Genomic DNA, 56,432 nt, shown 5'->3' with positions numbered 1-56,432 from the left:
GCGGCGCAGTGCGGTGGTGCCCGGGGCTGTTGCCAGCGGGCGAAGGTCTCAATGATGATCATGTGCCCACCGCAGCAAGGACATGGCGGCCGTGCATCGGACACCTCTGGTTCGTCATCCTCGGGCTGTGGGACAACGCTCAGCAATTCTCGAGCGCGATCGAGGCTGGTCTTGCGAGAGCTGCCGGCAAGAAGGCCGTAGTGGCGAATACGGTGGAAGCCGCGCGGCAGGACATGGAGCAGGAAGCGGCGGATGAACTCGTCGGTGGAGAGGGTCATGACCTGCCGCTGGTCGGCACCAGTGCGGCGGTAGTCCTTGTAACGGAAGGTGACCTCGTTCTCGTCGAAGCCGATGAGACGGCGATTGGAGATGGCGACCCTGTGCGTGTAGCGAGCGAGATAGGCAAGAACCGCCTCCGGTCCGGCGAAGGGGGCCTTGGCATAGACGGCCCACCGCTTTTTGTGCACCGGTGATAGATGCTTCAGAAAGGCGCGCCGCTCGGCCAATGGGGCCATCGATCCGAAGAAGGCGAGCTGTCCTTTATCGTGAAGCGCGATCAGCCGGGTCAGAAACAGGCGGCGGAACAGTTTGCCCAGCACCCGCACTGGCAAGAGGAATGCGGGGCGCGACGATATCCAGCGCGTCCCATCGAGCGAGATGCCGCCGCCCGGCACGATCATGTGCACATGGGGGTGGTGGGTCATCGCCGATCCCCAAGTATGCAGCACGGCTGTGATGCCGATGCGGGCGCCAAGGTGCTTCGGGTCGGCAGCGATCATCAGCATCGTCTCCGACGCGGCGCGGAACAACAGATCGTAGACCAGAGCCTTGTTCTGGAAGGCGATGGCGGCGGCCTCGGCGGGCAGCGTGAAGACGACATGGAAGTAGCCGACCGGCAAGAGGTCAGCTTCCCGCTCGGCCAACCAGGCGCGCGCGGCAGCGCCCTGACACTTGGGGCAGTGTCGGTTGCGGCAGCTGTTATAGGCGATGCGCCAGTGGCCGCAGTCCTCGCAGGCTTCGACGTGGCCGCCCAATGCAGCTGTGCGGCAGTGTTCGACCGCCGACATCACCCTGAGCTGGGCGAGGCTCAGGTGTCCGGCATGAGAAGCCCGGTAGGCGGGCCCGGCAGCGCGGAAGATGTCGGCGACCTCAAGTGAGGCGGACACGCCTCAGCCATCGGGCGCGGTGTCTGCGACAGAGAAGATACCGAGCTTGTCGAGCGGACTGATGACAGTGCGCACCGTACGGGTCGCGACCTTGGTATAAAAGGCGGTGTTCTCCAGCTTGGCATGCCCGAGCAGGACCTGGATCACCCGGATATCGATGCCGTCCTCCAGCAGATGGGTGGCGAAGCTGTGGCGCAAAGTGTGCGGGCAGACCCGCTTGCCGATGTCGGCGGCCCGTGCCGCTTCGACGACGATGCGGTGGAGCTGACGCGTGCTGATCGGCTTAGAGTAATGCTGTCCCGGAAACAGCCAGCCGTCGCGATGCATCACGCCCTGCTGGTGGCCGACCTTCCACCAGTGCCGCAGCAGGGTGAGCAGGTCTTTGGACAGCATGGCATTGCGATATTGTCCGCCCTTGCCGCGCTCAACCCGGATCAGCATACGCTCGCTATCGATGTCGCGGACCTTGAGCATCGATATCTCCGCGACACGAAGGCCTGCGCCGTAGCCGACCGACAGGGCCGCCTGGTGCTTGAGGCAGGTGGTCGCGTTGAGCAGACGGGTCACTTCGTCCCGGCTCAGAACAACAGGGAGCTTGCGCATGCTCTTCACTCGAACCAGCTTGCGCGCTAGATCCGGCCGGTCGACCGTGTTGGTGAAGAAGAAGCGCAGCGCCGACACGATGCTGTTCATCGTCGGCACCGGGACACCGGCTTCGCGCTGCTCGATCTGGAATCGATGCAGGTCTTCGGCTGTAGCCGTATCGGGAGGTCGACCGAGATAAGTCGCGAAACGTCCGACATCGCGCGTGTAGTTGCGCTGCGTCTCCATGGAGAAGTGGCGCAGGTTCATATCTTCGATCAGTCGCTGCCGCAACCGACTGACGGGGGAAATGGATGTAACTTCGGTCATTGTTTGGTTCCTTCTGGTTGAAAGGAACCAAATGGTCCGCTCAGGACCGCCGACGCTCAATCAAAACACAGCCGTCAAGGATTTGCCGTGTCCTTGCCACGCGCGACCTCCCGCGCAGCGGGTTCGTTCCTCGGCCCGAAGCGGACCTTGGTGCCGCCTGCATCGAACGTCGGCTGCGAGCCCAAGCAAATCGTAAGGTTTTGCTTTCTGGCTAAGCATCGCTGACGTTCAAACTATTCCCAATGCAAGACAGCCGGATAGCAACAAGGAAGCATTCGCGACGAGGTTTCAGCAGAAATCCAATACTGTTTGCGCTTTCGGATGCGACCCGCGCGAGATTGTTCATGCAGTGCCATAGGCCGGATAAGTGAATTTGGTTCGAATGGATCAGGTTGCAGGCTGTTCCGCTTCCACGGCCCGCGATGCGGCTCCACCAATCGCCTCCATCTTTTCCTGTTTGGTCGATTCTTCACTCACGCGCACAGTCACCTCACGGCTGGCAAAGCGAATGCCTGCCTCCTCGAACGCAGCGCGGATCCGGTGCAGCAGTTCACGTCGGATCGCAAACTGCTTGCCGGGGATCGCCTTGAACTTGACCCGCAGAATCATTGCAGAATCTTCCATCTGAATGACACCTTGCGATTTCGGCGGGTCCAGCAGTCCGTCTCCCAGCAACTCGTCCTCCATAAGCTCGGCGCCGATACGCTTCACGATCTTCTTGACCATGTGAGGATCCGTGTCGAAGGTGAGGCGTAGCGGCAGCTTCATGATGACCCAGTCGCGGGAGTAGTTGGTCAATGCCGCGATTTCGCCAAAGGGGATCGTGTGGACAGCACCCAATTGGTGGCGCAGTTGCAGGCTCCTGACCGAAATGCGTTCGACGACACCCTTCACGGATCCGAGATCTATGTACTCGCCGCGCCGAAATGCGTCGTCGATCAAGAAGAAAACGCCGGAAACAATGTCCTTGACCAGCGTTTGCGCGCCGAAGCCAATCGCCAAACCGAGAACCCCGGCGCCCGCAATGAGCGGCGCAACGTTGATGCCCAGGCTGGAAAGTGCCGCGAACAGGCAGGTGAGGCCGATTGCCGCGAAGGCAAAGGACCGAAGCAAAGGGAGAAGCGTTGCAGTCCGGCTCGCACCGAGCCCGCCTTCACCGTCGGCAGCTTCCTCATCCTCGTCCGGCTGTTCCGCCGCGTTTCGAACATCGATTATGGTTCGGATGAAGTCCCAGATTGTCCATCCAACAAGCGCCGTCAATGCGACGTTGATCACTGCCTGGAGTGCGCGTCCGGTCGTGCCGCCTGCGGCGAGCGTCACCGGGTCCAAACCCCAAATGGCCAACACAATGAGCAGCCCGGCAACTGACAGAAAAATGCTGGCTGTCCGCGCGATGGCCGCGCGGATCGCCACATCGATATCCTGAGCGCGCAGGTAATGGATCAAGATCCGGTAGGCCATCCAAGACGCAATGAATACAATAAGCGTCTTGAACACGCCCGCGGCCACGACATCGACATCACCGGCGACCAGGGAACCCCCGGTAAACAGGACCCAGATAATCACTTGTGCGATCGCCATCAGCACTGCCCAATTTCTGGCGAGCATGTTGCCCAGTCCCGGCGCATCCCCGGGCGGGAGAAGCTCTGTAGTGGCGCGATTGATCAAGTACAGGCCCACCAGTGTGCCAGTGATCCAGACGACACCGAGCAACAAACTGAACAGGTCGGGCGTACCGGCCGGCGCTCCGAACCGGGCCATGAGGTCGGATGTGGTCGTTTCGAACATCCACAATGCCGCCAACCCAAGCACAACGCGGTGCACCAGACGCGTTGCGTCGTCGCTGATCGCGACGAGCCTGTAAATCGGCCAGTTCTGTGGAAAGATGAAGTCGATTACGGACCGGACGATGAGCACCACCGTAATCAGTGAGATGTAACCTGAAACGAAGATCCTGAGGTCTTCATTCGGGAAAAAGAGATACAGGGTCGCCAGCGCTGTTACTGCAAAAGCGAGTGAACTCGATAGTTCGATCACCACGAAAAGGCCAGCATCGGCAATCGTGCCGACCGAACCGTATGACCCTATTTCTACATTGCGTTCAGCAAGGGCGATCTGCCGCAGAGCTGCCCGGCGGCGCCAGAAATGCCGGACGACAAATCCCGCAGCGGCGCAGATCAGCAGTGCTATCAGCGCAAAGCTTAGGCCACCTGCCTCTGACATCCTCGATGCAATCGCTCTAAAGGCGTCACCGAATTCGGGCCACTTTGCCAGCAGGCCGCTGGCATTCGACGTCAGTGCATCGCCAATCTGCCTTGCATCTGCCAGCAGACCGTCACCCGGAGCAGTCTCTTCTGCTCGCCGGGCGGCAAATTCGGCAATCAGGATGTCCCGCACCTGTTCGTCACTCAACCGACCCAGAAGAGCCTGGAATTCGGTTTCAGTCAGTCCTGTGGGAATTGCAATCGGTTCGTCCTCGGCGCGGGCATTGCCGGCCAATGTCAGCCACAAGACCAACAGTCCGCTGACAAAAAGAAAAGCAAACGGTCGTCGCAATTGCATTCGTGTCATCTGGTTCTCGCTGCCATTTGTTGAGAGAATTTAGCTCATTGTTCGGGTCCGCGCCATGGAATCCAATATCGATTAGAACAGCAAAGTTTCCGGCAATATGCGACACGAGGCGAGACGCTTCAGAGGGTCGAAATTCATTGGCGATCCAGAATTGAGTCCGCGCCCGATCTCAAGCGCTGCCAAACCAATGTTACTATGGGTTTTTCCGTATTCATTGGGACTGGCGTGTCAGTTCCCGTGCCGTGATTTGGCTGATCACACTGGTCCAATCTTCGAGATGGTAGGTGTGCGTGATCAGTGCGTTTTCAACTATCGCGATCTCGATCGAAGTGGCCTCAATCTCCTTGCCTGTAACCGGGTCGACACCAAGGAACGATCCTATCGGCGCGCCTGTGAACGTTAAATGAGAACACGTTGTTCGTGGTGACTCTCAGCGTATGATCCGCCAAGATGCGAAGTTTGCACGGCCAGAAAGAGCCCGGCACTGTGTGCGGAGACCAGATCGGTTTACCACCCATTTTGCGCATAGTCGTTTCCGGCCCGGAGGGGAGATTGGCTTACGGCTTCATCGGTATCACAACAACAGGTGTCAGCGCCAAGGGTTCGGCTTTGAGGCCGAACCCGATTTCGTGAGCTTCGCCCTATGCGGTCAGTCCGCCATCGATAATGATTCGGCTGCCGGTGATGAATCCGGCCTCGGGGCCGACCAAAAATGCTGCCAGGGCCGCAATCTCCTCAGACCTGCCATAGCGACCCAGGGGCACCTGGCTTTTCAGAAAACCCGAGAGTTCTGTCCCGTCGGGGTTCATGTCGGTATCGATTGGACCGGGCACGATCGCGTTGATCGCAATTCCCTTTGGCCCCAGATCGCGAGACCAACCCTGCACCAATCCATTTACGGCTGCCTTGCTGGCCCCATAAAGCGCCAATCCGGGCGCAAAGTAGCTGTTCGCAATTGTTGCGGTGACGGCAACGATCCGGCCGCCAGGCCGCATTTGGGCGGATGCTGCACGTATGATCTCGAAGGAGGCACGGACATTGATGTCGAACACGGCCTCGTAGTCGTCATCGCTGAGATGCTCAATCGGCTTGCTGATGTTGATGCCTGCGTTGGACACCAGAATGTCCAGCCCGCCCTGATGCGCAACAGTGTCGGCAACCGCGTTCGCACTGGCGCCACTTTGTCGGGCATCTGCGGCAATCGCGCGTGCCTGCCCGCCCGAGTTTTTGATTTCGGTAACAACAGCATCAGCCGCGCCGCTCGAGGATGCGTAAGTCAACGTTACGTGTGCGCCGTCCGCTGCAAGTCGCCTTGCGATGACGGCACCAATACCGCGGCTGGCGCCCGTAACGAGCGCGCTTTTTCCGTCGAGTGTCCTGGTCATTGAAAACCTCTGCCTAGTTGGAGATAACGATTTTACCGAAGCCGGTTCCGGATGCAGCGGCATAAAAAGCTGCGTGGGCGTCGGCGAAGGGGAAGCTTTCCTCAACGGGAATATTGAGCGCGTTGACAGAAGCTGCCGCAACGACCCGTTCCAGCATGACGCGGGATCCGACCATGATCGGAACCACACGCACACCGGAGAGCATCAGATCGAGCATGCTGATCGCGGGTCCATCCATTGCTTTAAGGCCGATTTGCGCAACCCGTCCGTTTTGTGCTGCCGCCCGGACAGCGGTTGCCACGGACGGGGGGCCGGCTGTTTCAAGAACCACATCGGCGCCTTTGCCGTCTGTCGCCTCCTTGACGGCAACATCCCAATCCGGGCGCTTGCGGTAGTTCACCCCGAAGTCGGCGCCCAGTTGCATCGCCTTCTCCAATTTTGCAGGATCGGAGGAAGTGATGCCGAAGCGTGCACCCGCTGCCTTTGCCAGTTGCATGGCCGTAAGCGAAATCGTACCGGTTCCCGTTGCGAGAACTGTCTGGCCGGGGAAGAGCGGGCCCGCTTCAAACAGCGCGTTCCAGACGGTTACGGCGGCGCAAGGCAAACAGGCAGCTTGCTCCAGCGTTAGGTTGTCCGTCAGCTTTACCACCGCCATCTGGTCAACCACGCGTTCCCTCGCGAGCAGACCCTGGGCCATTTCTCCATGTGCATGGGCCGCCATATGGGGTTCAAACGAACCGCTCTGATGAGCGGGATTGAACGTCACGACAACGCGGTCGCCCACCCGCACACGGACCACGTCATTCGCGACCTCCTCAACGATCCCTGCTGCATCGGAAAGCGGAATGAGCTCCGGTGCAACCGGTACAGGTGACTGGCCGTGCGCGACCATGAAGTCGCGGGCATTCAGTGACCATGCTTTGAGGGCAACACGCACTGACCCGGAGGAGAGAGGTTCAGGTGGCAAATCAACCAGGCGCAGTGAATCTGGCCCTTCGCCCGGTTTCAACATCCATTTTTGTGACATAAAAGGTTCCTCGTTCAAAACGGAAGCACCAGCCCGAGAACGCTTCGAACGTCATCAGTTGATTAAATACTCGCTGGTACGTTATACATTAGCGCGCCGTCAGCGGCGGTCAATAAATAAAATACTTGAGAGTATAAAATGCCCGCAGGCAGACCGAAAACCTTTGACCCGGAACACAGCATGCCGACAATCGTGCGCCTTTTCTGGCGCGATGGTTTTGATCGTCTGACCCTGGATCAGGTCGCTTCAGAACTTGGTGTCACCAAGCCCACCGTCGTCCGCGCCCTTGGAGACAAGGAGGGCATTTTTGCAAAGGCCCTGGACGCCTACTATCAGACGCACATCCGCCCTGGAGAACGACTTTTGGAGACGGCGCCCGACTTCCGATCGGCAATTGCGGGGTGTTTTAGAACGTCAATCGACCGGATCCTCAACCCCGACAACCCGCAAGGGTGTTTCCTGACCGACGTGACGCTCACCGGGGCCTTCACCGAGGGACCGGTGGCCAGGACAATCGCCTCTATTCAAGACCGAACGCTGGAACTGCTGCAGGGCCGCATCCAAGAGGCCAAGGCATCCGGCGAACTCCGCGTCGACGCGGAACCGGCCGCGGTTCTGAATTATGTGCTCGCACAATTTGCAGCCTTGTCAGCCGTTTCGCGGTTTCCGCAGACCCGGAGCGCGCTTGAGGCCGTCGTGGATTACATGGTTGCCGGGTTGCCCTGGTCTCAGCCCTGAGTTTCTCGTCAGCCTTCGCAGCACCTTACCGCGCGCGCATGTCGAAATCGGACCGCGATTTCTTGATATCCTCCAACCGGTCCACAGCCCAATGGACCAGCGGCCGGATCAGTTCGACCAGTGACCGGCCGCGCTCTGTCAGTGAATATGACACCGCCAGGGGCGGGCCTTCGTGTACAGTTCGTGTCAGGTAACCGTCCCGTTCGAGGCTGCGCAGGTTTTCCGTAAGGACACGCTGGGTGACATCGCCGACAGTACGCTTTATTTCACCGAACCGGAGCGCGCCGTCTTCAAGACAAAGAAGGATCAGGATCTGCCATTTGCCGGTAACCCGGGACAAGATGTTTCGGATCGGACACACAGCCGCTTCCATTTTGTTCGTGACCGTAATTGGCAGCATTTCAATCCCTCCGACCGATGTCTCGGATGTTTACGTGCCTGACAGACAAACTGGATTTTCAGCACATTGGCTCTGCGGCCACGCAAGCGGCTCAAGCCTGTCGGCTGGCCGTTTTAGTTGCCGTTCACAGGCGGCAAACAGGGGACGGTCAAGGCCGCGCAGCAGAGCGCGACCCTAGTCTCCGTAAGTAACCGCACATTCGCGCGCAAACTGGATCTAGGAGGCCTTGTTGAAGCAATACCTTGAGATACCCCAGGTATCGGACGCCTTTTCGAAGACCCAGAGTTCCCGGTTGATTTCCGGCACCGTCCGCTCTTCCTGTTTGAGAAGCCGTGTTCCGGTGGAGTGCGTCGTCGCAAAGGCGAAGCCGCTGTCGACGACAATCTGCTCAGGATTGATCGTGAACTCGAGGTTCAGTTCAAGAACGCTGAAAGCATATTTGTAGAAGGTTCGAATGGCGTCGACACCCTCGCAGAGGCTCATCCTGTCCGGGATCAGGATAGCGTTTTCATGATACAAGGCTGCAAGACCTTCAGCGTCACTCGCATTCACAAAGTCCTGATAATCCCGCAGGACCCGAATGATGTCGTGCTTGTTTTGGTTCATGTCTTCCTGCACCTGCTTCTAGAACATGCCGTTCTGGTGAGCCATTTCTGTCGGGATTTCCTGCAGCACGTCCCAATGTTCAACGATGGCACCGTTTTCGACACGGAAAAGGTCATAGATCGCCATGGGAACTCCATTCCAGGATCCCTCGCTCTGCGTCAGCACAAAGTTTCCTTCGCCAACGATACGGTGGATCCGGGTGTTCGTGATCTCATCAAGAACTTCTGCGAGTGCATCCGGTCCGTCCTTCACAACCGGATTGTGCTGATCGTAGCGCCCGTCCTTGATGTAGTCGGACATCTTTCCGACATTCCCCCCGATCAGGACCTCCCGGACAAATGCTTCAACCAGTTTTTTGTTTTCCTCCGTTTTGTCTATGTCGACGATGTCTGTCATGCCATCGGTCTGGCTTCGACCACTGGCGGTTTCCTCATGGAGCGGGATGATCGCGTCCCAATGTTCTGCGATGCGGCCGTTCTCCACCCTCCACAGGTCGAATGCGACAACTGTTTCCGCACCAAAGGCAAAGGCGTTCGAGTAAGTGGTGTGGGTCAGCAGCAGATCGCCGTCTTCGATCATGCGATGGGTTTCATAGTCAAAACCGGCTCCTTTCAGGACTGGCAAGAGGCCGATCACCGCGTCCAGGCCTGTGGGCACACTCGGATTGTGCTGAATGTAGTCGGCGGTGTAGTAGCGCCGCATGTCTTCTTCGCTGAAATCGCGAAAAAGTGCGTCCATTGCTTTGGTGAGAAGTAGCTTGTTGGGGCTCATTTTTTCCTCTTTTCCCGCTGCTGATGATCCGGCAGACGTGAACGCGCCGGCGAATAGGCCGCCGATCAATGCAAGGACCAGTGCGTAGGGTCTTGATTTGGTGAAAAGAACCATCTCCAATTCCTCCGATATCGATCCGTTCCGACCACTGAAGCTCGCGATTGTGCAAGTGCCTTGCTCCGCGAAACATGACCTGGTGAATGCGGGACCGACCGTGTGCGGGCCAGGGGCTGGTTCGAACCAGACAGAAACTGGGCGAACCGGGATCAGCGGATCTTGTGTTTCGCTGAAAAAATCCTGCCGACATTCACGAGGATGCAAGGTATTGAAATAGAACGAAGTATCAATTACGCACTTTCAAGTAACAAGGTATGGTAAAGCATACCATATTCTTATAACTACATGTATTTTCAGGCAATAATTCCGCTCGAACTGATCGGTTCGCAGTGTAAATTTGATATTTTTTTTACCCGCACTAAATCGGAGTGCTGGCGCTGCGTTCAAACACATCGCGGATAATCTGGCACTGCGATGCTGGACGAACGCGCCATGTCCGTGGCAATGGAGCCTGCGGGGGAACGGTAAGGAGGATATCGGTGTTGTCTGAAGTACAAGAAATCACTGAATGGTTGTTGAAGGAAGGTCGTTTTCTGGCAGACGATTCTGCGATAGTTGCAGAATACGCCATTCGGATGCGCAAGGCAGGTGTTCCGATCGAACGCGTCAACATCGCTCAACGGTTTGCCAATCCATTGCTGGTTGCGCGCGGTGTCATTTGGACGGAGACAGAAACGCGCGCTTACAGCCAAACCCACTAGCTCCAAAGAACCACACTCGGGACCTTCAGCGACGAAATGGTCAGCGTGTAAGGCACTCCCAGTTTGGCAACGCAATGAACGTCCGCTTTCCGCCCTGGTGGGACATTCGTTGCGACGCGATATCAAAACCCACCGAAAGATAGCGTTGAGCCCCAGCTCTACTGCTCTCCCTTTTCGCCCAAACTCCGAATAATCTCACGTTGCCTTTCCAGCGTCACGGGCATGTATGCGGAGATCGTTGTTGCGAGGTGTTCATGACCCATGTTCTGAGAAAATGCCTTGCGATCCTCCATCGTGTTACAGATCTTGTCCATCAGCATAGCGTGGGTCTTGCGCAGGGTATGAGCGCTGAACGGCCGCATGCCCGCGCTGAGAAAAGCTGATTTGAATATCTGGTTTATTTTCTGCCCGTTCGCGTAAGGCTCGCGCGAAAGTCCGGCGACAGCGAACTTTCCCGTTGGCGTGCCCATTTCTGCCTTCGGAAACATTGCGTCTGCGGGTCCAAACATCAGCTCCTCGCGCAAATACGTGACCCAATTCTCCAGACAGTTTTGGTACATTGGATCCATCGGCAGGAAGTTTGATTCGATATACTTGCCATTCTTTGTCTTCACCTCCCTTCCATCCTGATAGAGAATGCGCTCAACGAGATCGATGTGACCGAGCCGCAGGGAGGCTACGGCGCCATCTCTTGCACTCGTCAACATCAGAAGCGCGAAGACAGCCTTATCACGCCGCGCGAATATGTCGTTTTCCGGCATCTGCCGAAAGGCGTGGTCGCATTGTTCGATTGAAGGATATGCAACCGGGCGCTGGGCATGGGCAGCACGCGCCTCGCGGGCGTTGTTGTTGAAGTATGCGGCGTCCGAATACGTGATCCGGGTCCGGTAGCCGGCTTGGGTGGAAAGCCATTCAACAAAGGCCTTGACCAATCGAAGGGAGGCATCGCGGGTGGTCACGCCAAGTTGCTTGCCGGTGCGTGCGTTCTTCCGCCGCTTCATGTGGGTTTTATATTTGGTCGCCCACTCACGCCGAAACGCCTTGAACGATTTGAATGCGATCGCTTCTTCAAAGCCCAAGAGCGCGGCTGCGACCTTGTCCAGTGAGCTCTCATCTTGGCCCTTTGCCTCGCGCAAATAGATCAGATACTCTCGTTTGATACGCTCATTTTCCGCGTTGAATTTCCGCATGATTTTGCCTCATGGCTGAAGTGATGATTTTACCTGTGCTTCAAGGGTTCCCTTAGGGATCTCGACTGTCGCTGCCATCAATCTCGTAAATTTCGTCCCAGGCTGGCAGATCGGCCTTTTTGACGTTGACGCGAACCGACCCCTCGCACTCCTCACAAAAGGCAATCATTACTCCGCCAGATGTATCTTTGCGGTGATAGGACGCCATTCCAAAGGCAGCGCCGCGGGGGTCCTTGCAGCGCATGCAGTAGAACTGTCCGATCTTCAACGGACGCTTCCTCTTTGCCTTCATGTCTTCAATGAAGGCTTTCAAAGCACATCCGAGGATCAGGAATGGACGGGTCTCATTCAGGACATGAAGACCGCGTTTGGTCCACGCGCGGATTGTCTGCGGTGTTGCATTGACGGCCTCGGCAGCTTCCTCGACCGTGTAAGTGTGGTGTGCCTTCACGCGGGCAGCGCTGATGCGCCCGCCCATCAGTCACGAACTCCGGTTGGCTCAACGCGGTTTGCCTCAGCCCAGGCATTCAGATCAGTACCCTGGTAAATAATCTTGCGTCCGAGCCGATAGAAAACTGGCCCGGTGCCGCGGTGACGCCATTGGGCAAGCTTCTCGCGGTTGCCAATGATGTCGAGTTCCGGATCGCCGAGCACGTATGCCCGGGTGTTGTCGAATAGTCTTGCCATGATCGTGGCCCTTGCTGGTTAACGCTGGCCACGTTTGATCATTCTCGATTACGTTTGAAAAAATGCCGATAGACGATCAAAAGAAGGTCTTAGTCTTTCGGGTCTTTTTTCGGTTTTGAAACGCGAGCGCTGGCTTTGAGGAGACTCCTCTCGTCCTGTTTCTTGGTTCCGACCTGGAACAAACCGCCCACGGTTGCGAGGCCCGGTGGACGAGCCGTTTTCAGATCATCGTCATTCAAATGTTTCACAGCCCAGGTCGCATAAATCTTTTCGCGTGCATCTATCTCCAGGATTTCGAAGACATCTCGCAATGCCCGGGTGTAGCCGGTAGAAGGTTCACCCGTTTCCCCGGATGTTCCATAAGTTGGACGCTCGCCAACCTCTCTTGCATAAAGCCTTGCCAACCTCAGGGCGATTGCCCGCGCATAGTAGTCAGGCGCACGATGAGGCAGGTTCCAAAACTGTTCCCGCTGATCCTCCAATTCCTGCAAACGCTCTTGAAATGCGTTGCGCAAGTCATTCATCACATGAAGACCTACATTAAAGCCCCCGATTTCGACAACGTTTCGACGGACAAGATCGGTGCAGGTGTCGGGAGACGCTCGCGGCAACGACTTTCTCATGATGACGTCAATTGCGATTGCCAGATCCAAATATTCTCGTTGTGTTTTGTCATTTTCTTCGTCGGGAAACACTGCCTGGAAAAAGGATTGCAGGTTTTCCAGGCCGGCTGTGACCGCATCATATTGCCTTTGAAATTCTTGTTTTGAGTCGAATTGCGTAGGCTTATTGACATCGAACGGTGGTTGTCTTTCCGAAAACACACCAACCATTGGCTCGACTGCTCTGCCGAATGGCGCAAGCATCACATTGACTATGCTATAGAGTTTCTGGACGTCTTCGGCCGGCAGGGTTCTGAAACCAAGGTGTTGCATAAAGGTAGGCTGACTCACCCCTTAGTGCATTACAATGGCGTTGATTGAATTATTTCGAATTTCACACTGAATACACTAAGTCCCCGAAACAGTTGCCTTTGTGCATTAAACTTTTGAGACTTTTGCTAGAAACGCTTCAACTGCCTTGGCTGCCAGACACAAATTCGGACCATTTTATCAACAGTTCCCGCCGCTTTTCGAGCAGATCAGAGCGCGCATAGGCCTGTTCGACGGCTGACCCGATTCGGTGAGCGAGACTCATTTCCGCAATTTCGCGGGGCGCATGGGCATATTCACTGGCCCAATCCCGAAACGTGGATCGGAAGCCGTGAACGGTGACGCCTTCTATCTTCATGCGGCGCAAGAGCATCAGCATCGCCATATTGGACAGCGGTCGGTTACGCTTCTGACCTTCGAAAACGAATTCAGAGTTCAGTGCCTTCAAAGGCTCGATGATGGAGAGCATTTCGTCCGTTAAAGGCACGCGATGTTCAAGATCGGTTTTCATCCGATTGGCTGGGCAGGTCCAGAGATTGTCGTCAAAATCGATCTCTTTCCAGCGCATGCCGAGCACTTCACCAGTTCGGGCCCCCGCCAGACACGTGAACATGAGTGCTTTGGCGGCCATTGCCGATCGTTTGCGAACGTCGGCATAAAATGCGGGTACTTCTTGCCAAGGCATTGCGCTGTGATGTCTGACCTTTGCCTTCACCTTGGGAAGCACATCGGCATTCTTGACTTCGTTGACAGGGTTCTCCCCTTGCCGGAAGCCTTTTGACTTAGCGACTTCCAACACGACCCGCATCCGTTGCATCAATCGGCGCGCAGTTTCAGGCTTTGCCGTCCAGATCGGCGACAGGCAGGCAAGCACTTCGGGCTGGCCAATGCCATCTACGGGAAGATGGCCTAATTTCGGAAAGGCATAATCCCTAAGGGTGTTGATCCATTGCTGGCCGTGCTTATCATTCTTCCAAGTCGGCAGCCGATCGATGTGAACCTGGCGCGCTATCTCTTCAAATGTGGGTATTTCCTTCTTGGCATTGTAGCGCGGGTTCAACCCCTGCTTGGCCAGGCGACGAAATTCCAGAGCACGGCTACGGGCTTCTTGAAGCGTCACTATATCGGCGCCACCAAGGCCGAAATCGGTGCGCAGCGGCTTGCCCTGCCTGTTCCGCTGTCCCTTGACTGTAACCCGCACAATCCACCGCCGAGCGCCCGACGGATCGACAACAAGATAAAGCCCGTTTCCGTCGCCGTGCCGGCCTGGACCAAGCTTCTCAACAGCACGTTTTGTGAGCTTCCCAGAAATCATGACAAAGGCAACTATACCACGCTTCATACCACACAGTGTACGAAATCGAGTATAATCGAATTAACGCGAACGGCATAGCGAGACGAGCAGTCCGTCCGCTTTTTGGCTTAATTAAGCCAATGTACAGGTCTGGAAGAAACTCAAGATGTGGGTAGAATGGCGGACAGAGAGGGATTCGAACCCTCGATACGGTTGCCCGTATACACGCGTTCCAGGCGTGCGCCTTCAGCCACTCGGCCACCTGTCCGTTCCAGGCTGAACCCGCCTGAGTGCCGCGCAATATACTCAGCCTGATCCCAAGTGCAAGCGCCCAAACACGTTTTTTTTGAACGCTTGACGGGCTGTGGAGCATGCTCCTCATTTCAGGGTGCGAGGTGCCGCTCGAGCGCAAATCCGGAGTGGCTTTTTCGATGGAACTCACAAGAATGTGTTGCATATCAATTATTGAACAAGAAAATTGAGATATTACTCTAAGGACGTTGAGGCGTGCTTTGTTTTTGAAGTGGCCGACGTGCTTGAAACCAAAGGGATATTAACGAAGGGCACCTTGAAAAAGGTCGGTACCGACATGATTAGTATTGTTAAATTTGTTTTTCGCCTGACGGGTCTGGCATTTCTCGCCATCGCCATAATTGCCGGCATTTCCGACGCCAGCACCTCCATTGCTCAGTCGCAGGTTCAGCTCCAGCCGCTCGGGCAGCTGTTGTTCAGCCTCTTCCCCGACACGTTTCCGATCCTCCAGCCCGCCATTGAACGTCATGTTCATCCGGCACTTTGGGATCCGGTTCTGCTGACGCTGATGACCTGGCCGGTCTGGGCCGTTGCCGCACCGCTTGGCCTCGGCTTTCTCTGGATGGGCGCCCGCCGCGGACGCATTCAGCCGCAATTCGCCTGAGGTTCGGCAAGACACGCATTCGTGAACTCACTTGGAAACGGCTCACAAGTACGCCACATTACGGGCAATGCTTGTGACGCCGTTCCGGCCGTTCCCGCGTGACGGGGAAGGGCCGGCCTTTCCAGGAGTTTGCCAATGTCCTTCATGACCATGCTCACCAAAAAATTCTCCCTGCCGGGCAAGGACGAAGCCCTGCCGGGGCGCGACGCGGCCATTGAACCCGGCGAAGCACACTTCGTGAACGGCAACCCGATGAAGGCTCCCTATCCGGAAGGCATGAAGACCGTGCTCCTCGGGATGGGCTGTTTCTGGGGCGCGGAGCGGTTGTTCTGGCAGTTGCCGGGCGTCCACGTCACCGCCGTCGGCTATGCGGGCGGTTACACGGCGAACCCGACCTATCACGAAACCTGCACCGGACGGACCGGTCATACGGAAGCGGTCCTTGTTGTGTATGACCCTGAAGTGATCAGCCTGGAAGACCTGTTGAAGGTATTCTGGGAAAACCACGATCCGACGCAGGGGATGCGGCAGGGCAACGACACCGGCACCCAGTACAGGTCTGCAGTCTATGTCAATGCTGCCGGCGATCTGGAGCTTGCACTGAAAACAAGGGATGCCTACCAGGCAGCCCTTTCCAAGGGTGGCGTGTCCGCGTCGATCACAACCGAAATCCGCGAACTGGATACGTTCTACTTTGCCGAAGACTATCACCAGCAGTATCTGGCAAAGAACCCGGCGGGGTATTGCGGCATTGGCGGAACCGGGGTTGCCTGCCCGGCCGGGATCGGTCAACCGGCCTGAATGTGGCGCAGATAGAAACGGCTTGCGGCGGTCTGGCCGCCGCGAGCATCCGTGCCTTGTCTGGCATCGGGAAATTTGACAGGGTTTCCTGCGCGGTGCACTCGTCCGGTTTCTTCAAACGCGCGAAAAAGTCGTATATCTCGTTCGTTTCTCAGCGATAATTCAGTTTTTATTAAAATAACAGCGAGATCTTCAACACCGGAGAAGGTGTACATGGGGGTCTCACGATGAGCCGCTTCGCAAAGCTTTTTGCGGCCGTCTATTTTCTGATCTGCAGCGCGGTCGTTCTGTCTGCGTCCCTGGTGCCAAGTGGTGCCGGTCCCGTTGCCGTTTTCGCCAAGCCGTGGGGCAAGTCCGCCGTTGAAGTCATTGCTGCAACCGAGGCACCGGTGATCTTCGTGCGGAACGGAACCTGGATCGCGTTGACGGAATCCACCGACACCGAGTTAGTTAGCCGGCTCTACGATGCAGGTGCCGGATTTGTTGCCTCAAGCGCTGTCGCAATGGCGTGCGCGCGCTTGTCGGGCCTTTCACTGGAGAAGAATTCATGAGCGAAATGGCGGCGGGGGTCTCGGGCCTGGATTGCTTTCGGGAGCGGTTTTCCAAGATCGTGATCTATTTCACGTGGTTCAATGTTGGCCTCGTTGCAGTCGCGGCCTGGCTGGTCGGCAATGTCTCGATCGGCCTTGTTGTCGGTGGCGCATTTCTGCTCGGTGCGGCCGCGACGGCCTGCTGGCTGAAATTCGGTGCAGGCGTCGAAACGCGCCTGGCGACCGCCATGTCCCTTGCCGGCCTCGTCGCGCTTTTCGTTGCTGCCCTGTCGACACCGGACGGACAGAACTCGTTCCAGCTCGACGGCCACATGTATTTCTTCGCGGTTCTCGCGATCCTGGCGAGCTGGGTCGATTGGCGTGCGCTTGTCGCCTATGCAGCGGTCGTTGCCGTGCATCACCTGGCACTGAACTTTCTCATGCCCTGGGCCGTGTTTCCGAACGGTGCGGATTTCGCGCGGGTTGTGTTTCACGCACTCATTGTGGTTGCTGAGGTCGGTGCGTTGTGGTGGATGACAAACTCGCTGGCAACCGCGTTCACAGCGTCTGACCAGGCGCGCGAAGAGGCGGAAAAAGCCCAGTCGGAAGCGCTCCTGCTTCAAGAGGAGAATTCCCGCCACACGGATGCGGAGTTGGAAAAGCAGCACACGGTCAGCGAACGGATTGCCGTGTTCCAGCAGGAAATTGCCTCCAAGCTTGATGGTGTCGGGGTCAAGGTTGCCGAGATGCGCGGCTCCGCTGAGGAGCTGGGTGCCGTTGCCCAGGACACCACCGGTCGTGCGACCTCGGTTTCCGACGCCTCAGAAACTGCATCGTCGAATGTGCAGATGGTGGCTTCGGCGGCAGAAGAGCTGTCCTCGTCGATTGCCGAAATCTCGCGTCAGGTCGAGCAGACAACCGAAATCGTGATGAAGGCGACGGAAAACGCGCAGACCAGCAACCGCAAGGTCGCGGGGCTGTCGGAAGCTGCCAACCGTATCGGCGAAGTCGTTACGCTGATCCAGGCGATCGCCGAACAGACCAACCTGCTTGCCCTGAACGCCACGATCGAGGCCGCACGGGCAGGTGAGGCCGGCAAGGGCTTTGCGGTTGTCGCCTCCGAGGTGAAGGAACTCGCGACACAGACATCCAAGGCGACCGAGGAAATCGGTGCTCAGATCTCGGCCATCCAGGCGGAAACCAAGGGTGCCGTTGAATCGATCGGCGCGATCGCGGAAACCATGGACGAGGTCAACAGCTACACGGCCGCCATTGCCGCTGCCGTTGACGAACAGGGAGCAGCGACCCAGGAGATTTCGCGCAATGTCGCCGAGGCAGCCGACGGCACCGGCCGGGTTGCGGAAAACATCGGCGGCGTCCGCGAATCGGTCGAGCGCACCAGCCGCTCCGCATCTTCCATGGCGGATGCAACGGAGGTCCTGGACGCGGAGACATCCGAGATGCGCAACGCCATCGATGCCTTCCTGCAGGATGTGGCTGCCGCTTAATCAACCAAAAATGACGCATCGGAAAAAAAGGCCGGCTACACTTGAGCCGGCCTTTTTTTTATCCTGAGTACAGAGTGTTTGACTTGTTGCCGCTCGGATGTCATGAGCCGCACTTCGAAAGACAACTGAGCGGTCTGGCACAGGGCAAAAAATGGTCGAGACGTCTGCCTGCATCGGAAATCGGCATGTGGCAACCGAAGGCAAGCTTCTGCCCGGATCGGTACTGTTGCTCGACCTGTTGAAACAGCGCTCCGCCAGACTGTTTGAAAACCCCGCCGAGATCGTCTCCTGCACCGCGCTGGAAAACGTGCCGGGTTGTCTTGCAAGGCTGGAAGCCGCGCAGGGCGAGGGCAGGTTCGCCGCTGGATTTCTCGCTTACGAACTGGGTTTCGCGTTCGAGGAAAAGCTCAAGCACCGCTTCGAACCAACGGATGAGCCCCTGCTGTGGTTCGGCATTTACGACAGTGTGCGCGAAATCCCTATCGATGTGGCCAAAGAGCTGTTGTCCCGGTCCGCCGTGTCGGAGGATGCTGCGCTCGGTGCGCCGGTCTTCGACATGGAGCGGGAGACCTATGCCACCGCGTTTGAGCGTGTCCGCGATCATCTGGCAAAAGGCGACATCTACCAGGTCAATCTGACCATGCGGGCTCAGCTGTCCCACGAGGGGGCTCCCGAAGCGCTCTTTCTGGATCTGATGCAGCGTCAGCCTGTCGAGTTCGCCGCGTTCATCCGCATGCCGGACAGGTCGGTTCTGTCGCTGTCGCCGGAGCTGTTCCTGGAACGGCAGCGGGACGTCTTGCGCACACGGCCGATGAAAGGCACCGCGCCCAGGGGCCGCTTCGCTTCGGAAGACAAAAGGATCGCGAGGGATCTGGCCAGCGATCCCAAGCAGCGGTCCGAAAACACGATGATCGTGGATCTGATGCGCAACGACCTGTCGCGTATTGCCGACACCGGTTCTGTCAGGGTGACGAAACTGTGCGAGGTGGAGCGCTACAAGAGCCTTCACCAGATGACCTCGACCATCGAGGCGAAGCTTCCCGGACACGCCGGGTTTTCGAGCATTATCCGGAACCTCTTTCCATGCGGGTCCATTACCGGTGCACCGAAGCTCAGCGCGATGCAGATTGCGCACGATCTGGAGAGCGGGCCGCGCGGCATCTATACCGGGTCCATCGGCTATCTCGCGCCTGGCGGGGACTTTCGCCTGAACGTCGCGATCCGGACGCTTGTGCTTCGCGACGATGGTACGGGCCAGGCCGGGACCGGGTCCGGGGTCGTGTTCGATTCCGGTGCTGCGCCTGAATATGACGAGTGCATTCTCAAGCTCAAGTTCATGACCGAGGATATTCCGGATTTCGATCTGATCGAGACAATGGCGTATGATCCTTCGGAGGGCTTTCTGCTATTTGAACGGCATTTGCAGCGGTTGCAGAAATCCGCGGACTATCTCGGCTTCCGGTCAGATCCGGACGCCGTTCGCGCCGAATTGCTCCAAAAAGCTTCACACTTCACCGGGCCCCGGCGGGTGCGCCTGCTCATGAATGCGGATGGTGAGATTTCCATCACCTCAACCGACCTGACGCCCGTGGATGCAAACACGGTTTTTAATCTCGTTCTGGCGACGGAAAGAACACGGTCATCCGACCGCTTCCTCTATCACAAGACGACGAACCGCGCTTTTTACGATGAAACCCGCGCGCGCTACCAGGCAGAAACCGGGTGTCAGGAAGTGTTGTTTGTGAACGAAGACGGCTTCCTGACCGAAGGAAGCTACATGACGTTGTTCCTCAAAAAGGACGGAATCTTGCTGACGCCGGCCCTTCACCACGGTCTGCTGCCTGGCACGTTCCGCGCAGGATTGCTGGAGCGCGGACTGGCGCGGGAAGCCGATCTGACAGAGGAAGATCTGGCAACCGCCGAAACGGTCTTTGTCGGCAATTCCGTCCGGGGACTGGTGCGTGGGCGTCTTCTGGCCACGGCACAAGCTGCAGGCAAAGACAACGCGCATGCCGCCGAGCCGATCGTTGCGCGCCAGGCAGGTTGAGACCGGTCGTGAAGCCTCTTTTGGATGACGTCTTCCCCAATGTTGTTCGCAGGCGCGCGCACGCTTAGGATCGCCTGATGGGCCGCATTCTGGAAACCGAACTCTATCAGCCTGTCAAAGCGTACCTCACCGAACAGGGATACGAGGTGAAAGCCGAAGTCGGGGCAGCGGATATCGTTGCGTGCCGGGGAGACGAGGATCCGGTAATCGTCGAGCTGAAGACAGGCTTCACGCTGAGTCTTTTCCACCAGGCCATTGCGCGCCAGTCGGTGACGGACGCGGTCTATGTTGCCGTTGCGCGTGGGTCCGGGCGGCGCTTCCAATCCGCCCTGAAGAATAATCTCAAGCTCGCGCGGCAGTTGGGTCTTGGCGTGATCACGGTCCGGCTGGCCGACGGACTGATTGAGGTTCACGCCGATCCGGCGCCTTACGTGCCCAGAAAATCAAAGCCGCGCAAGGACCGTTTGCTCAGGGAATTTGCCAGGCGCGTCGGCGATCCCAACACGGGCGGGTCGACACGCGTCACGCTGGTGACCGCTTACCGCCAGGATGCGCTGCGTTGCGCGGACCATCTGAGTACCAACGGCCCGAGCCGCGGCGCGGACGTGGCCAAAGCCACGGGTGTTGCCCGGGCAACCCGGATGATGGCGGATGATCACTATGGCTGGTTCGAGCGCGTTGAACGCGGCATCTACGGATTAACTCCGAGGGGCATGCAGTCGCTCGCAGAGCGGGAACAGGACGCCTGATATTGTGCCCCCGTCAGACGGCGCACGGACCTCAGCCCGGCTGGAACAGCTCCACGACATTGCCTGACGGGTCCTCGCACAGGACCTGCCGGCCGCCCGGGCCTTCGACGATATCGTTTTTGAAGCGCACGCCGGCGCCGCGAAGATCGCCGGCTTTCGCGGCGATATCCGGAACGACCACGACAATCCTGTTCCATCCGCCCGGGGCCGGCTTTGAGCCGTCCGGCATCGGCTTGGACGCCGAAGCCAGCGGACCTGCAAGCCAAAGCTGCAGATCATCGTTGCTCAGAATCGCCATGGCGGGTCCATACTGCTGATCGAGCACGAAACCGAGCTGATCCCTGTAGAAAGACACCGCTTGATCGACGTCGTCGACAATGTAGCGAAATGTAGCCATGCCAATCTCCTGCTCAGCGTTTTCAGGCGGTCACGCTAGCGAGTTTAACACACGCCTTGGGTGGTCTGCGAATGCTGCACACGCAGCGTGGAGAATCTTTTGGTTGGAACTCGCGTGGGTTTTCTGTTCCCTTGTAACGAGAAGCTCAGTTACAGGGAATGGCATCTTCCATCGCGCTCAGGAAAAGCCAGGACGCATCGAGGTGTCGTTGCGCCTTGTTGTTGCGAAGATACTCCACGAAAAGCTCGACATACTGCTTGTAAGAGTATTCGTTGCTTATGCATATGTCCCACGGATATTCGGTGCCGTCCCGTTTCGCCTTCTGGGTGCCCGCTGATATTTGCGCAAGAGAACCGACGACATAACCGTAGCAGACATCCTTGCTGACTGGCCGGCCATACTGACAGGCCGAAAACAAATCGTTGCCTGATATGGCATGCGCCGGTTTCGCATCCATGAGCGAGACTAGGGCAATGACTGCCAAAGCCAATCCGAATGTCCGCATTTGGTTCCTCCCCTCTTGTGTGCTTGTCACACCTCTCTACAGAGTTTTGGAGATGTCAATCGGTGATTACCTGGCAGGCTGCCACGCGACCACCTCCAACTCAGGCCAGAGATCCTTCATCCGCTTCGCCTTTTCGATGTAGGTCTCCTCGTTCGGCTGTACGTAATTCGGCACCAGACGCATGGCAAAGAGGTTCGCCAGCCCGAATGGCGCGTGAATGTCGAGCGTGCCGCTTGCTGTCAGGCGCGCTGCAACCGCATGCGTTCGGGCCGCATAGGTCGTCAGCGCGTCCATGGAGCAATCGAGCGGCCGGTAGGGGCGACCGAAGCGCTGTTCGTACCACAGGTGGACCCGAGCCTGGTTCCGGACTTCAAGCAGATCCGCGAATTCAGGCAGAGCTTCGTTGACGCGCCTGATGACCTGGTCTTCCGCCTCGTAGGAAAGGTCTTGCCCGTCAAAATAGATGACGTCGAAATCCTTGATGCCATGGAGCAGCGCCCGGTTGGTCAGGACATTCCAGACGGTCTGGTAAAGCCCTCCTGAAACCAGCCACGCATCGGGCAGATCGAGATCGCGGATGGCGGCAAGGATATCCATGATGTGCGGCACAGACGCGATCACGTCATGCAAATGGGCGATGCGGTCTTCCTCGCGCGCCTGATACGGATCGCCGAGCAGGTCCGTCTTGCTGATGCCAGATCGTTGCGTCATGGGCTGGTCCTCTTTCCGGGCCGCCGACGCTATCCGATTCTGACGCTCAAAGCATACGTAGCTTTTACGAGGCCGTCGGGCACAGTTGAAAATGAGTGACCAGATGTACATCCGCCTCTTGCTTGACACACCTGTTTCCGGTGCCATGTTGAAGACGGGGCAGCCAGATTTGGATGGTTCGAATGAAGATGTTTTCCGAAGACTTTTCGAAATCCCTGCGCAAATGCATGGTGTTGGCAGTCGGGGCAACGGCACTCACGGCAGTTTCGGTTCAGGTGTCGCAGGCGCAGTCCGGCAGGCCCGACACGCGCTCGCTCAGCTGTGGACAGGTGCAGTCGCTGATCAAGCAGAACGGGGCGGCGGTCCTTCGCACCGGGCAATACACGTTCGACCGATACGTCTACACGCGGAATTTCTGCCAGCACGGAGAGGTCACGAACAAGCAGTGGGTGCCCACCAAGGATGTCCGGCAGTGCCTGGTGCGCGTCTGTATTGATCCGAATATCCTGAGGTTCAACGACTTCTAAAATACAGATGCCTTGTATCGGCCAGGTAAACGGCCGCGATGCGGGATTGATGCGTTCGAATGAGACAGACAGTCGTCGGAACACGGCTTCCGGCGGCTCGCTCAGTGGGGAGTGTGCTCGATGACTTATGCCAGATCGTTCAGCTCCGGATGGGGGGCTGTTGCTGTTGCTGCGGCGACCCTGATGGCATCCGTGTCCGGTGCATATGCGCAGGCGCGGCCAGACACGCGTCAACTCACCTGCGCCCAGGCACAGGCGCTGGTCAAGCAAAGGGGCAGCGTCGTCATGACCACGGGTCCGACGACCTTCGACAAATTCGTCGCGACGTCAAATTACTGCTCGCCCGATGCAAAGATGCTGCGCCCGAAATTTGCGCCGACAAAAGACAACAACAAATGCGCAGTCGGCAACCAGTGCTTCCGGAGCCGGAACTTCCGCTGAGCCGGGCTGATCACATCGAAGCGGCATGGAATTGACTTCTGTTCCAGCGGCCGCCGCGCAGCACCCTGAACGGGTGCTGCGTGGTTTTGAACGATCGGTGACCGGGTCGTTCAGCCCCGAAGCGTGCCGCCGGTCGCTTTCTCGACATTGGCGATGATCTTTCTCGCCACCGCGTCGATTTCCTCGTCCGTCAGCGTCTTCTGGCGCGGCTGAAGGAGCACGTCGATCGCGACCGACTTCTGTCCTTCCGGAACGCCTTGGCCTGCATAGATGTCGAACAGGGTCACGTCTGCGATCAGGTTCTTTTCAGCACCGCGCGCTGCTTTCAGAACGGTCTCGGCAACCACGTCCTGACTGACCAGGAATGCGAAATCGCGTCTGACGGGCATCAGATGGCTGGCGTTAAGCGCGCCCTTGGACCCGCCGGCCTTTTTCTTCGGTTGCGGCAGAGCGTCCAGATCGATCTCGAACGCGACCAGCGGGCCTTCGATATCAAGCTCGGCCAGTGTCCGCGGATGAACTTCGCCGAAAACCGCGAGCGTGTTTTTCGGACCGAGTTTCAGGCAGCCGGAACGGCCGGGATGAAATGTGGAAGGCGCGTCCGTATAGACCTGCAGCCGGTCGACTGGAGCTCCGATCGCGGCCAGCGCGGCTTCCGCGTCGGCCTTCGCGTCGTAGACATCCACATCTGCGGAGTTTCCGGACCAGTGCCGGGACGGTCCCTGGAGCTTCGCGGTGCCCCGGCGCACACCCGCGGCAACCATTTTCTGGCCCTGGGGCGTATCGCCGTGAAAAACCTGGCCGATCTCGAACAGGGCAACGTCGCCGAAACCGCGGTCGGCGTTGCGCTGCGCCGCGGTCAAAAGGCCCGGCAGGAGGCTCGGGCGCATGTCCGACATCTCGTGGGAGATCGGATTGGCGAGGGCAAGCGCGGCGTTGCCGCCGCCGAAAAGCTCGGCCTGCGGCCTGGAGATGAACGACCAGGTAACGGCCTCGTTGAACCCGCGCGCGGCCAGCGCGCGCCTTGCCCGGTTTCGCCGGATCTGCCCGGTTGTCAGAACCTTCTGCCCGACCGTGCCGGTCCGCGGCAGCGGCGTCAGCGGCACCCGGTCAAGCCCGATGATGCGCACGATCTCCTCAACGAGATCGGCCTTGCCTTCGATGTCCGGACGCCAGCTAGGGGCCGCGACCTTGACGGTGTCGCCACCACCGGAAATCCAGAAGCCGAGCGATTTCAGCGTCAGGTTCGCCTCCGCAAGCGACACCTCGACACCGGACAGGCGCCGGATTTCCGAATAGGGAAACTCGATGATGTTGCTGCTGTCCGGAACGCGGCCGGCCTGGGTGGTCTCCGACGGCTCACCACCGCACAGGTCGAGCACCATCCGGGTGGCATATTCCAGGCCGGGCATCATGTAGTCGGGATCGACGCCGCGTTCGAACCGGTAGCGCGCGTCCGTGTTGACGCCGAGCTTGCGGCCGGTGGCTGCAATGTCGTCCTCGTCCCAAAGCGCGGATTCGATCAGGACATTGACCGTCTCGTCTGTACAGCCGGACGGCTCTCCGCCGAGGATGCCTCCGAGGCTTTCCACGGCGTTGTCGTCGGCGATCACGCAGACGGTGTCGTCAATTTCATAGGACTTGCCGTTGAGGCCATCGAGGGTCTCGCCCTCACTGCCGCGCCGGACCACCAGGTTGCCGTGCACCTTGTCGGCGTCGAACACATGCAGAGGACGGCCCTGGTCGAAGGTGATGTAGTTGGTGATGTCGACGAGACTGTTGATCGGACGCAGGCCGATGGCCGTGAGGCGGTCCTGCAGCCACTGCGGCGACGGGCCGTTCTTGATGCCCTTGACCATGCGCAGGCCGAACGCCTTGCACATCGGCTTCGTATCGCCGAAGTCGAGCGAGACGCTGACGGGGCAGGGGTAGCTGCCGCGGATCTGCTCGTGCGAGCGTTCCTTGAGCTTGCCAAGGCCGGCGGCGGCAAGATCACGGGCGATACCGTAGACGCCGGTGCAGTCCGGCCGGTTCGGTGTCAGTCCGATTTCGATGACCGGTTCGTCCAGTCCCGCCCATTCGGCGTAGCTAACACCAACCGGTGCGTCCGGGGGCAGGTCGATGATGCCGTCATGCTCGTCCGACAGTTCAAGCTCGCGCTCCGAGCACATCATGCCGAAGCTTTCCACGTCGCGGATCTTGCCGACGGACAAGGTGGTGTCGAGGCCCGGAATATAGTCGCCCGGCTTGCCGAGCACTCCGACAAGTCCGGCGCGCGCGTTGGGCGCGCCGCAGACGATCTGAACCGGATCGCCGTCGCCGGTATCCACCTTGAGCACGCGCAGCCTGTCTGCATTCGGATGCTGTTCGGCTTCCAGCACCTTCGCGATCCGGAAAGGCTTGAGCCTGTCGGCGCGGTTGGTAACTTCCTCGACCTCCAGCCCGATCATCGTCAGACGTTCGACGATCTCTTCCAGGCTGGCATCGGTTTCCAGGTGCTCCTTGAGCCAGGAAAGGGTGAACTTCATTTTCGGTACTCTTTGTCTCTTGCACGGCGTCTATGCGCCGCAAATCCGGTCAATTCGAAAGATCAGTTGCCGAAACGGTCAACCTCAGGCAGGACGGTCGCGTCGCCGTAGCTCTCCGCGAAACGGCGGCCGATCTCACCGAATTCGCCCGTCCAGCGGCGCACCATGTCCGGCGTGATCTGCTGATTGGTGGCGATCGCCTGTGCGGCTTCCGCCTCGATACGGTCGCGCAGGATGCCGAGTTCGACCTGGGCCGCGTATTCCGCCCGGTATTTCCCGAGCCAGCCCATTGCCACGATCACAACCATCACCAGCAGGGCCGCCGTGCTTGTCAGGCCTGCCCACTTGGCCGTTCCGCCAATGCGCCGGTCACTGGCGATCAGGACCATAGAGGCAATCGTCAGAAAGGCCACGATGTAGATAGCCTGCAGGAAGCTCTGGTACTTTTCGGCCGAACTTGCTTCATGATTGGCGCGCAGGGTGGTGATCCGGTCCCTCAGATAGAGAAGGGCATCGGCCTCCGTGCCGAGCTTGTCGCGGAAGTAAGTGTCGCAAAACCTCAGGCGGCCACGGGACTCGATCTTTTCGGCGCACGCTTCCATGAACGACGTTGGCGTCGGCACACGCTCGTCTATGTCTGCCGTCTGGGCGGCCGACGGGATGACGGTGCCGAGAAGCAGCATGAAGACGAGGGTTAAGCGGGTGATCAATGACATAGACGTTTGTCCCTGGATCCGGGTGATTAGGTGGACAGGCCGCCGAACAATGTCGGCAGATCGAGCGGACGGAAGCCGTAATGCTGGATCCAGCGGACATCCGCGTCGAAGAAGGCCCTGAGATCCGGCATGCCGTATTTCAGCATGGCGATCCGGTCGATCCCCATGCCCCAGGCGAAGCCTTGATAGACATCCGGATCGAGGCCGCAATTGCGAATGACGTTCGGATGCACCATGCCGCAGCCGAGAATCTCCAGCCAGTCCTCGCCCTGGCCGATCTTCACTTCACCGCCGGAGCGGTCGCACTGGATGTCGACCTCCATCGACGGCTCCGTGAACGGGAAAAAGCTCGGACGGAAGCGCATCTTGATATCGTCGACCTCGAAGAACGCCTTGCAGAATTCCAGCAGGACCCATTTCAGGTGGCCGAAATGGCTTTCCTTGTCGATCACGAGCCCTTCCACCTGGTGGAACATGGGCGTGTGGGTCTGGTCGCTGTCGCAGCGATACGTGCGTCCAGGGATGATCACGCGGATCGGAGGCTCCTGGGAACGCATGGTGCGGATCTGGACAGGTGAGGTGTGCGTGCGCAGCAGCAGGCGTTCGCCGTCTTCCTTTTCGTTGAAGAAGAACGTGTCATGCATCTCGCGGGCAGGATGGCCCTCGGGAAAGTTCAGGGCGGTGAAGTTCAGTTCATCCGTCTCGATGTCCGGGCCTTCGGCAATCGAGAAGCCCATATCCGCGAAGATGGCCGTGAGTTCGTCGATCACCTGGCTGACCGGATGTATGCGGCCGGCTTCGGCCGGTGACGGGCGAAGCGGCAGGGTGACGTCGACGGTTTCGCTGGCAAGACGCGCCCCGAGGGCTGCTTCCGCGAGGATGTCCTTGCGCGCACTGATGGCGTCGGTGATCCTGGCTTTCAGCCCGTTGAGGGCCGGCCCCATCACCTGGCGCTCTTCCGGCGTCATCTTTCCGAGCGTCTTCATCTGCTCGGAAATCTTTCCTTTCTTGCCAAGGGTTGTGACCCGGATGTCCTCAAGGGCGGTTTCGGTCTCCGCGCCGTCGATGGCGGCCAGGAGATCGGTTTCTAGAACGTCGAGATTTGACATGCGTGCTCGGTTGTCGGTGCGCGCGCCGCGCGCAGAAATGAAAGTCGGGGTCTTTTAGCGAATAATGACGCCGAATGCCACGGCCTCGACCGCATTATTGCGTGAGCCCCAGGTGAATGGAAAAACGCCGCTTTTCAGGAAGGAAAGACCTGGCGCCTCAGCGCATAAATCGTCCGCAGGCCGGGCCCTGAAGCTTGGGCACGCGCACAGCAATGGCACGCAGGCGCAGGGAAACTGCGGCGTGGCCGGAAGAAGGGCGCTGGGTCGTGCGGTCGGTCATGCGCGCAATGTACCTGAAGCCGAGGCGAAGGCAAGTGGGAATGCCAGGTTTGCCGGGCATCTGGTACCCCTCCCCCTCGGGAGAGGGGACTTTTGCTCCGGCTGGTGCGCAACAGCTCTGCGCACGTCCTCGGGATGTGGCCTTTGCCTTCTGCCCTTCTCCGTAAGGCCATGGCATGACCGACGTTGGTGTGATTCTCAAATCCCGACCTGAACTTCCACCTCATCTGCGCCTTTCGGCCGTCCGATAGAGGCCTGGAGTTCGTCCGGAAGCCAGCTCTCGAACGCGCGTTTCGCTTTGGTTTGAGGGGCTGTTTTGCCGCTGATCAGCCAATAGCCGAGCCCGGTTGCCGGGCGTTGCGGAAACGGGGCGATCACCTGTCCGGACTTCACCGCATAGACGGCGAGGGTTTCCCAGGCGAGGAACACGCCCTGGCCGGCAATGGCCGCATCAAGGCAAAGCGAGCCGTCCGAGAATGTGGGGCCGTCCTGCAGGATGCTTTCGTCCAGATCGAAGAGATCGAGCCAGGTCTTCCAGCTGAACATCTGGCCCGGGTCGCGGATGATCGGCAGCCTGCCGATATCCGCCGGTGCGCGGATCTCTTCCGCGAGAGCCGGGCTGCACACCGGAAAGACCCGCTGGTTGAGAAGCTTTTGCGCATTGAGCCCCGGATAGGGTCCGTGCCCGACCCGGATGCACAGATCAACGTCGCTGGTATCCGGGTCGATGAGATCAATCGTTGCTTCCACGCGCACGCGAATGCCGGGATGGGCCTTGTTGAAACTCTTCAGGTGCCAGACAAGCCATTTGCCGGCAAAGACGGGCGCGACCGAAATGGTCAGCGCATCCTCCCGGCCCCGTTCCGTTGTCGCGACCGCCGTGGACAGCGAGCTCATGGCCGTCGTCAGGTGCGGTTGCATTGCCAGCATGTGTGCCGTCGGCAGCAAAAGCCGGTTCCGGCGCTCGAACAGCTGTACGCCCAGTTGGGCCTCGGACTTCTGGACCTGCTGGCTGACCGCCCCGACTGTGACGCCGAGCTCTTCAGCAGCGCTCTTGATCGACCCAAGCCGTGCGACGGCTTCAACGGCTCGCAATCCGGACAGATGGATTCGGTTGAGATTCTTCATTTTAGAAAAACTAAACTGATTTGCAGAAGAAGTCGATTTTTTTCGGCCCTAACTGGGTATAGGTATAGAGCATAGCTAAATTCAAAAAAGGAATTTGGCCATGACCAAAAGAACAATAAAAAGGAGACTGAAACTCATGATGAAACTGTTTATGCGCCGCCAGACGAAAGCGACATCGCCGTCCTGGTACGATCGGACCGATCCCCTGGCCCATCCGGCCATCCAGCGCATGAGCCCGCGGGAACTCGCGGATCTGCCGCTGAACCGGCGCTGACCCCGAACCGGCTGAAACGCCGGTCTCGATACAAGCCAGACATGTCCGGCCAGCCGGGCTGTCATTTCAATCCAGAACAGAAAACGGCGCCAGGACCCTGTCCGGCGCCGTTTCTGCTTTTGCGCATAAGACGATTTGGACTTGACCTGGAGTCGCTCCAGACGGGTAGTTTGCCTCGACTCAATGAGGCAGCACATGCGGATTTCAGAAGCATCAACCATGTCCGGTCTGAGCGTCGACACGATCAGGTACTACGAAAAATCGGGCCTTGTTCCGGCAATCGAGCGCAGCCCCGATGGATTGCGGCGGTTTTCGCCGGAAAACATCGAGTGGCTCGTCCTGCTCTACTGGTTGCGCAAGACCGGCATGCCGATGAAGGAAATGCGCCGGTTCGCAGCGCTTTACCGGGAGGGCGAGGCAAGCATTGCGGAGCGCAAGGCGGTGCTGCTCAATCACGAACAACGCCTCCGCCGGCGCCGTGCCGATCTGGACCGCTGCGCAGAAGTCCTTGCCTACAAGATCGCGACCTACAGGAAAATCGAAGGAGAGCCATCATGAAGATCATTTTCGTCGGAGCCTCGGGCGACGTTGGTACGGCGGCCCATAAAGAGCTTTCCTCCCGGCATGAAGTCATCACGGCGGGCCGGACGTCCGGCGACATTCGGGTGGATCTCGCATCACCTGCGAGTGTCGAGGCGATGTACCGGGCGACCGGTCCTGTCGACGCAGTCGTCTCCGCCGCCGGCGAGGTTGAATTCGCACGTCTGGAGGACATGAGCGTCGAGAAGTTCCGGTTCGGCCTTGAAAACAAGGCGCTCACGCAGGTCGGCCTGGTTCTGGCCGGATTGAACACGGTGAGGGAAGGCGGTTCCTTCACCCTGACCAGCGGCATTCTCGACCGCGATCCTGTCCTGATGGGAACGGGGGCAGCGATCGCAAACGGGGCTCTGGCCGGTTTTGTCAAATCCGCGGCGATCGACATGCCGGGAAACCGGAGGATCAACGTGGTCAGCCCGGGTCTTCTCGAGGTTTCGGCAGATCAGTATGGCGCCTGGTTCCCGGGTCACGAACTGGTCTCGTCCCGGCGCGTCGGTCTTGCCTATGCCAAATGCGTGGAAGGCGCGATCACGGGCCGGGTGGTCACCGTGGACTGAGCATGTCAAAACTCGGCCCGCCAAAGAGGTGCACGGCGGGCAGTCCTCTCAGCGTCATGCCATGGCTCGACTCGCTGCTGTCCGGTTTGGAATTTGCTCGTCGAACTTATGTCATTGAGAAAGCGGCAGTGTTCCGTCCGGCGCCAAGTTGGGACAAGGACTTGTTTTGCGGATTTGTCGTCCCGGTTTGGTGCGTAAGCGGCAAGACCGGGATCTAGTACGCCGTGTGACTTCAGTTTGGAAGAAGCGGGAGAAACAACGGGTTACTGGTTCCCTGCCTTCCGCTGCGCTTCAGCAGGGATGACAAGTCTGCATACGCAAACGCGCCCTACGGGCTCATCTCGTCATAAACCGGACAGCAGTGGGCCTGGCCATGGCATCCACGCCGTTCCAGTTGCGTCTGGAAGGCAACATGCGCGCGCGAGCGTCACGGCATGGATTGCCAGATCAAGTCTGGCAATGACGGGAGAGAGAGGGTTTGCAGGTTTGTTGATGAACCATATTTGACCCTCTTCATCCTGAGGAAGCGCGAATGCGCTGTCTCGAAGGACGGGCGTGCAAATTTTCAGAGATGGGAAACGGTTCGCATTGAGTGGCCGGTCATCAGGTTCGAAAGACAGGTATTCCTCTCAGCGTCATGCCATGGCTTGACCATGGAACCCATGCCGTTCCGGTTGCGTCTGGCAGGCAACATGCGCGCGCGGGCGTTACGGCATGGATTGCCAGATCAAGTCTGGCAATGACGGGAGAGAGAGGGTTTGCAGGTTTGTTGATGAACCATATTCGACCCTCTTCATCCTGAGGAAGCGCGAATGCGCTGTCTCGAAGGACGGGCGTGCAAATTTTCAGAGATGGGAAACGGTTCGCATTGAGTGGCCGGTCATCAGGTTCGAAAGACAGGTATTCCTCTCAGCGTCATGCCATGGCTTGACCATGGAATCCATGCCGTTCCGGTTGCGTCTGGCAGGCAACATGCGCGCTCGGGCGTTACGGCATGGATTGCCAGATCAAGTCTGGCAATGACGAAAGCGGGACATGTTGCGGGGCGTGGCCGGGACGCATCGCAAGACTGCTCCGCGCCTCACTCGTCCATCTTGAGGGCCTGGATGAAGGCTTCCTGGGGGATTTCGACCTTGCCGAACTGGCGCATCTTCTTCTTGCCCGCCTTCTGCTTTTCCAGAAGCTTGCGCTTGCGGGTGGCATCGCCCCCGTAGCATTTCGCGGTCACGTCCTTGCGCAGGGCGGCAATGGTTTCGCGGGCGATGACGCGTCCGCCGAGGGCGGCCTGGATCGGGATCTTGAACATGTGCCGCGGGATCAGGTCCTTCAGCTTTTCGCACATGGCGCGTCCGCGCCGTTCCGCCTGGCTGCGGTGCACCAGCACGGACAGCGCATCGACCGGTTCCTCGTTGACAAGGATCGACATCTTGACGAGGTCGCCGGCCCGGTAATCGGAAATCTGGTAGTCGAACGAGGCATAGCCCTTGGAGACAGATTTCAGCCGGTCGTAGAAGTCGAAGACGACTTCGTTGAGCGGCAGGTCGTAGGAGACCATGGCACGGCTCCCGACATAGGACAGATCGACCTGGATACCCCGCCGCTCCTGGCACAGTTTCAGGATCGCACCAAGATAGTCGTCCGGTGTCATGATGGTTGCCCGGATCCACGGTTCGCGGATTTCGGAAATCTTGACGATATCCGGCATGTCGGCCGGGTTGTGCAACTCGACCTCGGACCCGTCTGTCAGCGTCATCTGGTAGACAACCGAAGGAGCCGTTGCGATCAGGTCCAGGTTGAATTCGCGCGACAGGCGCTCCTGGATGATCTCCAGGTGAAGGAGCCCCAGGAACCCGCAGCGAAAGCCGAAGCCGAGCGCCGCCGACGTTTCCATCTCGAAGGAGAAGCTCGCATCGTTGAGGCGCAGTTTGCCCATCGCTGCACGCAGGTCTTCGAAATCGTTCGCATCGACCGGGAAGAGGCCACAGAAGACGACCGGCTGGGCCGGTTTGAAGCCCGGCAGCGGTTCGGTGCACGGTTTCTTGTCCAGCGTGATGGTGTCGCCGACCCTGGTGTCGGCCACTTCCTTGATCGAGCCGGTGATGACGCCGATTTCGCCCGAACGCAACTCGTCCACCTGGATGAACTTCGGTGTCATGACACCGACCCGGTCAACGTCATAGGACGCACCGGTGCCCATCATCTTGATCTTCTGGCCCTTCTTGAGCGTGCCGTTGATCACCCGCACCAGCACCATCACGCCGAGATAGGTGTCGTACCAGCTGTCGACCAGCATGGCCTTCAGCGTGTCATCAGGATCGCCTTCCGGGGCGGGGAGTTTGTGGACGATCGCTTCGAGCACGTCTTCCACGCCGAGGCCGGTCTTCGCCGAAATCATGCAGGCATCCGACGCATCAATGCCGATCACGTCCTCGATCTGTTCCTTGATCCGGTCCGGTTCGGCGGCGGGAAGGTCGATCTTGTTCAGGACGGTGACGATTTCGTGGTCATTGTCGATCGCCTGGTAGACATTGGCAAGCGTCTGCGCTTCCACACCCTGCGACGCGTCAACGACAAGCAGCGAACCTTCACAGGCTGCAAGAGACCGGGACACCTCGTAGGCAAAGTCCACGTGACCCGGTGTGTCGATCAGGTTCAGCGTGTATTGCTGGCCGTCCTTGGCGTTGTAGATCAGCCGGACCGTCTGGGCCTTGATGGTGATGCCGCGTTCACGCTCGATATCCATGGAGTCGAGAACCTGTTCGGTCATTTCGCGGTCGGTCATCGTGCCCGTCATCTGGATCAGCCGGTCGGCAAGCGTTGACTTGCCGTGGTCGATATGGGCCACGATGGAAAAATTTCGGATGTTGGAAAGGCTCTTCGTCGTCATGGCCGCCCGTTTACCACCGCAATTTGCTTTCGACCAGAAAAATGCGAGCGAACGGCGCGGAAATCCGTTGCTTTTTTTCAACTCTTTGGAACGGGCCGGATCAAGGGAGTGCGAGCAGGCTGCAAACAGCAAACTGGCACGGGCTGCTGTTGATCGAAAACGGGGGAAAGTGCAGGTGGGTTCGGGATCTTTGCACCCGGAACACGGAACACGTCTCACTTCTCATTTCGGCAGGCTCAGTTCGCCGTCAGCACCGTCCGGCAAGCATTGGGCAGGGCGGCAAGTGCCATCGGGCGTTTCTTGACGACTTTAGGTTTTTCACCGGCCTTCGGCGGGTTCTTTGGAACCCAGGGTTCATCGGAAAGCCAGTAGGTCAGGTGCGATCCGCAACCGTCACCGGGTGGCGGCGGGTTCTGGTTCTTGCAGCCTGCGCTTCCTTTCGGGCAGGAAAGCCGGACATGAAAATGATAGTGATGGCCCCACCAGGGCCGGACCTTCCGGAGCCAGGCACGGTCCTTGCTCTTTTCAAACTCGCACAGGGCCTTCTTGATCGTCGGATTGACGAAGATGCGGGCGACACGCTTGTCGGAAGCGGCGCGGCGGATCAGGCGCGCATGTGTGTCTGTCCACTTGTTCGGATCGACACTGCGGTCGGCGCCCTTAACGTCGAGCGGACCCTTCAGCATCGAGATGGCGGATACATCTTCCCTCTCTTGCGCGGAAAGACGCCGGTTCGGCATTTCCCTGAGCCAGATGTCGGCATCCAGCCCGATCTGGTGACTGGCATGACCGGACAGCATCGGACCGCCGCGCGGCTGTGCGAGGTCGCCGACAAGGAGGCCATTCCACCCCACCTTGGGGGCATCGGCGGCAAGATCCTTCAGGTAGTCGATCAGCTCGGGATGACCCCAGTTGCGGTTTCTGGAGAGCCGCATCGCCTGCCAGGTCGGTCCGTCCGGAGGCAACGAGGCGCCACCTGCAAGACAGCCTTTCGCGTAAGACCCGATGGCGCGCGCCTTCAGCGGGGCCGGTCCGTCCGCGGCACCGAAATAGTCCTTCGCCGGGAGCTGAGAGCGAAGTACGAGTGTCGGTTTCTTGGCGACGTAGCCTTCCGGCACGTCTCTTTTTCGGACCGGAACCGGAACACCGGCAACGGTCGTGAAACTCGGCTCATAGGCTTCGGCTGCGTTTTTGCCCGGTTTGTCCGCCGGAACGGGCACAGGTTTTGCGAGCGCCGATCCGGCAGTGCATACGGCCAACAGCAGTCCGAGACCGGTCCAAGCCAGCTTGCAGGACAGCCGATTTGCTCGTTCAGGCTTGCTCACGTGAATGCCTCGCGCGTTCCCCGGCGAGCCGCTTTCCAGGAAGGTATCCGGGCGGCACATCCGCCTAGGCAGCATGCACCAAATCGGACCCTTGCGCATCTGGTTCCGCAGTTTCCACCTGCGCTTTCAACAGATCGGCCAGTTCATCCAGCAGAACGGTGTTGTCGCGGATGATCCGGTCCGCCGCGCCGTTCAGCAGGATAATGTTGCCCGGGCGGGCATTGTCCAGGTCTTCGGCTTCCGGCTCCAGCGTGGTGTCGAGGCGGTGATAGGTGACGTTGTCCATGAGGCCGAACAGATGCTGCGCCTGGTACTCCGCGGTCTGCGATTGCCCGTCGGAGAAGATGGAGAGGATCGGGGAACCTTTTGAAGGCTGCATCCAGCCGAGGGAGCCCCAGCCGATGGCGTCCTGATAGGCAAACGGCCGATCTGAGGCCCGTCCGGTGCCGAGGGAAAGGATGACGATCTCGTCGTTTTCCCAGCCGAGCTTGCGCGTTTCAAGATAGGCGGCGATCGCAGGGTCGTTCATGAACACACCGCCGTCGACAAGGGCTTCCTCGCGCTTGCGGCTGAGGTTTTCAACGCGCGCCGGTTCGAAATAGGACGGCGCTGCAGTCGTGGCCCGCACGGCCTGCCAGAAATAGTAGTCGTCGGGCCGTCCGCCATTTTCCTCCAGCCCGTTGGTCATGAAGACAGCCTTGCGCTGCTCTATGTCGTACGCGGTCAGAACGAGTCTGGTCAGCGCGCTCGCCATGGAGGTCCAGCCGAAACGTTCCTTGAGCAGCTTTTCCAGCGGACGTGCATCATATGTTTCGTCGAACAGGCCAAGCGGGTTGGTCACCGCCCGTGCGAAACGTGCGGTGATGGAATTGGTGAAGATATCTCTGGCTTCGCGTTCGTAAAAGGAACGCAGCTCTTCGATCGTCGCGGCGGCTTCGCCTGCGGTTCCGCCGGGCCGCGGAGCACTCAGTCCGGCCGCAATCAGCCCGCCGGTGGACGTGCCCGCCATCAGGTCGAACACCTTGTGAAAGGGTTTGCTGACCCCGCGCTGACCCAAACGGGCCTCGAGGGATTCAAGAACGCGCAGTGGGATAAGGCCGCGGACACCGCCGCCGTCAATGGAAAGAATGAAACGCTTTTTCTGGGTCATGGTCAGTCCCGGGGTGGTCAAAATTTGAAGGGGCAGCGCCTGCTCGCAAACCGCATCATACGCTTATGTGATCGTTGATTAAATGTTTGCGACCAATTGCGACACTGCAATGGCAATTTTTAAAAGATAGTCCTTAAATGGCAAATTTGGAGAGCAACAGGTTAAGCGAATAGTTGGAATTCTGCTGAATCTTCTGATTTGCCACAGATACAACCCATAATACACACGGACGGCTCTTTATCCGGAGGTTGATTTCGGACTAGGATCGCCCCGATTGCCAATACCCCTACAGGACGCCCCATGAATATCGATCTACTGCGCCGACTTTGCGAAACTCCGGGTGTGCCGGGCCACGAGCACCGCGTGCGCGAGCTCATCCAGAATGAGATCAAGGGGCTGTTCGACGAGGTCACGGTTGACCCGATGGGATCGCTTTTGTGCCGGCGCGACAGCCGCAAGGCCTCCGGAAAGGGCGACCCGAAAAAGATCATGCTGCTGTGCCACATGGACGAGATCGGTTTTCTGGTCTCGCATGTCACGGACAAGGGGTTCCTCCATGTCCAGCCGGTCGGAGGCTTTGACGCGCGCAACCTGTTTTCGCGCCGTGTCCTTGTCTCCACCGATGACGGCGACTTCAAGGGGGTCATGAACCCGGGCGGCAAGCCGATCCATATTTCGTCTCCCGAAGAACGCAAGAAGATCCCCGAACCCAAGGACTTCGTTGTCGATCTGGGCCTGGGAGAAAAGGCAAAGGATGTGGTCAGGGTTGGCGACATGGTGACAATGGACGAACCGCTGATCGAAATCGGCGAGAAAGTCGTTTCGAAAGCGCTCGACAATCGCATCGCCTGCTGGCTGGGGATCGAGGCCGTCAAGGGCCTCGGCAAAGCCAGGCACGCATGCGAAATCCATGTCGCATTCACCTGTCAGGAGGAAGTCGGACTGCGCGGGGCGCGGACCTCGTCCTTTGCCATCAAGCCGGATATCGGACTGGGCGTCGACACGACCCTTGCCTGCGACACGCCGGGTGTGCCCGAGCAGGACCGCACAACGGTTCAGGGCAACGGCTTTGGCCTGCATGTCAAGGACAGCAGTTTCATTGCCGACCGGGATCTCGTGAAGGAATTCGAAGCTCTCGCTCAGAAGGAAAAGATCCCGTTCCAACGCACGATGCTCGCCGCCGGCGGTCAGGACGGGGCAGCGGCTCAGCAGGCTGCGGCCGGCGCAAAGGCCGTCGGCATCGTGGTCGGGACCCGTTACATCCACACGGTCACCGAGATGATCCACAAGTCGGACCTTCAGGCGGCGCTCGACGTGCTTGTCGCCTATCTGAAAAAAGCCAAGGGCTGACTAGTCACCTGAATCTGAAGTTCGACTCCTTTTGCAGCGGTCTTCGAACGAACTTCAGATTCAAGAAGGTGACTAGCAAGTCTATGTTTCGAGTGCGGTTTATGAATTTGAAGTTCGCTTCGGAGACTGCTGGAGCAATGATGCGAACTTCAAATTCACCGCACTGGGTCATCCCTTCACAGAACAGGCCGCAGAAAGTGCCGGTCATAGCGGCGGATGCAGCCCGTTTCCTCTGCAAACGCAATCGCCTTGCGGCACGCTTCGTCCTCCATGCTTTTCGCGCGATAGGTCTCATAAGCGGCAAGCGAGGGGTACGAAAACAGGCAGACGGCGAGATCGTTGGGGCTTTCATGCGGCAGGTAATAGCCGTGATGGGTGCCGCCGAACTTTTCGACGAGCGGGATCCACATGCGGGCATACTCTTCAAACTCTGCGGTCTTGGCCGGATCGATCTCGTACTTGATGTAACAGGTGATCATGTGCGCTTTTCTCCCGTGTCCGCACCCGCCGTCTCCGGGCGCCGATAGACGTTGTCGATAGCAGATTCTCCGAAAAGACACGCGTGCCAAAAACAAAACCCCGCCTTGGAGGCGGGGCTTAAAGACATTGTCCGGCGGTGCGTCCGCCGTCATCCGGGATCACGTTGTTCAGGCGAGCCTGTTTGCCAGGTTGGAGACCTGCTCCCCGGTTCCGGCATAAAGCTCGCTGACCGATGCGCTCAGATAGCTGAACGAACTGTCGCCGAAGTCACCCTCAATCGTGGATGCGTTGGCGGAGCGGACAGAAAGTCCCGTTTCGCTGTCGTAGGAGACCCGTTCGTAGGAAACGAATTGTGCGGAGATCGTTTCACCGCCGATCTCGGCTTCGATTGTCGTCGTAGAAATCGATGCGCTTTCGTAGGCAACGGACGCCGACGGTCCGCTGTCATCCTCGCCGAGAGCCGCCTGCAGCTTTCCGGCGGTCTTCTGATAGTCTTCGACGGTTGCAAGAGCCCGGTCCCGGCTTTCTTCCTCGTCCTCGCCCTTGCCTTTTTCCACCGCCTGCTGAAGCGCCGCGATAACAACCGCGTCTTCTTCGGCTTTCTTGCTGGCGGCTTCGAGCGCGGAAGCAGGGCCTGTCTTGTTGTGGCCGTTTCGCTGGCCGATGTCGTGACCAAAAGCGTTGCCTTTCGGACCCGGCCGGGATCCTTCCGGACCGGAGTTCGAATAGGACGCGGAAAACAGGCTTGCACTTTGTGTCGTGGTTTCGACTGTGATTTGCATATGCGTGATCCCGGGTTTACCGGCCCATCCTGGACCGGCGCAGTTCCCTTAATATTCGCTTAATCAAGTAAACAGCCGGTTAACCTTGCAACTGACGATCTGGCGGAAGATCAGGGCTGGCCGGCAAAGGCTTTCTGCAAAAAACGCCCGCCCAATGTCACGCCCCTGTCGTCGATGGAATGGCCGAGCCCGGGAAGTTCGTGGAGCGCTGTTTCCATTCCGGCGCCGGACAAAGCATCGTTGGCCGCACTTGCGTGGTAGCTCGCGACAACATCGTCGTCTTCACCGTGAACAATCAGAACCGGGCTCTCCCGCTGAACCCCGTCGAGCCGGTCCGCACCCGGCAGAAGGCCGGAATAGGCCAGAATGGCAGCCGGGGGGACCTTGCGTCTGAGGCCGCACTGAAATGCCATCATGGCGCCCTGGCTGAAACCGAAAAGCGCAAGCGCGCTGCCGCTGAGGCCAAACTCCGCCAGCGCGTCATCCAGGAAGCGGTCGAGTACCGGCTGAGCAGCCTCAGCTCCGATCCGGTATTCGGCCGGCGTGCGTTCATCAAGCGCAAACCACTGGCGGCCACCAAAGCCTTCAAAGGGCAGCGGCTCCGGAGCATGCGGCGCCAGAAATGCAGCGGCAGGCAGCAGCGCCTGCCAGAAGCGGCCAAGATCGATCAGGTCCGTACCGTCCGCGCCGTATCCGTGCAGCAGGACAACAAGCTGGCGTGCCGGCGCGCCATCAGCCGGGAGAAGCCCCGGACCACCCAGAACACGATCGATGGTCATGCTGTACGCCTCCTCATGGGTCCTGACCCTAGGTGTGGTTTCCGGTCTTCGCTTCATCGCCCATTGTGTGACCGGTTCTCAGGAACGGCAGTGCAATCAGCATTGACACCAGGATGAGCAGCCACGCCAGGGCAAAGGGCGCACCGGGAAAATAGAACGGCGCGCCAGGACCTGAAAAATAGGCAAAGGTCTGCGTCATGGCAAACGGGCTGATCACCATGGAAAGACCGGCCGCAGCCGAAATCAGTCCCTGCAATTCCCCTTGTGCATCGTCCGGAATGCGATTTGACATCAGACCGGTAAAGGCCGGTGTCGCAAGAGCGCCGAGGGCGGCGAAGGCGATCATTGCGTAAGCGGTCCAGCCGCTCTCGGCCATCGCCAGGCCCGCCAAAGCCACGAGATTTGCACCCAATCCGGCAAACAGTGTGCGGCCGGGTCCGAGCTTCGGTTCCAGAACGCGTATCAGATAGCCCTGCACGAATGCAAACCCGATCCCGACGCAGGCAAGTGACAGGCCGATATCAGCCGGTGACCATGCAAACCTTTCCTGCGTGTAGAAACTCCAGATGGCGGGATAGACATAGTGGCCGATATCAAACAGGAACAGCGCGAGCAGAAGGGTGCGCACCACAGGGTACTTCGAGATCTGCCTCAGGGCACCAAGCGGGTTCGCACGTTTCCAGTCAAAAGGCCGCCGGTTCTCTGGCCTGAGCGTTTCCGGCAGCATGAAGTAGCCGAACAGAAAATTCACGAAAGACAAGGCAGCCGCGGCAAAAAAGGGCGCGCGGGGCCCGTATTCCCCGAGGAAGCCGCCGATCATGGGGCCGAGCACGAAGCCGACGCCGAACCCGGCGCCGACAAGACCGAAATTCTTGGCCCTGTCTTCCTTGGATGAGACATCGGCGATATAGGCCGAGGCGGCAGAAAACGTGGCTCCGGCGATCCCCGATACCGTTCTGCCTATGAACAGCACGGCAAGATGCCACGACAGCGCCATGACCAGATAGTCGACCGCCATCGTGAACATCGAGACAAGCAGGACGGGGCGGCGCCCGAACCGGTCGGAAAGGTTGCCGAGCGTGGGTCCGAACACAAACTGCATCAGCGCATAGATGACGCTGAGGGCTCCGCCCCACCGGGCAGCCTCGCTGACAGGCAGCTGTGTCAGTTCGGTCAGCAGGGACGGCATGACCGGCATCATCAACCCGATGCCCATGGAGTTGATGATCAGCGTGACAAGGATGAACCCGAGAGCACCGCGATTTGGCGTACTGGCTGGCAAGGCGCGTTCCTGGCAAGTCGCAAATGTTGCGGCCGTGATTGGGCCGGAGTTGACCTAACAAACACGATGTCTCGCGCCTGGCTAGGTGTTTGGTCCCGTCCGGAAATCGGACGACCCGTGGCTATGATTGTTCCGGCAGCATGACCTGGAAAATCAGGCCGTGGACATCCTTGCCGAGTTCGCGCCGCAGGACTTCTTTCCGGTCTTGCGCATAGATGAGAGATGCGTTTTCGGCGCATTTGCGAATGTAGTCAGGCATATGGGCGTAGCGTCCTGAACTGTCCACGCGAAAACCCTGCGCGTGGCTGTCTTCAAGGTGCTCGACACTTGCAACCAGACGTCCGCCGGGTTTAAGCGCCTGGGCCAGGGCTTTCATGAACGGCTGGAGATTGCCGATATAGCAGAGCGTGTCGACGCAGACGGCCAGATCGAAACGGGTTGGCAGTTCATAGCTCAGGAACGAAACGAGTTCGCCTTCGACGAGGAAATCGTAGGCATTCAGCGCCGCCGCCTTCTGCATCATCCCCGTCGACAGGTCGACACCCGTCAGATTGGTGCAGTGGTCCCGGATGAGCGGACCGCACAAGCCGGTTCCGCAGCCAAGGTCGACCACATCGTGAAATGGCGTCGCTCGTTGCTCCGCAAGTCTGACAACATCCTCGGCGACAAGTTCCGGTGCGCGGTAGCCGAGTTTTTCGAGCACTTCGTCGAAACTTTCCGAGAAACTGTCGAAATGGCTTGCAACATAGTCTTCCGGCGCATGGTCGAGTTTGTCGCCGCGCACGGCGGCGAGGTGATAGCGGGCCGCCTTGTCTTCCGGCTTGGCTTCCACAATGCGTTCGAGGTGTTTCTGGGCAAGATCGTTCCGGCCCTGCGCAGCCAGAATGCGCGCGCGCCAGACGGCATTGGGGGACGTGGGAAGATCGAACTGAAGTGACTTGTCAAAAGCCTCGGCAGCCTCTTCGGCCTTCCCGGTGAGCATTTTCGCAAGGCCGTAAGTGTTCCAGGCGTCCGGGTTTTCAGGTTCAAGCCGGACGATTTCGGACATGATTGCCAATATCTCGTCGAAGTCGCCTGAACTTCGCAGCAAGAGATTGATGTTCTTCCAGGCTTCCTTGTGCCGGGAATCGTGTTCGACCGCACGCACATACGTGGCCAAAGCCAATCTGGGTTCGCCGGTGAGCTTCAGAATATTGCCCAGGTTGTTCAGGGCAGACGTGTTGCTTTCGTTGATTTCGAGCGATCTCTGGATCAACTCGATGGCGCTTTCGGCGCGCCCGGCATCAAAGTGCAGCAATCCGAGAAAATGCAATCCGTCAGGATCCTCGGGGTTCTTGTTCAGGATTTCGAGGTAGATGTCCTGCGCCGCCTCAAGATCGCCGCTCTGGTGTGCCGCGATGCCCTCCTGCAGCCTTTGGTCATTCTGCATGTTTCCCCCAATAAAAAAGGGCGGTCGAACCGCCCTTGCTGTCGGAAAGATCCGTAAGCTGACCTTACAGGACTTTCAGGTCTTCAGCTACCATCTGACCGCGGCGCCACTCGCGATCGAAAGCCACGAGTTGGCCTTCTTTCAAAGTGTCGATGCCCGACCGGTGCAGGGCTGAAATGTCGACGAGAATATCCTCGCCGTCTTCGGGTTGGATCGTACCGACGCCGCGGCGCTGATCGAACCATTTCACGTTTCCATGTTGCATGGAGCTTACTTTCCAATTTACGCATCTAGACATACAAGCGGTGTTGTTATCCCGGCTTTTCGACGTCTTGATGACAGTGTTTCAAAGGTGACTGAAGTACTCCTCAGTTTTCCGTCAAAAATAAACGCTGTTCCGCGCAGCTACTCTTCGCTGCCGCAGTTTTGTGCGCAGTTCATTTAATGAAGGAATTTGGTTTCTCGGCTAAGTGGCACGAGAAATCTTAATGTCACTTATTATGGTAAGAAATTTGTTAATTTCAAGATGGGGTCAATTGATCGGGATATTGGCTGCGGGCGTCGTAACGCCCGCTTGCCGGAAAAACTTCTGAATGGGAGCAACCGAAGATTGCCTGGTCACTCCGCGGGACAGGTTAGCGGTCAAGCTGGCCCAGAATGACATATTTCAGGATCTCGGCGACCTGCTCGGAGGTCTCGGCAACCGCCAGTGCTGCGCCGTCGACTTCCTTGAGCGGATGTGTCAGGGACGGGTCGTGGACGACGATCAGGGACTTGCCGAGCGCTGAGGCATAACCGGCATCGAAGGCGGCGTTCCATTGCTTGTACTTGTCGCCGAAACGCACCACCACGATGTCGGCTTTTTCGATCAGGGTGCGGGTACGGATCGCATTGACCTTGGCTCCCTTGTGATCGTACCAGAATTTCTTGTCCTCATCGCCGAGGATGACAGCGCCGCAATCGTCGCTGGCGCTGTGATCGGTGACCGGTGCGGAAAACTCGACCGGCAGGTTGAGGGCCTTGACGCCTTCCATGATCCGTTCGCGCCAGTCCGTGTGAATTTCGCCTGACAGGTAAACGCGCCAATTGCTCATGTGTCTTTTCCTTTACATTGCGGCAATCCGTGTGACTGCTTTGCACCGAAGCTGGGACGCCGGTCGGCCGGCGTCAAGTACCCCTGTAGTTGCCACCGCACTCCAGGTGCCGCTTGGGGCCGCCCTTACTTCGTATTCAGATGCCAGACGCCGTCCCAGTCCGCCGGTGCGCCCTGGTTGGAAATGAGGTCGAGGCGGTTGAGAAAAACGCCTGCAATCCGGTCGCGGGGATGCGCGGAAAGTATCCCTTCAAAACCCGCCCGCGCCTCTGACCAGTTCGCTTGCGAAAAGGCTTGAAGCGCGAGGTCTGATGCCGTTTGCAGCTGCAGGAGCGCGTCGGTCATTTCACGCGTGTGGGCAAGCGGCACAAAGACGCTTGTCGGTTCCGTTTTACCTTTCACCTGGATCTTGTCGACTGCCCTGAACTCGATACCCGGTGCGGTGTCCCGCGTTCTCTGGCAGACAAGGATCTGCGTCCCGTAGATCTTGTTCGCAGCCTCCAGACGCGAGCCAAGGTTCACCGTGTCGCCCATGATGGTGTAATTCTTGGTCTTGGCCGAGCCGATCGAACCGATCACGGCCTCCCCGGTTGCAATGCCGATGCGCTGCTGCAGGATCGGCAGGTTTTTCTGAAGACCCGTCAGTTCGGGCAATTCCTGCTGGAATTGTTTCATGAGGCGGACATTGGTCAGAGCGCTCTCCACCGCGAGTGCGGCCTGGTTGCCGTCATCGGAGAAAGGCTGCGCCCAGTACGCCATGATTGCATCGCCGATGTATTTGTCGATGACACCTTCCCGAGCAGTGATTTCCGACGACATCAGATCGAGATACCGGTTGAGCACCCGGACGAGTCCTGCGGGGGTGAATTGCTCGGATATGGTGGTGAAGTCGGCAAGGTCGGAAAAATAGACGGAGACGACCTTCTTCTGACCGGCAGTCGCATCCGACTGGTCGGCGATGAGACCGGAGACCACCCTAGGGTCCAGATATTGTCCGAACGTGTCCTTGATCCGCTGGGTGTTGCGCAGCCCGTCGACCATCGTGTTGAAGCTTTGCGTCAGGGAGCCGATCTCGTCCCGCGAAAGTGGCTTGAGCTCGATCTCGAAATCGCCTTCTTCCACGCGCTTTGCGCCAGAGGAAAGAGCACGCATGGGTCTGAGGATTCCGGAGATCACCAAGGAGGACAGGAGCAGTGCCAAAAGTCCAGCCGTGGCCGTTGCGGCAATACTGGCATAAAGCGCTTGCTGCTCATGCAGCGCCGCCGTCGCGATCGACTGGTCCGTGAAGTTGCTCACGTGTTCCCGGAGCGAATCCAGCCGTTCGGTCAGCTTTTGCTCTTCGCTCTCCAGCTGTTCCTCAAGACTTTCGCGTGTTGCCGGCGGCAGGTCGGCGGATTTCACGAGATTGAGCGCGTGACCGTGAAAACTGCTGTGCTGGGTCTCGATCGCGATCAGCGTCGGATAAAGCGCCGCAAGCTCCAGCTTGTCTTGCAGCGAGGTGGCTTCGTCCTGCGCCTCCCGGACCCGCTTTTCGGCAGATCTGAGCAGGTCCTCCACCTGGTTCGCGCTGGCTTCGAACATCGCCAGACCGGTCTCGAGCCGCTCTTCGAGGTGCCGGATGCGTGCAACGAGGTCCGGGTTCTGCGTCACCGCCGCGTCGATCTCCGCGTCGGTCTTGCCGTAGCTGAGCGCTTCAAGCCGGTCGGCGCGCAGTTCCGCCTCCAGCTTTTCCACCCGCTCCAGTTCGAGTTCTTCCTGAAGTGCGATCACTTCAATCTGTGCGACTTCGTGCCGGAGCGGAGAAAACACGCTTGAGATCAGCTGAAGCTCCTTGTTGATCTCATATATTTTGAAAATCGAATAGCTGGCGGCTGTTGCCATGATCAGGAAAACGATCAGCGATATTCCAAAAATCTTCCATGCTATTCGCATCAGGGGGAGCCACCAGAGGGTCTGCGAGCGCGTCAGCTCATCTTAGAGGGTTGTCAGCAGGTCTTTCAAGGCAACCCGGTAGTTGGGATATCGGAACGTGTAACCAAGTTCGGTTTTGAGCCGTTGGTTCGAGACACGTTTGTTTTCGCCATAAAACGATCGCGCCATCGGCGTCAGATCTGCGGTTTCGAACGGGATCTCGGGCGGCGGCGCGACGCCGAGCAGCTCCGCGGCATGAGTGACAACGTCCTGCGGCGGGGCCGGTTCGTCGTCGGTGACGTTGTAGACCCGGGTTTCCGGCTTCTCGATCGCGCGTTTCAGAGCGCCTGCAATATCGGCCACGTGAATGCGGTTGAACACCTGGCCGGGTTTCACAAGGCGCCGGGCCTTGCCTTTCCGGAAGTTCTCGAACGTATTCCTGCCGGGGCCGTAGATACCGGACAATCGGAAGATCTGGACTGGAATCCCCTGCTGTGCGGAGAAGTCCAGCCAGGCGTTCTCGGCGGAAACGCGCTGCACCGAGCGCTTTGAAACCGGCCGGCAGGGCGTGTCTTCATCTACCCAGGCCCCGTCATGATTGCCGTAGACACCAACGGTCGACAGATACCCGAGCCAGTCGGGCTTGCCGGCCGCGATGTCGTCGCCATGCCGATTGAGCACCGGATCTCCTGTCTCGTTCGGCGCAACGGAAACCAGCACATGTGTTGCCGTTTCAAGTGCCTCGGCAATGCCCTCACCCCTGCTCTCGCCGTCAAACAGAAAGGGAACGACACCCATTGCCTCAAGTATTTCCGCCTTTTCCTCCGATCGGGTCGTTCCGCCGATCCAGTCAAACTGATCGCGAACCTCCTCGATGAAGGCCTTGGACGAAAAACCGACGCCAAAAACGAAAAGACGCATGAATTCAAAGCTCCAGATGGTTGCGGCGGATTTCGTAAAGGGCGACGCCGGTCGCAACCGCGAGATTGAGGCTGTCCGCCTGTCCGGCTTGCGGGATCCTGATCAGGGTCGGGCAGGCAGCCGCCATGTCGTCCTCCAGACCCTTCTGCTCGTTTCCCATCACGAGCAGAACGGGGTCCGAGTAGTCGGGTGTGCGGTAGTCCACGGACCCTTTCAGGTGCGTGGCCGCAACCGTCCCGGGCCATTTGCCGGCAAGGGATTTGAATTCTTCCTTGCTCATCCTTGCAAGCGGAACATGGAACAGCGATCCCATCGTCGCACGCACGGTTTCGACGGCAAAGGGGTCCGTGCAATCGCCGACCAGCATGACGCCGCTGCCGCCGATGGCATCCACGGTCCGTATGATCGTGCCGAGGTTGCCGGGATCGCGCACCCTGTCAAGCGCGACCCAGAGCTTGCTCGCGGAAGGGTCGATATCTTTCGCAGCCACGATCTTCTGTCCGTAGACCCCGACGACCATCTGTGGATTGTCCTTGCGCGTCATGGCGGACATTACGGCCGTCGACACTTCCAGGATGAGCGCACCACGGGCCCTCGCGGTCGCCGCTGCCTTTTGTGCAAGCGGGTTTTCCCTTGCTTCCGGACCGAGCGCGAGATAGCGCACATCCCAGCCGGCTTCGAGCGCATCGGTTGCGAGCTTCAGTCCTTCGGCAACGAACAGGCCGGATTGACTGCGGTGCTTGCGCTGGGCGACCAGTCCCTTGATTTCCTTGACGATCGGATTGGCGTGGCTGGTGATCTGCTTCACCGCACCCTGACGTTTGTCTCTGCCTGTCTGGGACATGCCCCGCTCCGGCGGTCCTCTTTGAACCGCGTCTTAAATGATGATCCTGCGCGCTGGATTAGGCGCAAGGCGGGACCGGGTCAAGCCTTGGGGTCAGTTGCGGGCGGCAGCAGCCGCTGCGTGGCGATCAGAATGGACTCGTCGATGTCGACCGGAAAGGACGTGACTTCCAGTTTGCCGTCGATCGCCAGGAAGGAAAGCCCGTGCACCTGTGTCCAGAGCGGAAAGGCTGCGCGGGTGACGGTTTCGGTGATGTCCTGTTCGCCCAGGTAGCGCGCGACCTCGCGCAGAAGCACCCCATAGGATGCCCGGCCGACTTCTCGCAGTTCCTCGATGCGCCCTGAATGCGAGCGCGTGCTGAACATCAGCCGGAACGTGTGCGGTTCCCGGATCGCAAAGTCGACATAGGCGCGTCCGATGGCGGAAATCGACGGCACGGTGCCTCGCTCAAATTTCGAAGCATTTTCCTCCATCTCTGCACCAAGCCGCTGAAGGCCGTCCTTCGCGACCTCGAGCAACAGGTCCTGCTTGGAGGCGAAATGGCGGTAGGGCGCGGCGGTGCTGACGCCTGCAAGACGGCAGGCATCTGACATGGAAAACCCGTCAGGCCCATGTTTTTCAAGCAAATTTCTGGCTGCAGACAGAAGCTGTCCGCGCAGGTCGCCATGATGATAGGCGCGCTTTTTCTTGATTTTGGTTTCGGCCATTTTCGCTGTTTCTGAATTTTTTTCCGTCGAATCTCTTGTCGAAGTTAGTTCTTCTAACATATGTTAGCAACAATAACATAGTTAGTGCCGTTCACATTCAGGTTCTGTGCAGGCTGGGAGCGGTTGCCGTCAAATGGAAGATGAGGACGCAGCGATGTCGAGCGAGAGTTCTGTTCCTGATACGCGGAAGACCGGCAATGGATTTGTGAAAAAGCTGGGCCGCAGGCTTGTCAGCCTGACAACCTTCTCGATCAATGTCGGCATTGCGGCGGCTGCCGTGATGATCGGCGTGACCACCATCCAGATGCGCGCCGAGGAAAAACCAGCCGTCCGGCCCGCGCCGCTCGTCGAGGTTCGTCCGGTCCAACCCGAGCATCAGGCCGGATACGAGGTGACCCGAAGTTTCGTCGGCCGCCTGGAACCGGCCCGGCGGACCGATCTCGGGTTTGAACTGTCCGGAACGATCCGCGCGATCGAGTTCGATGAAGGTGACCTGGTCTCAAGGGGCGAGGTAATTGCGGTTCTGGACACGCGCACGCTGGAAGCCGAAAAAAGGCGTCAAATCGCCAACCGCAAGGCTGCGGAAAGCGACCGCGAACTGGCAGCCCTGACACTGAAGCGCCGCCAGAAACTGCGCGACGGCGGTCATGTCAGCGACCAGATCCTCGATGAAGCCCGCCTTGCCCTGTCGCGGTTCGACGCCACGCTGGATCAGATCGACGCGGCGATCGAGGCCATCGACATCAACCTCGACAAATCCGTTTTGACGGCCCCTTTCGACGGATCGGTCGGGGAGAGACTGCTGGACGAGGGCGCAACAGTCGCGCCCGGTGTGCCCGTGCTTCGCTTGCTGGAAGTGGCAAAGCCGACCGTGCGTATCGGACTGGCACCGGAAGTCGTCGACCGCCTCGACCGGAACGACACGTTTCAGATCAGAATCTCGGATCGGCAGTTCCAGGCAAGGCTGTCGGGCTTGCGCCCGGATCTTCAGACCAGCACCCGCACGATCGAAACCCTTTTTGAGTTGGACGTCTCGGATGCCGCGCCCCAATTCGGACGGCTTGCCGAACTGTCGCTCTCCGAGCGGATCGAAACCGAAGGCTTTTGGGTGCCGACTGCAGCCCTGAAAGAGGGTCCGCGGGGCCTCTGGACGCTTCTTGCGGTGGTCGAAGTTCCGTCCGAGACCGGTGAGGACGTGTTCGAAATCAGGCGGGAAGCTGTCGAGGTGCTCCACGCCGATGCGACGAGATCCTTTGTGCGCGGCACGATATCCAGCGACACGAACATCGTTGCCGAAGGTGTGCATCGCGTGGTGGTCGGCCAGCAGGTCGGCCTCAGCGGCGGGGGAGCTTGAGACATGTATACGATGTTCTTCAGGCAGCCGCGGCTGGTTGCCCTCACGATACTTGTCATCATCGCGGCCGGACTGTCCGCACTGGTCGGGATCGGCCGCCAGGAAGATCCGACGATCACAAACCTCTTTGCGACGGTAACCACCGTCTATCCCGGCGCGGACCCCGCGCGGGTCGAAGCGCTTGTCACGGAAAAGGTGGAAGAGGAACTGCGCGAGATCGAAGAGATCGACGTGATCGAATCGACGTCTTCGTCTTCCATCTCCATTATTCAGATCGAACTGCTCGACACCTTGCAGGACGATGTGATCGAACAGGTCTGGTCGGAGATCCGCGACAAGATCGGCGACGCCACACGTGAATTTCCGCAAGGTGTTCTGGAACCGGAATTCAGTACCGAAGGCGCCGGTGCGTTTGCCTCGATCAGTGCCCTTGTGCCGCGCCATGCCAGTGTTTCGGATGCGGTGCTGCTTCGCTACGCCGAAGGACTGTCCGACGTTCTGCGGAATGTGGCCGGAACCAAGTCCGTCGAGATTTTCGGTGAGGTCGAGGAAGAAATTCTGGTCAGGATTGATCCGGCGCTGCTGGCGTCCCTGTCCCTGACGGTTGAACAGGTCTCGGTCGCGATCAGAGCCGCTGACGCAAAGGTCCGCGCCGGTCGCCTGCGGGCATCAGAGCGCGAGTTCCTGATTGAGGTTGAAGGTGAAATCACCGCGCTGGACAGGATCCGGCAGATCCCCATAACCACAGGTCAGACAGGTATCGTGACCCGCGTTGGCGATGTCGCGACGGTGGGCAAGGGAAAACGGGAACCGGTTGAGGAACGCGCCTTTTCCGGCGGGCGGCCTGCGATCCTTGTCGCCGCAAAGATTGCCGATGGACTTCAAGTCGATGCCTGGATGGAACGCGTGCGCGGTGCAATTGCCGGGTTCGAAGCGGACATGCCGTATTCCATCGAACACCAGCTCGTTTTCGACCAAAGCCGGTACACCATCGACCGCCTGTCAAACGTGGGCCTCAATATCGCGATCGGCATGGGTCTTGTGGTTGCCGTTCTGCTGGTGACGATGGGGTTCCGGTCAGCCCTGATTGTCGCCATGGTGCTGCCCGTCGTCACGCTCGCGTCCTTTGCCACCATGAGCATGATCGGTCTGCCGCTGCACCAGATGTCTCTCACGGGATTGATTGTTGCCCTGGGGCTCCTCGTGGATGCCGGGATCGTCATGACCGACGAGATCGGGCAGGCGCTGCAACGTGGACTTAGCCGGCGCGAGGCTGTCGGGAACGCGGTTCGCCGTCTGTTTGCACCGCTACTCGCGTCGACTGTCACGACAGCGCTGTCCTTCATGCCAATGGTGCTGTTGCCGGGACCGGCGGGCGATTTCGTCGGCGCAATCGCGATTGCCGTGATCATCATGCTGCTGTGGTCCTTCGTTGTCGCCGTGACGCTCACAGCGGCCATTGCCGGGTGGGTGCTGCCCGCCCGTCCGGAGCAGGCCCGGCGCAGAAGATTTGCGCCGGCACAAGTCCTGTCGGTGCCGTTCCGGTTTTCCCTGAAGATGGCGATGCGCAATCCGGCAAGTTCCGTCGCATTCGCCCTGGTGCTGCCCGTGATCGGCTTCATGAGCATGCCCACGCTGACGGCGCAATTTTTCCCCGGCGTCGACCGCAACCAGTTTCATGTCGAAGTCGAACTTGCGGATGGAACGGCGATCTCCGAGACCTCGGCAACCGCGCATGCGATCGACAAAGTGCTTTCCGGGACGGATGGCGTCGAGCAGGTGACCTGGGTCGTGGGACGAAGCGCGCCGGCCTTCTACTACAACATTGTCGGTAACCGGGATCAGGCACCGGCCTTTGCACAGGCACTTGTGACGACCGCGTCCGAGGACGCGACCACCCGTCTGGTGCCGGACCTGCAGGCAGAACTTTCGGCGCAATTCCCGAATGCACGGATCCTGGTGCGTGATCTTGTTCAGGGACCGCCAGTGGACGCACCGGTGGAACTGCGTCTCGTCGGCCCGTCGTTGGAAGTTCTGCGGGAACAGGGGGATATCCTGCGCCGCTTGGCGGCGCGCGTGGACGAGGTCACGATTGTGCGCACGACGCTGGACGGCGGCGCCCCGAAACTCAAACTCTCGGTCGACGAGGACAAGGCCCGTCTTCTGGGCCTCGGGCTCGGAGATGTCGCGCAGCAGCTCGAGGCAACGCTGGAAGGTGCAACCGGTGGCAGCCTCATCGAAGGGACGGAAGAGCTTCCGGTGCGCGTGCGCGTGGGCGATGCGAAGCGCGGCGATCTCTCGCGCATCGCCAGCCTGCCGCTTTTGCCGGGCAGCGGCGTTCCCGGAGCCGCCGACTACCAGGGGGTGCCGCTGTCGGCGATTGCCGATTTGCGCGTGGAACCCTCGGAGGGACAGATCAACCGGCGCAACGGTGAACGCACGAACACGGTCCAGGCCTTCGTCCAGTATGGCGTCCTGCCGGAAGAGGCTCTGAAAAAGCTCCAGTCGGAACTGGAGCTTGCCGGATATGCCTTGCCCGACGGCTACCGAATGGAAACAGGTGGAGACTCGGACGCGAGGGATGACACGCTGAAGAACCTGATCGGGTCGCTGGGTCTGATCGTACCGCTCTCGATTGCAGCGATCGTCTTGACCTTCAATTCGTTCCGACTTGCCGCCGTGACGCTTGCCGTCGCTGGTCTGTCCGCGGGGCTGAGCATTTTTGCGCTTGCCGTGTTTCAGTATCCGTTCGGGATCAACGCGATCATCGGTGTGATCGGCTCGATCGGCGTTTCGATCAACGCGGCGATCATTATCCTCACGGGCATGCAGCAGAACGAGGACGCTGCAAATGGCGACCAGGCTGCAATGGTCGACGTGGTCATGGGATCGAGCCGCCACATCGTTTCGACCACATTGACAACATTTGGAGGCTTCTTGCCGCTGATCCTTGGTGGCGGCGGCTTCTGGCCGCCCTTCGCCATGTCGATCGCGGGTGGGGTCCTGCTGTCGACGGTGATTTCGTTCTACTTCGCGCCGCCCATGTTCGCGATGGTTTACGCCCGCAGGCGCAAGTCAGGTGAAAAGGCACGGGCGCGGCCTGCCACCGACGAAGAGGGCGTCAAGTCAGAGGATACATGGTCGAACGACAACTATCAGTCGGCAATCGCGGCGGAGTGAGCCACGCCTGGTCACCTGGATCTGGGGTTCGAGCCATTTTGCAGCGGTCTTCGAACGAACTTCAGATTCAAGAAGGTTACTAGCAAGTCTATGTTTCTAGTGCGGTTTATGAATTTGACGTTCGCTTCGGAGTCTGCTGAAACAATGATGCGACCTTCAAATTCGTAAACCGCACTAGCGGCTGCTCCACCTGGAAAAGAGAGAGGTTGAAAGCGCCCGCTCGCCGTTCTCTTCGCAGATCACCAGTTCTCCCGATTCCAGAAGCCCGCCCTGATCGACGAGCGTCTCCGCCATGAGCTCGTGTATGGACACAAAACTGGAGCGGATCGCGTAGGCCGTCAGGATCATGAAGAGCGAGTCTCCGGTCAGCAACTGGCGGAGATCCTGAAGCATGCCCGGCAGGCTGGTATAAAGGTCCCAGACCTCCCCCTTGGGGCCGCGCCCGTATTTGGGCGGGTCGAGAATGATGCCGTCATAGGTATTGCCGCGGCGGACTTCCCGGGCGACGAATTTCGAAGCGTCCTCGCAGATCCAGCGGATCGGGAGATCTTGCAGGCCCGACAGTTCCTGGTTTTCGCGCGCGTACCCGATGGCCTTTTTGGACGCATCGACATGGGTCACCTGCGCCCCCTCGGTTGCCGGGAGCAGCGAGGCGAGACCCGTGTAGCCGAAAAGATTGAGGATCTTGAGCGGCTTGTCCGGAGCGCGGCCGCGCTCCGCGCGCACCTTGCCGTTGACCCAGTCCCAATGCGCGACCTGTTCCGGGAAAACACCCACATGCCGGAAGGACATGAAACGGCCGTTGTAACGGACGGGGCCAAATGACATCGGCCAGGTTTCGGGCACGTTCCCGGAAAACTTCCAGCGGCCCGGGCCTTCTTCCTCCGTATCGCCGGAGAAGACCGCGTCCGCGCGGTTCCAGACACTGTCCTTGAGTTTGCGGCTCCCCATCGCTTGGGGCTCGGGCCTGACGATCGTGAAACGGCCGTAACGTTCAAGCTTCTCGCCCGCGCCCATGTCGAGCAGGCGATAATCCTTCCAGCCCCTGGTTTCCAGGATCACGGGCCAGGACTGTTCGGGAGGGGAGCCAAAAGGGGCAAAGGCTGCGGCGCCAATCTGCTTCGCCAAGACGGTTTCTCGCTGGATTTCGGGTTTGTCCGTCTCCGCCATAGTCCTCTGGACGAGAGAGGTCAATCACGGAGCACCCCGGAAAACGAAAAAGGGCGGAGTGCATGGCACTCCGCCCCGATGGTGTTTGCCGGGTCCGGTCAGGCGGCGGCGACTTCCGACAGGAACTGTTCGACTTCCTGCTTCAACTGGTCGGTCTTTTCGGTCAGCTCTCCGGATGCCGACAGAACCATGTCGGCCGAGGAGGATGTCTGGTCGACGGCCTGTGACAGCTGGGACATGGACGAGGAGACAGCGCCCGTGCCCTGAGCGGCACGCTGGACATTCTGCGAAATCTCCGCGGTTGCCGCGCCTTGCTCTTCGACCGCTGATGCAATGGCCGTCGTGTAGCTGTTGACCTCGTTCATCGTCTCGGCAATTTCGCCGATGGCAACGACCGATTCCTTCGTGGCGTTCTGGATCTCGGTGATCTGGGAGCTGATTTCCTCGGTCGCGCGTGACGTCTGCGTGGCCAGTTCCTTCACCTCAGAGGCAACAACCGCGAAACCCTTGCCTGCTTCACCGGCACGGGCCGCTTCGATGGTCGCATTGAGCGCCAGCAGGTTGGTCTGTTCGGCAATGGCCTGGATGAGCGTGACGACTTCACCGATCTTGGTGGCGGCCTCTGCAAGACCCTCGACCTTTTCGTTGGTTTCCCGGGTCCCGGTCGTCGCGCGGCCGACGATTTCCGTGGTCTGCGCAACCTGGCGGGAAATCTCGCCGATTGAGGCGGCAAGTTCTTCCGCCGCGCTGGCCACGGTCTGAACATTCGTCGTCGTCTCGTTGGACGAAGACTGGGTCTCGTTGGCGTAACCGGCGCTGTCGCGCGCGATTTCCGTCAGGGCCTGAGCGGTATTGTCGAGCCCTCCGGCCGTTGAGGCAACAGACCCGAGCGCATCTTCCGCGGTAGCGCGGAAGCCGTTGATCAGGTCGTCGACCCTTTGCTGACGGGCGTGGCGGGCTTCTTCCTCGTGAGCGCTCTGCTCCTGAAGATGCGCGCGCTCCACTGCGTTGTCCCGGAAGACCTGCACCGTGCGGCTCATGTTGCCGATTTCGTCGCCGCGCTCGATGCCCGGAATATCGACTTCATTGTCGCCATTGGCGAGCCGGTCCATGACATTCGTGATTGTCTGGATAGGCTTGGTGATCGCCATGTTGAGGATGAAAGCGAGCCCGACACCGCCCAGGATCGCGAGCAGGATCGTCATGATGATCTGCAGTTCGGCAGACCCGGCGGCGCTGTTTGCCGCCTTGGACTGTTCGCTGGAGATCGCGGCAATGTCGCCGCTGACCTGACGCGTCAGACTGTCGAGTTGCTGACGTTTTGCCAGCAGCTCGGTTTTCGCCGTAAGCATTTCCTTGAACGACTTGTCGAGCGTTGCGACGGATGTCGCGATCGCTTCGATCGCCTCTGCTGCGGAGGGCAGCACGTTGGCGTATTTGATGAGCTCTTCCTCGAGCGCCACCAGGTTTGAAATCTGGGTTTCCACGGCCGACTGATCTTCAACGCCGAAAGAACCGAACAGATAAAGCAGTTCCGCGCGTGCCGATTCCGAAGCCTTGCTCAGCGACTTCGCCTTGTCTGAAATCGAACGGATCGTTGCCAGGCGCGTTGACGCCGTCAGGGCATCGCTCTTTGCCTGCTCGACAACGGGCGCGACCTGGGTCAGAACCTCGTCGGTCTGTGCATCCATTTCCTCGATACCTGTGCCGACGGCCAGGCGGGCTTCATAGCCTTCCGAGAAACCGAGTTCCCGGTTGAGGTTTTCTACGACAGCCAGAAGGTTTTTTGTTTTGGCGGCCAGTTGCGCCAGCGTCTTGGGCTGCATGCCCTCGATCTGCTTCATCCGGATCTGCTTTGCAGATGCAACAAGCTCGCTCGCGATCTCAATGGAGCTTTGCAACGCGTCGCCCTGAAGATTGCCGTTTCCTTCCAGATAGAGAAGCTGGATCTTGGTTACGCCGTCCTTCAACTCGAAAATCCCGCGCTGAATGGCGGCGGCATCGTCAAGACGGCTGTCCGCCGAAAAAGCCTCCGCGCTGACCTGCTTTTCTTCGGTCAGCACCGCGTCGTTGATGGTAAAGGCCAGTTGCCCGAGATCGGATGTGCTCTTGCGCAGGGTGGACAGGCGTTCGGCCTGCTGGTTGGTCTGCGCCACGACTTCACCGAACGTTGTCTCGAACTCGGTCAGGGCTTCCTGTGCGCCGGTCACCTGGCTGGCCGCATCCGGATTGCCCGAAACCTCTTGCCCAAGCTCCTGCAGTGACGTGTTCAGCTTGCCGATCTCCTGGGTGACCGCATCGCTCAACTCCGGCGTCGGATTGTTGAGATAGTCTTCACGCTTGATCGAGGTGGCCTGAACCTGGCCGGCGACCTTGGCGGCGTGATCTGCAACCACGAAGCTCGACGATAGGTTCTGGATGGCGAAGTAGCCGACGGCCCCGACAACGGCGGTCAAGAGCAAAACGGCGAAGAAGCCACCACCGACCTTGAAGCCGAACTTCAGGTCTACCAAAGACTTTACAATCTGTTTCATACGATCCCCGCATGGCTGTATTACAGCGTTTCCCTGCGGCGAGTGTCGTGGAAAGCAATGAATTTTGCGTAAATTGGATGCGTATTTCTCGCGCTTTGGTATACACGGAGATTGTAAAAAACAACTATGTAGCTTCACTAAACTGGTTCTTGAACGGAATAAGACCTTTTCGGGCCGAGCATTATACGTGTTGTCCGCCGTTTATATGGATTTCAGATCCCGTTACGTAAGAACTTTGCTCGGAACAGAGATAGTAGATCGTGTTCGCAACCTCGTTGGGCAGCCCCAGCCGTTTCAACGGAATGTCCTCCACCAGCTTCTCGGTTCCCGGCGAAAGAATGGATGTGTCGATCTCGCCCGGCGCTATGGCATTGACCCGGATACCGTCCGGTCCAAAATCCGCCGCCATCTCGCGGGTCAGCGCGGCAAGCGCGGCC

General features: G+C 59.1%; 55 protein-coding genes and 1 tRNA gene (2 of these 56 running past the window's edge). 16 read left to right on the top strand and 40 right to left on the bottom strand.

Going from position 1 to position 56,432, the window contains the following annotated elements:
• The 5 genes from RDA78_RS01610 to RDA78_RS01590 form a co-directional block, all read right to left on the bottom strand.
• Positions 1–1,166: the 5' portion of an IS91 family transposase gene (locus RDA78_RS01610; protein WP_434053115.1), read on the bottom strand. The gene continues 25 nt to the left of window position 1, outside the view; the window shows 1,166 of its 1,191 coding nt (coding positions 1–1,166); it begins with the start codon at positions 1,164–1,166; the stop codon falls past the left edge of the window.
• Between the two features lie 3 nt (positions 1,167–1,169).
• Entirely contained in the window at positions 1,170–2,078 is a 909-nt protein-coding gene (locus RDA78_RS01605) for a tyrosine-type recombinase/integrase (protein WP_434053116.1), read from the bottom strand.
• 387 nt (positions 2,079–2,465) lie between these two features.
• On the bottom strand, positions 2,466–4,589 hold the full coding sequence (locus RDA78_RS01600) for a mechanosensitive ion channel family protein (protein WP_434053628.1): 2,124 nt from the start codon (positions 4,587–4,589) through the stop codon (positions 2,466–2,468).
• A gap of 701 nt (positions 4,590–5,290) precedes the next feature.
• The gene (locus tag RDA78_RS01595) at positions 5,291–6,034 is read right to left on the bottom strand and encodes an SDR family NAD(P)-dependent oxidoreductase (RefSeq protein WP_434053627.1); all 744 of its coding nucleotides are present in this window, start codon (positions 6,032–6,034) and stop codon (positions 5,291–5,293) included.
• A 13-nt stretch (positions 6,035–6,047) separates the two neighbouring features.
• Complete coding sequence (locus tag RDA78_RS01590; RefSeq protein WP_434053626.1) at positions 6,048–7,061, bottom strand: zinc-dependent alcohol dehydrogenase family protein; 1,014 nt, start codon at positions 7,059–7,061, stop codon at positions 6,048–6,050.
• A gap of 180 nt (positions 7,062–7,241) precedes the next feature.
• Here RDA78_RS01590 and RDA78_RS01585 point away from each other — a divergent pair, with 180 nt between their 5' ends.
• Positions 7,242–7,799 (top strand): TetR/AcrR family transcriptional regulator, encoded by a 558-nt coding sequence (locus tag RDA78_RS01585; protein WP_434053625.1) that lies wholly within the window; start codon positions 7,242–7,244, stop codon positions 7,797–7,799.
• A gap of 25 nt (positions 7,800–7,824) precedes the next feature.
• Here the strand turns inward: RDA78_RS01585 and RDA78_RS01580 are convergent, their stop codons facing one another.
• The 3 genes from RDA78_RS01580 to RDA78_RS01570 form a co-directional block, all read right to left on the bottom strand.
• Positions 7,825–8,199 carry a winged helix-turn-helix transcriptional regulator gene (locus RDA78_RS01580; protein ID WP_434053624.1) on the bottom strand — a complete coding sequence of 125 codons (375 nt, stop codon included), beginning with the start codon at positions 8,197–8,199 and terminating at the stop codon, positions 7,825–7,827.
• A gap of 216 nt (positions 8,200–8,415) precedes the next feature.
• Positions 8,416–8,805, bottom strand: a complete 390-nt coding sequence (locus RDA78_RS01575; RefSeq protein WP_434053623.1) for a YybH family protein — start codon at positions 8,803–8,805, stop codon at positions 8,416–8,418.
• Positions 8,806–8,823: 18 nt separating this feature from the next.
• Positions 8,824–9,690 (bottom strand): nuclear transport factor 2 family protein, encoded by an 867-nt coding sequence (locus RDA78_RS01570; RefSeq protein ID WP_434053622.1) that lies wholly within the window; start codon positions 9,688–9,690, stop codon positions 8,824–8,826.
• Between the two features lie 485 nt (positions 9,691–10,175).
• Here RDA78_RS01570 and RDA78_RS01565 point away from each other — a divergent pair, with 485 nt between their 5' ends.
• Positions 10,176–10,394, top strand: coding sequence for a hypothetical protein (locus RDA78_RS01565; protein WP_434053621.1), 219 nt, complete (start codon positions 10,176–10,178; stop codon positions 10,392–10,394).
• 158 nt (positions 10,395–10,552) lie between these two features.
• On the opposite strand, the gene RDA78_RS01560 is transcribed toward RDA78_RS01565, so the two are convergent.
• From RDA78_RS01560 to RDA78_RS01535, 6 genes are all read right to left on the bottom strand, one after another.
• Positions 10,553–11,584: a site-specific integrase gene (locus RDA78_RS01560; protein WP_434053620.1), complete on the bottom strand. Its 1,032-nt coding sequence runs from the start codon at positions 11,582–11,584 to the stop codon at positions 10,553–10,555.
• Between the two features lie 52 nt (positions 11,585–11,636).
• Positions 11,637–12,062, bottom strand: a complete 426-nt coding sequence (locus RDA78_RS01555) for a hypothetical protein (RefSeq protein ID WP_434053619.1) — start codon at positions 12,060–12,062, stop codon at positions 11,637–11,639.
• Positions 12,062–12,271 (bottom strand): hypothetical protein, encoded by a 210-nt coding sequence (locus tag RDA78_RS01550; protein WP_434053618.1) that lies wholly within the window; start codon positions 12,269–12,271, stop codon positions 12,062–12,064. The genes RDA78_RS01555 and RDA78_RS01550 overlap by 1 nt, the downstream gene beginning before the upstream one ends.
• An 89-nt stretch (positions 12,272–12,360) precedes the next feature.
• Entirely contained in the window at positions 12,361–13,224 is an 864-nt protein-coding gene (locus tag RDA78_RS01545; RefSeq protein WP_434053617.1) for a hypothetical protein, read from the bottom strand.
• A 118-nt stretch (positions 13,225–13,342) separates the two neighbouring features.
• Positions 13,343–14,545, bottom strand: a complete 1,203-nt coding sequence (locus RDA78_RS01540) for a tyrosine-type recombinase/integrase (protein ID WP_434053616.1) — start codon at positions 14,543–14,545, stop codon at positions 13,343–13,345.
• A 130-nt stretch (positions 14,546–14,675) separates the two neighbouring features.
• Positions 14,676–14,765: transfer RNA gene (locus RDA78_RS01535), tRNA-Ser, on the bottom strand.
• A 264-nt stretch (positions 14,766–15,029) separates the two neighbouring features.
• Between RDA78_RS01535 and RDA78_RS01530 the strand changes: the two genes are divergently transcribed.
• Both RDA78_RS01530 and msrA read left to right on the top strand, forming a co-directional pair.
• The gene (locus tag RDA78_RS01530; RefSeq protein WP_434053615.1) at positions 15,030–15,413 is read left to right on the top strand and encodes a hypothetical protein; all 384 of its coding nucleotides are present in this window, start codon (positions 15,030–15,032) and stop codon (positions 15,411–15,413) included.
• Positions 15,414–15,548: 135 nt separating this feature from the next.
• The gene (msrA, locus tag RDA78_RS01525) at positions 15,549–16,214 is read left to right on the top strand and encodes a peptide-methionine (S)-S-oxide reductase MsrA (RefSeq protein ID WP_434053614.1); all 666 of its coding nucleotides are present in this window, start codon (positions 15,549–15,551) and stop codon (positions 16,212–16,214) included.
• Here msrA and RDA78_RS01520 read toward each other — a convergent pair.
• Complete coding sequence (locus RDA78_RS01520) at positions 16,202–16,429, bottom strand: hypothetical protein (protein ID WP_434053613.1); 228 nt, start codon at positions 16,427–16,429, stop codon at positions 16,202–16,204. The two genes, msrA and RDA78_RS01520, sit on opposite strands and share 13 nt — an antisense overlap.
• Before the next feature lie 12 nt (positions 16,430–16,441).
• Between RDA78_RS01520 and RDA78_RS01515 the strand changes: the two genes are divergently transcribed.
• From RDA78_RS01515 to RDA78_RS01500, 4 genes are all read left to right on the top strand, one after another.
• Entirely contained in the window at positions 16,442–16,765 is a 324-nt protein-coding gene (locus RDA78_RS01515) for a hypothetical protein (protein WP_434053612.1), read from the top strand.
• The gene (locus tag RDA78_RS01510; RefSeq protein WP_434053611.1) at positions 16,762–18,252 is read left to right on the top strand and encodes a methyl-accepting chemotaxis protein; all 1,491 of its coding nucleotides are present in this window, start codon (positions 16,762–16,764) and stop codon (positions 18,250–18,252) included. The genes RDA78_RS01515 and RDA78_RS01510 overlap by 4 nt, the downstream gene beginning before the upstream one ends.
• 151 nt (positions 18,253–18,403) lie before the next feature.
• Positions 18,404–20,299 (top strand): aminodeoxychorismate synthase component I, encoded by a 1,896-nt coding sequence (gene pabB / locus RDA78_RS01505; protein WP_434053610.1) that lies wholly within the window; start codon positions 18,404–18,406, stop codon positions 20,297–20,299.
• 77 nt (positions 20,300–20,376) lie between these two features.
• Positions 20,377–21,048 (top strand): DUF2161 domain-containing phosphodiesterase, encoded by a 672-nt coding sequence (locus RDA78_RS01500; RefSeq protein WP_434053609.1) that lies wholly within the window; start codon positions 20,377–20,379, stop codon positions 21,046–21,048.
• A gap of 31 nt (positions 21,049–21,079) precedes the next feature.
• Here RDA78_RS01500 and RDA78_RS01495 read toward each other — a convergent pair whose 3' ends face one another.
• From RDA78_RS01495 to RDA78_RS01485, 3 genes are all read right to left on the bottom strand, one after another.
• Complete coding sequence (locus RDA78_RS01495; RefSeq protein ID WP_434053608.1) at positions 21,080–21,445, bottom strand: VOC family protein; 366 nt, start codon at positions 21,443–21,445, stop codon at positions 21,080–21,082.
• Positions 21,446–21,590: 145 nt separating this feature from the next.
• Positions 21,591–21,950 carry a Rap1a/Tai family immunity protein gene (locus RDA78_RS01490; RefSeq protein WP_434053607.1) on the bottom strand — a complete coding sequence of 120 codons (360 nt, stop codon included), beginning with the start codon at positions 21,948–21,950 and terminating at the stop codon, positions 21,591–21,593.
• 66 nt (positions 21,951–22,016) lie between these two features.
• Positions 22,017–22,661 (bottom strand): nucleotidyltransferase family protein, encoded by a 645-nt coding sequence (locus tag RDA78_RS01485; protein ID WP_434053606.1) that lies wholly within the window; start codon positions 22,659–22,661, stop codon positions 22,017–22,019.
• Positions 22,662–22,843: 182 nt separating this feature from the next.
• Between RDA78_RS01485 and RDA78_RS01480 the strand changes: the two genes are divergently transcribed.
• Together RDA78_RS01480 and RDA78_RS01475 are read left to right on the top strand one after the other, a co-directional pair.
• Positions 22,844–23,188, top strand: a complete 345-nt coding sequence (locus RDA78_RS01480; RefSeq protein WP_434053605.1) for a hypothetical protein — start codon at positions 22,844–22,846, stop codon at positions 23,186–23,188.
• A gap of 120 nt (positions 23,189–23,308) precedes the next feature.
• The gene (locus tag RDA78_RS01475) at positions 23,309–23,629 is read left to right on the top strand and encodes a hypothetical protein (RefSeq protein ID WP_434053604.1); all 321 of its coding nucleotides are present in this window, start codon (positions 23,309–23,311) and stop codon (positions 23,627–23,629) included.
• A gap of 110 nt (positions 23,630–23,739) precedes the next feature.
• On the opposite strand, the gene pheT is transcribed toward RDA78_RS01475, so the two are convergent.
• The 5 genes from pheT to RDA78_RS01450 all read right to left on the bottom strand — a co-directional run bounded on the left by pheT (position 23,740) and on the right by RDA78_RS01450 (position 29,389).
• On the bottom strand, positions 23,740–26,157 hold the full coding sequence (gene pheT, locus RDA78_RS01470) for a phenylalanine--tRNA ligase subunit beta (RefSeq protein ID WP_434053603.1): 2,418 nt from the start codon (positions 26,155–26,157) through the stop codon (positions 23,740–23,742).
• A 62-nt stretch (positions 26,158–26,219) separates the two neighbouring features.
• Positions 26,220–26,873: a phenylalanyl-tRNA synthetase subunit alpha gene (locus RDA78_RS01465; protein ID WP_434053602.1), complete on the bottom strand. Its 654-nt coding sequence runs from the start codon at positions 26,871–26,873 to the stop codon at positions 26,220–26,222.
• Between the two features lie 26 nt (positions 26,874–26,899).
• Positions 26,900–27,982 carry a phenylalanine--tRNA ligase subunit alpha gene (gene pheS, locus RDA78_RS01460; protein WP_434053601.1) on the bottom strand — a complete coding sequence of 361 codons (1,083 nt, stop codon included), beginning with the start codon at positions 27,980–27,982 and terminating at the stop codon, positions 26,900–26,902.
• 157 nt (positions 27,983–28,139) lie between these two features.
• Complete coding sequence (locus RDA78_RS01455; protein ID WP_434053600.1) at positions 28,140–28,322, bottom strand: hypothetical protein; 183 nt, start codon at positions 28,320–28,322, stop codon at positions 28,140–28,142.
• 137 nt (positions 28,323–28,459) lie between these two features.
• Positions 28,460–29,389, bottom strand: a complete 930-nt coding sequence (locus RDA78_RS01450; protein WP_434053599.1) for a LysR substrate-binding domain-containing protein — start codon at positions 29,387–29,389, stop codon at positions 28,460–28,462.
• 136 nt (positions 29,390–29,525) lie between these two features.
• Between RDA78_RS01450 and RDA78_RS01445 the strand changes: the two genes are divergently transcribed.
• The 3 genes from RDA78_RS01445 to RDA78_RS01435 all read left to right on the top strand — a co-directional run bounded on the left by RDA78_RS01445 (position 29,526) and on the right by RDA78_RS01435 (position 30,817).
• Positions 29,526–29,663, top strand: a complete 138-nt coding sequence (locus tag RDA78_RS01445) for a hypothetical protein (protein ID WP_434053598.1) — start codon at positions 29,526–29,528, stop codon at positions 29,661–29,663.
• A 195-nt stretch (positions 29,664–29,858) separates the two neighbouring features.
• Positions 29,859–30,221: a MerR family transcriptional regulator gene (locus RDA78_RS01440; RefSeq protein ID WP_434053597.1), complete on the top strand. Its 363-nt coding sequence runs from the start codon at positions 29,859–29,861 to the stop codon at positions 30,219–30,221.
• Complete coding sequence (locus tag RDA78_RS01435; RefSeq protein ID WP_434053596.1) at positions 30,218–30,817, top strand: short chain dehydrogenase; 600 nt, start codon at positions 30,218–30,220, stop codon at positions 30,815–30,817. Before RDA78_RS01440 ends, RDA78_RS01435 begins: the two co-directional genes overlap by 4 nt.
• 1,081 nt (positions 30,818–31,898) lie before the next feature.
• On the opposite strand, the gene lepA is transcribed toward RDA78_RS01435, so the two are convergent.
• The 3 genes from lepA to RDA78_RS01420 all read right to left on the bottom strand — a co-directional run bounded on the left by lepA (position 31,899) and on the right by RDA78_RS01420 (position 36,179).
• Complete coding sequence (gene lepA, locus RDA78_RS01430) at positions 31,899–33,704, bottom strand: translation elongation factor 4 (protein ID WP_434053595.1); 1,806 nt, start codon at positions 33,702–33,704, stop codon at positions 31,899–31,901.
• A gap of 236 nt (positions 33,705–33,940) precedes the next feature.
• Complete coding sequence (mepA, locus tag RDA78_RS01425) at positions 33,941–35,029, bottom strand: penicillin-insensitive murein endopeptidase (RefSeq protein WP_434053594.1); 1,089 nt, start codon at positions 35,027–35,029, stop codon at positions 33,941–33,943.
• A 64-nt stretch (positions 35,030–35,093) separates the two neighbouring features.
• Positions 35,094–36,179 (bottom strand): patatin-like phospholipase family protein, encoded by a 1,086-nt coding sequence (locus tag RDA78_RS01420; protein WP_434053593.1) that lies wholly within the window; start codon positions 36,177–36,179, stop codon positions 35,094–35,096.
• A gap of 300 nt (positions 36,180–36,479) precedes the next feature.
• Here RDA78_RS01420 and RDA78_RS01415 point away from each other — a divergent pair, with 300 nt between their 5' ends.
• On the top strand, positions 36,480–37,529 hold the full coding sequence (locus RDA78_RS01415) for a M42 family metallopeptidase (RefSeq protein ID WP_434053592.1): 1,050 nt from the start codon (positions 36,480–36,482) through the stop codon (positions 37,527–37,529).
• Positions 37,530–37,705: 176 nt separating this feature from the next.
• Here the strand turns inward: RDA78_RS01415 and RDA78_RS01410 are convergent, their stop codons facing one another.
• The 11 genes from RDA78_RS01410 to RDA78_RS01360 form a co-directional block, all read right to left on the bottom strand.
• Positions 37,706–38,008 carry an NIPSNAP family protein gene (locus RDA78_RS01410; protein ID WP_434053591.1) on the bottom strand — a complete coding sequence of 101 codons (303 nt, stop codon included), beginning with the start codon at positions 38,006–38,008 and terminating at the stop codon, positions 37,706–37,708.
• Between the two features lie 168 nt (positions 38,009–38,176).
• The gene (locus RDA78_RS01405) at positions 38,177–38,791 is read right to left on the bottom strand and encodes a hypothetical protein (RefSeq protein ID WP_434053590.1); all 615 of its coding nucleotides are present in this window, start codon (positions 38,789–38,791) and stop codon (positions 38,177–38,179) included.
• A 110-nt stretch (positions 38,792–38,901) separates the two neighbouring features.
• Positions 38,902–39,570 carry an alpha/beta hydrolase gene (locus tag RDA78_RS01400; RefSeq protein WP_434053589.1) on the bottom strand — a complete coding sequence of 223 codons (669 nt, stop codon included), beginning with the start codon at positions 39,568–39,570 and terminating at the stop codon, positions 38,902–38,904.
• 28 nt (positions 39,571–39,598) lie between these two features.
• Entirely contained in the window at positions 39,599–40,852 is a 1,254-nt protein-coding gene (locus RDA78_RS01395) for a TCR/Tet family MFS transporter (protein ID WP_434053588.1), read from the bottom strand.
• A gap of 121 nt (positions 40,853–40,973) precedes the next feature.
• Positions 40,974–42,281, bottom strand: coding sequence for a tetratricopeptide repeat protein (locus tag RDA78_RS01390; RefSeq protein WP_434053587.1), 1,308 nt, complete (start codon positions 42,279–42,281; stop codon positions 40,974–40,976).
• Between the two features lie 64 nt (positions 42,282–42,345).
• On the bottom strand, positions 42,346–42,546 hold the full coding sequence (locus tag RDA78_RS01385; protein WP_434053586.1) for a cold-shock protein: 201 nt from the start codon (positions 42,544–42,546) through the stop codon (positions 42,346–42,348).
• A 370-nt stretch (positions 42,547–42,916) separates the two neighbouring features.
• Entirely contained in the window at positions 42,917–43,375 is a 459-nt protein-coding gene (locus RDA78_RS01380) for a YtoQ family protein (RefSeq protein WP_434053585.1), read from the bottom strand.
• 125 nt (positions 43,376–43,500) lie between these two features.
• The gene (locus RDA78_RS01375; protein ID WP_434053584.1) at positions 43,501–45,306 is read right to left on the bottom strand and encodes an adenylate/guanylate cyclase domain-containing protein; all 1,806 of its coding nucleotides are present in this window, start codon (positions 45,304–45,306) and stop codon (positions 43,501–43,503) included.
• Between the two features lie 42 nt (positions 45,307–45,348).
• Entirely contained in the window at positions 45,349–46,206 is an 858-nt protein-coding gene (locus RDA78_RS01370; protein WP_434053583.1) for an NAD-dependent epimerase/dehydratase family protein, read from the bottom strand.
• A 4-nt stretch (positions 46,207–46,210) separates the two neighbouring features.
• Positions 46,211–47,050, bottom strand: coding sequence for a TrmH family RNA methyltransferase (locus RDA78_RS01365; RefSeq protein ID WP_434053582.1), 840 nt, complete (start codon positions 47,048–47,050; stop codon positions 46,211–46,213).
• An 80-nt stretch (positions 47,051–47,130) separates the two neighbouring features.
• Positions 47,131–47,757: a TetR/AcrR family transcriptional regulator gene (locus RDA78_RS01360; RefSeq protein ID WP_434053581.1), complete on the bottom strand. Its 627-nt coding sequence runs from the start codon at positions 47,755–47,757 to the stop codon at positions 47,131–47,133.
• Between the two features lie 154 nt (positions 47,758–47,911).
• On the opposite strand from RDA78_RS01360, the gene RDA78_RS01355 reads away from it, so the two are divergent.
• Together RDA78_RS01355 and RDA78_RS01350 are read left to right on the top strand one after the other, a co-directional pair.
• Positions 47,912–49,111, top strand: coding sequence for an efflux RND transporter periplasmic adaptor subunit (locus RDA78_RS01355; protein ID WP_434053580.1), 1,200 nt, complete (start codon positions 47,912–47,914; stop codon positions 49,109–49,111).
• A 3-nt stretch (positions 49,112–49,114) separates the two neighbouring features.
• A complete protein-coding gene (locus tag RDA78_RS01350; protein ID WP_434053579.1) occupies positions 49,115–52,291 on the top strand; it encodes an efflux RND transporter permease subunit in 3,177 nt (1,058 codons plus the stop codon).
• Positions 52,292–52,465: 174 nt separating this feature from the next.
• On the opposite strand, the gene RDA78_RS01345 is transcribed toward RDA78_RS01350, so the two are convergent.
• The 3 genes from RDA78_RS01345 to RDA78_RS01335 all read right to left on the bottom strand — a co-directional run.
• Positions 52,466–53,419, bottom strand: coding sequence for a class I SAM-dependent methyltransferase (locus tag RDA78_RS01345; RefSeq protein ID WP_434053578.1), 954 nt, complete (start codon positions 53,417–53,419; stop codon positions 52,466–52,468).
• A 140-nt stretch (positions 53,420–53,559) separates the two neighbouring features.
• Complete coding sequence (locus RDA78_RS01340) at positions 53,560–55,995, bottom strand: methyl-accepting chemotaxis protein (protein WP_434053577.1); 2,436 nt, start codon at positions 55,993–55,995, stop codon at positions 53,560–53,562.
• A gap of 181 nt (positions 55,996–56,176) precedes the next feature.
• Positions 56,177–56,432, bottom strand: the final stretch of a protein-coding gene (locus tag RDA78_RS01335; RefSeq protein ID WP_434053576.1) for an SDR family NAD(P)-dependent oxidoreductase. The gene runs 503 nt beyond the window's last position; the window shows 256 of its 759 coding nt (coding positions 504–759); its start codon lies beyond the right edge, outside the window; its stop codon occupies positions 56,177–56,179.

The organism is Roseibium sp., from assembly GCF_051016195.1.
Lineage (GTDB): Bacteria > Pseudomonadota > Alphaproteobacteria > Rhizobiales > Stappiaceae > Roseibium.
The sequence above is the reverse complement of the archived record's forward strand: the minus strand, read 5'-3'. Positions and strand labels throughout refer to the sequence as shown.

Coding starts and splice junctions, on each gene's coding strand:
- RDA78_RS01510 (WP_434053611.1), top strand. CDS start 16,762: ATGAGCGAAATGGCGGCGGGGGTCTCGGGCCTGGATTGCTTTCGGGAG.
- RDA78_RS01490 (WP_434053607.1), bottom strand. CDS start 21,950: ATGCGGACATTCGGATTGGCTTTGGCAGTCATTGCCCTAGTCTCGCTC.
- RDA78_RS01440 (WP_434053597.1), top strand. CDS start 29,859: ATGCGGATTTCAGAAGCATCAACCATGTCCGGTCTGAGCGTCGACACG.
- pheT (WP_434053603.1), bottom strand. CDS start 26,157: ATGAAGTTCACCCTTTCCTGGCTCAAGGAGCACCTGGAAACCGATGCC.
- RDA78_RS01415 (WP_434053592.1), top strand. CDS start 36,480: ATGAATATCGATCTACTGCGCCGACTTTGCGAAACTCCGGGTGTGCCG.
- RDA78_RS01570 (WP_434053622.1), bottom strand. CDS start 9,690: ATGGTTCTTTTCACCAAATCAAGACCCTACGCACTGGTCCTTGCATTG.
- RDA78_RS01575 (WP_434053623.1), bottom strand. CDS start 8,805: ATGAACCAAAACAAGCACGACATCATTCGGGTCCTGCGGGATTATCAG.
- RDA78_RS01590 (WP_434053626.1), bottom strand. CDS start 7,061: ATGTCACAAAAATGGATGTTGAAACCGGGCGAAGGGCCAGATTCACTG.
- RDA78_RS01375 (WP_434053584.1), bottom strand. CDS start 45,306: ATGCGAATAGCATGGAAGATTTTTGGAATATCGCTGATCGTTTTCCTG.
- RDA78_RS01360 (WP_434053581.1), bottom strand. CDS start 47,757: ATGGCCGAAACCAAAATCAAGAAAAAGCGCGCCTATCATCATGGCGAC.
- RDA78_RS01435 (WP_434053596.1), top strand. CDS start 30,218: ATGAAGATCATTTTCGTCGGAGCCTCGGGCGACGTTGGTACGGCGGCC.
- RDA78_RS01515 (WP_434053612.1), top strand. CDS start 16,442: ATGAGCCGCTTCGCAAAGCTTTTTGCGGCCGTCTATTTTCTGATCTGC.
- RDA78_RS01495 (WP_434053608.1), bottom strand. CDS start 21,445: ATGGCTACATTTCGCTACATTGTCGACGACGTCGATCAAGCGGTGTCT.
- RDA78_RS01595 (WP_434053627.1), bottom strand. CDS start 6,034: ATGACCAGGACACTCGACGGAAAAAGCGCGCTCGTTACGGGCGCCAGC.
- RDA78_RS01585 (WP_434053625.1), top strand. CDS start 7,242: ATGCCGACAATCGTGCGCCTTTTCTGGCGCGATGGTTTTGATCGTCTG.
- RDA78_RS01605 (WP_434053116.1), bottom strand. CDS start 2,078: ATGACCGAAGTTACATCCATTTCCCCCGTCAGTCGGTTGCGGCAGCGA.
- RDA78_RS01540 (WP_434053616.1), bottom strand. CDS start 14,545: ATGAAGCGTGGTATAGTTGCCTTTGTCATGATTTCTGGGAAGCTCACA.
- RDA78_RS01485 (WP_434053606.1), bottom strand. CDS start 22,661: ATGACGCAACGATCTGGCATCAGCAAGACGGACCTGCTCGGCGATCCG.
- RDA78_RS01365 (WP_434053582.1), bottom strand. CDS start 47,050: ATGTCCCAGACAGGCAGAGACAAACGTCAGGGTGCGGTGAAGCAGATC.
- RDA78_RS01555 (WP_434053619.1), bottom strand. CDS start 12,062: ATGGGCGGGCGCATCAGCGCTGCCCGCGTGAAGGCACACCACACTTAC.
- pabB (WP_434053610.1), top strand. CDS start 18,404: ATGGTCGAGACGTCTGCCTGCATCGGAAATCGGCATGTGGCAACCGAA.
- RDA78_RS01400 (WP_434053589.1), bottom strand. CDS start 39,570: ATGACCATCGATCGTGTTCTGGGTGGTCCGGGGCTTCTCCCGGCTGAT.
- RDA78_RS01350 (WP_434053579.1), top strand. CDS start 49,115: ATGTATACGATGTTCTTCAGGCAGCCGCGGCTGGTTGCCCTCACGATA.
- pheS (WP_434053601.1), bottom strand. CDS start 27,982: ATGTCAAATCTCGACGTTCTAGAAACCGATCTCCTGGCCGCCATCGAC.
- RDA78_RS01405 (WP_434053590.1), bottom strand. CDS start 38,791: ATGCAAATCACAGTCGAAACCACGACACAAAGTGCAAGCCTGTTTTCC.
- msrA (WP_434053614.1), top strand. CDS start 15,549: ATGTCCTTCATGACCATGCTCACCAAAAAATTCTCCCTGCCGGGCAAG.
- RDA78_RS01355 (WP_434053580.1), top strand. CDS start 47,912: ATGTCGAGCGAGAGTTCTGTTCCTGATACGCGGAAGACCGGCAATGGA.
- RDA78_RS01580 (WP_434053624.1), bottom strand. CDS start 8,199: ATGCTGCCAATTACGGTCACGAACAAAATGGAAGCGGCTGTGTGTCCG.
- RDA78_RS01410 (WP_434053591.1), bottom strand. CDS start 38,008: ATGATCACCTGTTACATCAAGTACGAGATCGATCCGGCCAAGACCGCA.
- RDA78_RS01450 (WP_434053599.1), bottom strand. CDS start 29,389: ATGAAGAATCTCAACCGAATCCATCTGTCCGGATTGCGAGCCGTTGAA.
- RDA78_RS01445 (WP_434053598.1), top strand. CDS start 29,526: ATGATGAAACTGTTTATGCGCCGCCAGACGAAAGCGACATCGCCGTCC.
- lepA (WP_434053595.1), bottom strand. CDS start 33,704: ATGACGACGAAGAGCCTTTCCAACATCCGAAATTTTTCCATCGTGGCC.
- RDA78_RS01420 (WP_434053593.1), bottom strand. CDS start 36,179: ATGACCCAGAAAAAGCGTTTCATTCTTTCCATTGACGGCGGCGGTGTC.
- RDA78_RS01480 (WP_434053605.1), top strand. CDS start 22,844: ATGAAGATGTTTTCCGAAGACTTTTCGAAATCCCTGCGCAAATGCATG.
- RDA78_RS01385 (WP_434053586.1), bottom strand. CDS start 42,546: ATGCAACATGGAAACGTGAAATGGTTCGATCAGCGCCGCGGCGTCGGT.
- RDA78_RS01465 (WP_434053602.1), bottom strand. CDS start 26,873: ATGTCATTGATCACCCGCTTAACCCTCGTCTTCATGCTGCTTCTCGGC.
- RDA78_RS01475 (WP_434053604.1), top strand. CDS start 23,309: ATGACTTATGCCAGATCGTTCAGCTCCGGATGGGGGGCTGTTGCTGTT.
- RDA78_RS01550 (WP_434053618.1), bottom strand. CDS start 12,271: ATGGCAAGACTATTCGACAACACCCGGGCATACGTGCTCGGCGATCCG.
- RDA78_RS01520 (WP_434053613.1), bottom strand. CDS start 16,429: ATGTACACCTTCTCCGGTGTTGAAGATCTCGCTGTTATTTTAATAAAA.
- RDA78_RS01380 (WP_434053585.1), bottom strand. CDS start 43,375: ATGAGCAATTGGCGCGTTTACCTGTCAGGCGAAATTCACACGGACTGG.
- RDA78_RS01370 (WP_434053583.1), bottom strand. CDS start 46,206: ATGCGTCTTTTCGTTTTTGGCGTCGGTTTTTCGTCCAAGGCCTTCATC.
- RDA78_RS01560 (WP_434053620.1), bottom strand. CDS start 11,584: ATGCGGAAATTCAACGCGGAAAATGAGCGTATCAAACGAGAGTATCTG.
- RDA78_RS01390 (WP_434053587.1), bottom strand. CDS start 42,281: ATGCAGAATGACCAAAGGCTGCAGGAGGGCATCGCGGCACACCAGAGC.
- RDA78_RS01340 (WP_434053577.1), bottom strand. CDS start 55,995: ATGAAACAGATTGTAAAGTCTTTGGTAGACCTGAAGTTCGGCTTCAAG.
- RDA78_RS01500 (WP_434053609.1), top strand. CDS start 20,377: ATGGGCCGCATTCTGGAAACCGAACTCTATCAGCCTGTCAAAGCGTAC.
- RDA78_RS01455 (WP_434053600.1), bottom strand. CDS start 28,322: ATGCCCGGCAAACCTGGCATTCCCACTTGCCTTCGCCTCGGCTTCAGG.